At 35.2% G+C, this 57,671-nt stretch carries 31 protein-coding genes and 1 pseudogene (1 of these 32 running past the window's edge); 13 read left to right on the forward strand and 19 right to left on the reverse strand.

Annotated elements, in window-relative coordinates; genetic code table 11:
• A pseudogene (locus E0F76_RS12990) lies at positions 1–311 on the forward strand (transcriptional regulator); the annotation flags it as partial.
• Between the two features lie 48 nt (positions 312–359).
• On the opposite strand, the gene E0F76_RS12995 reads toward E0F76_RS12990, so the two are convergent.
• The 7 genes from E0F76_RS12995 to E0F76_RS13025 form a co-directional block, all read right to left on the reverse strand.
• Complete coding sequence (locus tag E0F76_RS12995) at positions 360–1,205, reverse strand: cupin domain-containing protein (protein ID WP_132006752.1); 846 nt, start codon at positions 1,203–1,205, stop codon at positions 360–362.
• A 10-nt stretch (positions 1,206–1,215) separates the two neighbouring features.
• Positions 1,216–2,256, reverse strand: coding sequence for a DUF6807 domain-containing protein (locus E0F76_RS13000; RefSeq protein ID WP_132006755.1), 1,041 nt, complete (start codon positions 2,254–2,256; stop codon positions 1,216–1,218).
• Positions 2,257–2,276: 20 nt separating this feature from the next.
• Positions 2,277–3,650, reverse strand: a complete 1,374-nt coding sequence (locus E0F76_RS13005; RefSeq protein ID WP_132006758.1) for a Gfo/Idh/MocA family protein — start codon at positions 3,648–3,650, stop codon at positions 2,277–2,279.
• 53 nt (positions 3,651–3,703) lie between these two features.
• Entirely contained in the window at positions 3,704–5,164 is a 1,461-nt protein-coding gene (locus E0F76_RS13010) for a 3-keto-disaccharide hydrolase (protein ID WP_246022058.1), read from the reverse strand.
• Positions 5,165–5,255: 91 nt separating this feature from the next.
• The gene (locus tag E0F76_RS13015; RefSeq protein WP_132006761.1) at positions 5,256–7,142 is read right to left on the reverse strand and encodes a rhamnogalacturonan lyase; all 1,887 of its coding nucleotides are present in this window, start codon (positions 7,140–7,142) and stop codon (positions 5,256–5,258) included.
• Between the two features lie 158 nt (positions 7,143–7,300).
• The gene (locus tag E0F76_RS13020; protein ID WP_132006764.1) at positions 7,301–9,430 is read right to left on the reverse strand and encodes a hypothetical protein; all 2,130 of its coding nucleotides are present in this window, start codon (positions 9,428–9,430) and stop codon (positions 7,301–7,303) included.
• Between the two features lie 81 nt (positions 9,431–9,511).
• The gene (locus tag E0F76_RS13025) at positions 9,512–13,147 is read right to left on the reverse strand and encodes a DUF4450 domain-containing protein (RefSeq protein ID WP_132006767.1); all 3,636 of its coding nucleotides are present in this window, start codon (positions 13,145–13,147) and stop codon (positions 9,512–9,514) included.
• Between the two features lie 278 nt (positions 13,148–13,425).
• On the opposite strand from E0F76_RS13025, the gene E0F76_RS13030 reads away from it, so the two are divergent.
• The 9 genes from E0F76_RS13030 to E0F76_RS13070 all read left to right on the forward strand — a co-directional run bounded on the left by E0F76_RS13030 (position 13,426) and on the right by E0F76_RS13070 (position 33,134).
• Positions 13,426–14,730: a rhamnogalacturonan acetylesterase gene (locus E0F76_RS13030; RefSeq protein ID WP_132006770.1), complete on the forward strand. Its 1,305-nt coding sequence runs from the start codon at positions 13,426–13,428 to the stop codon at positions 14,728–14,730.
• A 21-nt stretch (positions 14,731–14,751) separates the two neighbouring features.
• On the forward strand, positions 14,752–17,604 hold the full coding sequence (locus tag E0F76_RS13035; RefSeq protein ID WP_132006773.1) for a glycoside hydrolase family 2 protein: 2,853 nt from the start codon (positions 14,752–14,754) through the stop codon (positions 17,602–17,604).
• Positions 17,605–17,714: 110 nt separating this feature from the next.
• Entirely contained in the window at positions 17,715–19,247 is a 1,533-nt protein-coding gene (locus E0F76_RS13040) for a rhamnogalacturonan acetylesterase (protein WP_132006776.1), read from the forward strand.
• A gap of 208 nt (positions 19,248–19,455) precedes the next feature.
• Positions 19,456–20,799: a right-handed parallel beta-helix repeat-containing protein gene (locus tag E0F76_RS13045; protein ID WP_132006779.1), complete on the forward strand. Its 1,344-nt coding sequence runs from the start codon at positions 19,456–19,458 to the stop codon at positions 20,797–20,799.
• 96 nt (positions 20,800–20,895) lie between these two features.
• On the forward strand, positions 20,896–22,512 hold the full coding sequence (locus E0F76_RS13050; RefSeq protein WP_165932703.1) for a right-handed parallel beta-helix repeat-containing protein: 1,617 nt from the start codon (positions 20,896–20,898) through the stop codon (positions 22,510–22,512).
• 105 nt (positions 22,513–22,617) lie between these two features.
• On the forward strand, positions 22,618–25,512 hold the full coding sequence (locus tag E0F76_RS13055; protein ID WP_132006782.1) for a glycosyl hydrolase 115 family protein: 2,895 nt from the start codon (positions 22,618–22,620) through the stop codon (positions 25,510–25,512).
• 461 nt (positions 25,513–25,973) lie between these two features.
• Positions 25,974–28,472, forward strand: a complete 2,499-nt coding sequence (locus E0F76_RS13060) for a GDSL-type esterase/lipase family protein (protein WP_132006785.1) — start codon at positions 25,974–25,976, stop codon at positions 28,470–28,472.
• A 1,247-nt stretch (positions 28,473–29,719) separates the two neighbouring features.
• On the forward strand, positions 29,720–30,022 hold the full coding sequence (locus E0F76_RS13065; RefSeq protein ID WP_132006788.1) for a hypothetical protein: 303 nt from the start codon (positions 29,720–29,722) through the stop codon (positions 30,020–30,022).
• Between the two features lie 166 nt (positions 30,023–30,188).
• On the forward strand, positions 30,189–33,134 hold the full coding sequence (locus E0F76_RS13070) for a polysaccharide lyase family protein (RefSeq protein ID WP_132006791.1): 2,946 nt from the start codon (positions 30,189–30,191) through the stop codon (positions 33,132–33,134).
• 170 nt (positions 33,135–33,304) lie between these two features.
• Here the strand turns inward: E0F76_RS13070 and E0F76_RS13075 are convergent, their stop codons facing one another.
• A complete protein-coding gene (locus E0F76_RS13075; RefSeq protein WP_132006794.1) occupies positions 33,305–34,633 on the reverse strand; it encodes a rhamnogalacturonidase in 1,329 nt (442 codons plus the stop codon).
• Positions 34,634–35,005: 372 nt separating this feature from the next.
• Between E0F76_RS13075 and E0F76_RS13080 the strand changes: the two genes are divergently transcribed.
• From E0F76_RS13080 to E0F76_RS13090, 3 genes are read left to right on the forward strand one after another with little or no spacing between them, the layout of a single operon-like run.
• Entirely contained in the window at positions 35,006–36,607 is a 1,602-nt protein-coding gene (locus tag E0F76_RS13080; protein WP_246022059.1) for a family 43 glycosylhydrolase, read from the forward strand.
• A gap of 38 nt (positions 36,608–36,645) precedes the next feature.
• Positions 36,646–39,543, forward strand: a complete 2,898-nt coding sequence (locus tag E0F76_RS13085; protein ID WP_132006800.1) for an exo-beta-1,4-galactosidase — start codon at positions 36,646–36,648, stop codon at positions 39,541–39,543.
• An 8-nt stretch (positions 39,544–39,551) separates the two neighbouring features.
• Positions 39,552–42,020 carry a beta-galactosidase gene (locus tag E0F76_RS13090; protein ID WP_132006803.1) on the forward strand — a complete coding sequence of 823 codons (2,469 nt, stop codon included), beginning with the start codon at positions 39,552–39,554 and terminating at the stop codon, positions 42,018–42,020.
• 79 nt (positions 42,021–42,099) lie between these two features.
• On the opposite strand, the gene E0F76_RS13095 is transcribed toward E0F76_RS13090, so the two are convergent.
• From E0F76_RS13095 to E0F76_RS13145, 11 genes are all read right to left on the reverse strand, one after another.
• Positions 42,100–44,436, reverse strand: coding sequence for a glycoside hydrolase family 2 TIM barrel-domain containing protein (locus E0F76_RS13095; protein WP_132006806.1), 2,337 nt, complete (start codon positions 44,434–44,436; stop codon positions 42,100–42,102).
• A 27-nt stretch (positions 44,437–44,463) separates the two neighbouring features.
• Positions 44,464–46,026 carry a glycoside hydrolase family 43 protein gene (locus tag E0F76_RS13100; protein WP_220398922.1) on the reverse strand — a complete coding sequence of 521 codons (1,563 nt, stop codon included), beginning with the start codon at positions 46,024–46,026 and terminating at the stop codon, positions 44,464–44,466.
• A 63-nt stretch (positions 46,027–46,089) separates the two neighbouring features.
• Positions 46,090–47,526, reverse strand: coding sequence for a family 43 glycosylhydrolase (locus E0F76_RS13105; protein ID WP_132006812.1), 1,437 nt, complete (start codon positions 47,524–47,526; stop codon positions 46,090–46,092).
• Positions 47,527–47,596: 70 nt separating this feature from the next.
• Positions 47,597–48,943: a TolB-like translocation protein gene (locus tag E0F76_RS13110; protein WP_132006815.1), complete on the reverse strand. Its 1,347-nt coding sequence runs from the start codon at positions 48,941–48,943 to the stop codon at positions 47,597–47,599.
• Complete coding sequence (locus E0F76_RS13115) at positions 48,940–50,292, reverse strand: glycoside hydrolase family 88/105 protein (protein WP_132006818.1); 1,353 nt, start codon at positions 50,290–50,292, stop codon at positions 48,940–48,942. The genes E0F76_RS13110 and E0F76_RS13115 overlap by 4 nt, the downstream gene beginning before the upstream one ends.
• A gap of 138 nt (positions 50,293–50,430) precedes the next feature.
• Positions 50,431–51,723: a DUF4861 domain-containing protein gene (locus E0F76_RS13120; protein ID WP_132006821.1), complete on the reverse strand. Its 1,293-nt coding sequence runs from the start codon at positions 51,721–51,723 to the stop codon at positions 50,431–50,433.
• A 20-nt stretch (positions 51,724–51,743) separates the two neighbouring features.
• Positions 51,744–52,826 (reverse strand): PKD domain-containing protein, encoded by a 1,083-nt coding sequence (locus tag E0F76_RS13125; RefSeq protein WP_132006824.1) that lies wholly within the window; start codon positions 52,824–52,826, stop codon positions 51,744–51,746.
• Between the two features lie 12 nt (positions 52,827–52,838).
• The gene (locus tag E0F76_RS13130) at positions 52,839–54,227 is read right to left on the reverse strand and encodes a glycoside hydrolase family 28 protein (protein ID WP_220398923.1); all 1,389 of its coding nucleotides are present in this window, start codon (positions 54,225–54,227) and stop codon (positions 52,839–52,841) included.
• Positions 54,228–54,380: 153 nt separating this feature from the next.
• Positions 54,381–56,801, reverse strand: coding sequence for a DUF4982 domain-containing protein (locus tag E0F76_RS13135; RefSeq protein WP_132006827.1), 2,421 nt, complete (start codon positions 56,799–56,801; stop codon positions 54,381–54,383).
• Between the two features lie 257 nt (positions 56,802–57,058).
• Positions 57,059–57,373: an L-rhamnose mutarotase gene (gene rhaM / locus E0F76_RS13140; RefSeq protein WP_132006830.1), complete on the reverse strand. Its 315-nt coding sequence runs from the start codon at positions 57,371–57,373 to the stop codon at positions 57,059–57,061.
• Positions 57,370–57,671, reverse strand: partial view of a family 43 glycosylhydrolase gene (locus E0F76_RS13145; RefSeq protein WP_246022060.1) — the 3' portion only. It continues 742 nt past the right edge of the window; 302 of the gene's 1,044 nt are visible here — the last part of the coding sequence; the start codon falls outside the window, past its right edge; it ends in the stop codon at positions 57,370–57,372. Before E0F76_RS13145 ends, rhaM begins: the two co-directional genes overlap by 4 nt.

The raw sequence follows: 57,671 nt of genomic DNA on the forward strand, positions 1-57,671 counted from the left end.
ATAAAATCAACTTTGAAATACTAGATGAAGTTTACGATGACATGATTATCAAAAAAGGAGACTTATTTATCACCATTGAAGAGTCTGATTTGGTTAATCTGGTCAAACAAATTAGAGATGAAGAATATGTTTTAGGTAAAGACATCGGAATAATATCTTACAACGATACACCCCTAAAAGAACTTCTGGGAATTACTGTTATATCAACTGACTTTAATAAAATGGGAGCTACAGCTGCTAGCATGATACTCAATAATGAAAAAGGAGAAGTCAAAATCCCTTTTAATTTTATTGATAGACAATCTATTTAGAAAGTAATATGTCGTCCTAAAAAACATTTCCAAACGAAATAATATTAATTAATTTGTATTACTATTATACCATTTAATTGCATAATATAAGCAGGGTTCATTGCCTGTATTAGATAAGTTATGAGGAATATTTGGTCGGACTAAAATAACGCTGCCTGCACTAGCAACATAGTTTTTATTATCAATATGCATCGTAATATAGCCTTTCAATAACAACATAATTTCTTCAGCCTGATGAGAATGAGATGGGTGACTATCTTCACCAGGATTCAGCATCGTTGAATGTGCTTCTAGCCTCTTAAACATAGAAGTCGGCTTGTCAAATACGGATCTAGATTCTCCCTTATTCGTTTTCTTTATAACCAATTCATCCCAATCTTTCATTACAGAACCACCATTTTCTTTACCTCGGCTTATATCTACTGGATTTGTGGATTGAAACCCAAGCACATAATAACTAACAACTTTATCAGATGCATTGTGAAAATTTTGTATATCACCAGCTTCAATCAATGCAATACTTCCAGTAGATACTATTTTTACGGTATCATTTATAATTATTGTAAGTGGTCCCTCTTTAACAATAATCAACTCTTCACGATCCATTAAAGCTCGAGGAGGATGATTCGTTTTTCCTGGTGCCAACGTAGAAGAATGCATACTTAACATGGCAAGATCGGTTGTATTTCCTAGAACTTTAATTTTCTTTTTAACATCTAAGCCGTTTTGTGTATCAATAGTATTTAATTGATAAACACCAGATTGCAATTTCTCAGTTTGTGCTCTCAAAACAATAGTTGAGAATAATAATGCAAGCAAAATAATTTTACTAAGTATAATTGACCCTACAAAATTGGCGTTACAATTGGACCATTGTATTGAATCTATTTTCATATATATAAGATTATTTTTTAGCAAAAGATTCAGCTTCTTTATTTAGAGTTTCTTTACTAGGCGTGTTTCCATCTTTTACAATAATCCGGTATTTAAAAGTTACTGATTTACCTGCATCCAAAGAGAAGTTTAATTTTTCTTTTCCACCACTCATAACTTCTTGACCAAGTGTATTTGCGGCAAATAATCCGTATCCGCGGGCATGCCAATACGTAGGATAGCCAGGATTTTTAGGATGGTCAATAATAGCGATTGCAATATCTTTACCATTTTTTTGTCCATAAATCATGCACCAATTTCCACGAGTTCCCCATACATCATTACCGGTGACACCTTCACTACTTAGAAAATTCCCCGTGATACCTTCATTATTTAATACCGCCACTTTGGTAGCAATGCCTTGTGCGTCGGTAAAAATTTCAGGTTTTTGAGAAGGCATTTCCAATTCTCTCGTTACCCTAATTCCTAAAATACCTTCTTTATTGTCTTTAAAAGTAACTTTTTCATTCTGAGCTGTAAGTGTCGTAGTACGATCAATCGTTCTGCTGTTGATGTCTCCGCTAAATACCAAAATTGTATTTTCCTTTAGTAGTATATTCCCTTTGATGTCGACCCAATTGGAGCTTACTTCTAATTCGCCATTGTGTGGTCCTGGTTTTACAGCCACAATTTTTTGATGGCGTATGCTGCCATATTTGGGTTTGTCTTCCGCTTTAATGGCATCCGAATTATTCCAAAAATCCAAACCATTTACATCTCCATAGTTAAACCACATTCCAATATGGTGCGGGTGATCTGTTCTTTCATTTGCTCTGGTTGCCAATGGGAATCCTCTGGTAACGGTTATACCCGAAGCTGTAACAAGCGGAAAAAGAACTGGTTTGTCAATTTTAGTTCCATAGAGATAAGCAGTGAAAAATTGACCGTCTATTAGAACATCTATCTTTTGCTCTTTTTCGTTTTGCACAAAAGCAACCTTTTTTTGAGCAGATAAATTGGTAAATGAAAATAAACACGATGCGCAAATACTAATATATTTTATAAATTTCATCTTGTACTTTATTAAAGTAATTATTTTAAATAGGATTTAAATGGTTCGAAAGGCTTACCTCCAACCATTATTTCCTGAGTTTTTTCATCAAAAGTTGCTTTTTGACCGGTAAGCACAGCTGCATTGGTCATAATTGTTGCTATAGAATGGCTATACCCCGCTTCTACTGGAGCATTTGGCTGCTTGCGACTTCGCACACATTCCATCCAATTTCGAATGTGGTTAGAAGTTAACTTATCCCCTCCTGTATTTGCTGAAACAACCAAGGGTTCTACTGCTGATAAACTTGATTCAGGTAATAAAAACGGCTTCATTCCGGCGGGAGCAGCAAACTTTTCAGTCAATCCTCCCGCTGAGGAAACTGTATTAGTATTGAGATTTAATTGTCCACCATTAGAATAGTATATTTCAGCAGGTTTCTCGTCTCCATTATGCATTCGAGAGCCAAATGTAACTTGAAAGCCCGAAGTTGAATCATTGCTTGGTCCATAATCAAAAGTTGCATTAATGGTATCCCAATTTTTTCTACCATCTTTCCACATGTAAATTCCTCCATTGGCTACAACACTTCTAGGATGTTGCAATCCGCTAAACCAATGCACCGTATCTATCTGGTGACTCATCCATTGTCCTGGCAAGCCTGAGGAATAGGGCCAAAATAATCGGAACTCCAAGTATTTTCTTGCATCAAAAGCCTCATATGGGCGGTTCATGATAAATCTTTTCCAGTCGGTATCCGATTCCATTAACTGAGTTACTGTTTCTGGTCTTCTCCAACGCATCGGTTGGTTTACATTCCAGGTTAATTCTACCATAGTTAAAGCGCCAAATTTTCCGGATTTAATATACTGTTCCGCTACTTGATAATTATTTCCACTTCTTCTTTGAGAACCAATTTGAACAATTCTATCAGAAGCTTTTATGGTATTATAAGCGTTCCGATTGTCTTCCATTGTTTCTGCAAAAGGTTTTTCGCAATACACATCGCAGCCCGCTTTAACAGCCTCTGTTGCATGCAATGCATGTTGAAAATCTGCTGTGCTTACAAATACGGCATCAACGAGTTTTTTATCATACATTTCTTCGTTGTTTCTACATGCAATCACATCATGGCCCATTTTTCCCTTCCATAAAGCAGCTCCTTCTTCCCTTCTTTTATTCCAAATATCAGATACAGCGACAACGTCAAAATTCAATTCCTTATAGTGGTTCATAAAACAAGGAACATGGGAACTTTTGTGCCTATCTGAAAAGCCAACAACTCCAACTCTCACCCGATCATTAGCACCCATAACTCTACCATAACTTTTGGCGCTAAGCCCAAATCCTCCCATATAAACTCCTGCTGACGCTATAGCAGTGTGTTTAATAAATTTTCTTCTTGAATTTTCCATTGTGAAGTTAAAATTGATTAATATTCCCGAATATTCTATTGTGATAGTTAGACTTAATTGAACTCTTTAATTTTAATGCTCTTAAATGAAACATGGTCTCCGTGGTCTTGCAAAAGAATCCTTCCTTTTTTTGCCATTCCAAAGTTGGGCCAATCTTCGTATTTACTAACAGCTACTAAATCTAAAAACTCCTTAGAACCTCTAGTAAACTCTAAAACTTTAAAGCCATTTAAAAAATATTCCACTTTATTATTTGGTAGAACTCGAACTATTCCTTGATTCCATTCTCCAATAGGCTTAATACTATTATCAGGTTTTTTTGCAGTAATTAAATCATATAAAGAAGCTAACGTGCGGTTACCGTCTCTACCTAATTTAGCGTCCGGATGTTTGGCGTCATCTAAAATTTGATATTCTAAACCAATTGCAGATCCTTTATTGCCTTCGGATTCTGTCACGAAATATTTTATTCCGCTATTGGCTCCTTCGGTCAATTTAAAATCAAACTTCAGTTCAAAAGCACCATATTCTTTTTCAGTCACAATATCTCCTCCATTTGTAGATTCGGCGCCCCCAGATTTTTGAACACTTAAAACACCATCCTTTATCTCCCATCCTTTTTCGGGAAACACTGTTTTATACGCTCCTCTCCATCCTTTGGTTGATTTTCCATCCCATAAAAGGGTGTAGCCATTCTTCTTTTCTTGTTCAGAAATAGTATTTGTAACAAAATTTGCAACAGCGATACCATCATAAGGAGAAGCTTTTAAATGGTCCGTCATGATTCTGATATTTCTCCATTTAATTTGTTTTCCTGGCATGTCACTTTTCCCAATGGAATGAACCTGCAGAGCAATAAAACCTTCAGCCGTCATATCATCAATCACATGTGCAGTTGGAATTCCATTGATCCATGTTCTTATTGTGTTTCCAATACATTCTACTCTATATCTATTCCAAGCATCTTTTTTAAAGGCTTTTTTGCCTTCTGGATTCATGTCCATCGGATACAACCAACCTCTTCTGGCTTCATCATAAATACCGCCACTATAAGCTCTTTCTGACGGATCAACCTCTACCTGATAGCCATGCACTCTTCCCTCTTTATAATCAGCTTTACTTAAACTCCTTATCTGGACACCCGAATTGATGTCATTTGCCACAAATAACTCAAATTCAAGAATAAAATCACCATATTTTTTTTCTGTTGACAAAAATGAATTGGGTTCATTACTTACCGTAGTACCGATAATTTCACCATTTTTGGCTTCGTATTTGGCTTTTCCATTCAATTGTTTCCAACCTTGCAAATCTTTCCCATTAAAAAGTTGCTGCCATTTTCCCGTAGGTGTTTTTGTCTTAACTTTTGAAACGGAATTTAGCTCACTATCCCTATTTATTGGAACCCCAACACTATTGGATATCATTTTCACTCCCTTTATTGATGCTTGCTTTACACCACAAAAAGCATTTAAACTAATAATAAATGCCATCAAGAACTTAAAATTCCTCATAATTTTAATTTAAAGAATAATTAACAATTTGGAATCTAAAAATAACACTTATTTAACACAGTACTATCCTGTTGTGTCCTGTTTTTTTTTCTTATAATTTTTCAGTAGCGATTCTAGAAAAAGGAACTAATTTTATATTTGGTTTTGGAGCAGGTTTCATTCCCGTTCCCATGTAAAAACTCGTGTGTGGCGGCTGATTATATCCTACATTTTGCCATGCTATACTCAATCGATATTGTGGATCATGCATCAGAGTATATTGTTTGATCGCTGTTGGAATTGTCGTAGAATAAATTCTTAACTCTTTATTATCGGTACTTCTTAAAATTAATTCTTCTCTCCAATCTCCTAAAATATCAGCAGATAAAGCTGGAGTTGATTTGGAACCGTTATTGGACGATGCACCATTTGCAGTAAATAATCTACCCACGCCATATTTGTCAATATAATTGGAGTTCAGTAATTCTCTTGAAGAATCTCCATCCCAATAAATTAAAAAATTAGCAGACCTTGGTGCTAAACCAATTACATTTCCTTTGATATCAAATAGACTAGAGGAACCCGACCACCACATTTGCGCACCAATCCGACTAGAATCAATATTATCGGCAACACCCCGTCCGACATCTTCATTTTCAGAAGCTGTAAACAAAACTTTTCCTGTGGCAGCAGAAAATAAAGCAACTCCAGGGCCCTTTGTTCCTTCTTCAATTTCATGTACTCCAAAAACCTCTAAACCTGGTGTTTCTGGGTCTAAATCAGTGACATGAAGTGCGTCACCATGTCTAAATCCAGTAGTGTACATTCCTTTTCCATCATCATCAACACACATCGCCCCAAAAATAATTTCATCTTTTCCATCATTGTCAACGTCCGCAACTGAAAGACCATGATTTCCCATTCCAGAAAATGGATTATTACCATCTTGACTATCAAAAACCCATCTAGATGTTAATTTATCATCCTTATAATCCCATGCGGCCAAAACAGTTCTTCCATAATAACCTCTACACATAACTACGCTAGGATGAACACCATCTAAATAAGCAATACAAGCCGTAAAACGATCTACTCTATTTCCTGTTGCATCATTTTTACCATTTCCTCCTTTTCCACCCCACGCGCCAATATTACCTCTAGCTGGTATATATTCACTAGTTGTGATAAGTTTGCCGGTCTTTCCATCAAATACTGAAAGATATTCCGGACCACTTATTATTTTACCGAAAGTAGGGGAATCTGGATTGGTATCTCTCCAATCTTTTGAAACATCTCCTACCACATTATGTGCGCTATCCATTGTACCATCAGCTGTTTTACAAACAAATTCAGCAATACCATCTCCATCAAGGTCATAAACCATAAATTGGGTATAATGTGCTCCTTCTCGAATATTTTTTCCTAAATTAATTTCCCACAAAAACTGTCCTTCCAAAGTATAGGCTTGAAAAACTGGAGAATCGGTAATTCCTTTAAAAGAATTATCCGCACCTTTTCCTGTCATATGAACAATTAAATCATATTTCCCATCCCCATTTAAATCACCTACAGAAACATCATTTGGAATATAACCTGCAATTTCTTTTAATGGAATTGATAAATAATCTTTATCAGGACTAAATGCAGGAATCGTAAAACTGCCAAGTGCCTCTTTTTCGACTCCGTTTTCAACTGTTTTTACAAACCAAGTATTTGATTCGTGCTCTTTTGCTTCAGTATCAATAAGATTTGTAGCTCCAGAAATTTGATTTTCATTGACGCGCACGGCTTTATTATTACCACTTTTTCGATATAAATTAAAGAATAAGTTATCAGGATCAGTTCCTAAAACGCGCCAACCAATATAAAAATGTCCTTTTTCTTTGACTGCGATAATACCTCGATCCAGAGTTTCCATTTGGCGTTGCCCAAAAACTAACGAAGTTGAAAAATGAATTAAAATAAGGAGTAAAAAGAGTTTTTTTGTTTGTGGTTTCATAGTTGTTTTTGTCTGCAAAGTGATTGGTTAATATTGTTGGTTTTCTATGACTTAAAAATCTAGAAATGGTTTAATCCTAAAACCAAATTGACATATTCAATTGGTATTCAAATAGGTCAATTGTGTATTAGAATAGTTTAAAATTCATTGAATTGAAATTATGGCATTGGCATTAAACCTTCCCATTTTACATTCCAAGTTCCATCTTTTGGAAATCCTGGGTTATTTTCTGTTGTTCCGTCCCAACCAGCGCACATCATTGCAATTGTGGTCAATAATCCTCCATTTCCTGGTAAGTATAACGTCAATCTTTCCGATTGATAATTGTGTCCGTTTTTCAAATAAGTATTCGTGATTACATTCATAAACAACGCATCAATTGCTTTTTCTGGCATTTGCAAACGCGCAGCACTCATTGCTGTCATTGGGAAATCCCATCCCCAAGTTTTATCCCAAGACCAAGTGTCCCAAACCAAATCGAAGGTATTTTTCATAATTTTCTTGTCCAAAAGACTCGTTTCTGGCAACATTCCAAAAGTTCCTAAAACAGAGGGATGATCGGTTTTGAATTCCGGATTAGTATACGAATCTTTAGCGCTTTCGGTAGCCAAATAAACGTTGTCTGCAACAGGCAATGGTGCTAATTTAGCCAAAACATCTTGCCATTCTTTTGGAGCAGGTTCATTCAATCTTTTTTTCCAAGCCAATGCCGTGTTCAATGCCCAATTCCAATACGCCAATTCATAAGTTGGATTAAAAGTTTCCATAGCTTTGAAACGCTCTTGTGCAGGAATTACACCTGGACCTAAAACATAGACCTTTTTTTCAGCGTCATAATGTGCAAACGAAGCCATAAAATCGGCAGTGGCAAAAACGCGTTCTTTGTATTTTTCTAATGTTGCTGGAGTTGGGGTATCCCTATACAATAATTCGGCATAAGTGATGAAATGTGGCTGTTGCCAAATCAAAAAAGAACCAATCGAAGAAGGACTTTCGTTTCCATCGGGATCCGTCATTTTTTGCCATCTTGCACCTTTAAAACCTTGTCGTTCTGCTAGTTTTTTTGCTTTATCGAATGCATTTTGATACCAAGGCATACTTTTTTCTAATAACTCAGGTCTGTTCCAAAGCGGAAAATGAATGCCGTGCCACCAGTGCATTTCCAAATGCGGTTTTCCGTACCAACTGTTATAAGTTAAACCTGTTTCTTGTGGTGGATTTTTACCCGTACATTGAATTTTAGTCAGGTATTGCGAAAGAATAACCCTTCGTTCCAATTCGTTTGCTCGAGAATCAGTACAATCCGAAAAATCAACTGCCGCACCACTTTGCCAAAAGTGTTGCAGGCCTAAAACACTACTATTTTCAATAGCTGTAAATGTTGGAATCGCTGCTACTTTTTTGGTAGTTTGCGCAAACAAACAACTCAATTCTATCGTTTTTGTTTTAGTAGGTGTTATAACAAAATAATGAGCTCCTGTTTTTTTGAATTCGGCATTTCCTTTCCATTTCAAGTGAATATTATAAGAAAGACTGTCCATTACGTGAGTAACAACGGCCGATGTTTTTGTGCTTTTAGTAATGTCACTTTTATAATTTTGAGTTCCTTCCCATTGGGTTCCCATATCAGCCCATTCGCCAGTAGGAAACGGAATTCGTAAGCGAATTTTCAAGCGTCCTTGCGCTAATAAATCGGATTCCACTTTTACTCCAACAGCATCTTTTTCTTGATGACAAACGGTATGAACTTTTACCGAAACACCTTCTACTATAAATGAACTTTCTATTTCCCCAGTCCATAAATTCAAGGTTTGATTAATAGTTTCGATATCTTCCGCTTTTGCCAAACTACCGTCTTTTTTGGTAATTTCAAAACCCAAATTTCCCAATTGCAACAAATGCGGATTTTGTCGGAACCAATTTACAGCTTCATTTTTGCGTGGCGATGCTTTTTCTTGAACACTATACGTAATCGTTCTTCCATACTGATGGTAGTCTTTCAAAGTTTCCGAAAATTTGTAGTTATTAGTATTCGGATAACTATCCCAACCCCATTCTGATTCAGTACCCAAAGGAACTCCATTTTGATATTTTTCCGGAAAAGATTGCAATCCTGTTGCATCAACAGTAAAAGCAAAAGCGCCATTTCCAACAGACAAAGAGGCCAAGGTGTCGATAGCTGTGATTTTCACATTATGACGAGTTACTAGCACTTTTCGGTCAATTTTTGATTGGGCAATCATTGCGATAGAAAATAGGAAAACTGTAATGATTAGGTATTTTTTCATCGGTTGTTAATTTATAGAAAGGGTTGTGTTTATATTACTATTATTTTTTTGAATTGCTATTGAAAAGGCCATTGAAATATTTTATCTCACCAATGTTACACTCATTAATCCAATTACCACATCATTGGCAATGGTTTTTAGAGTGATATTTTTCAATGTTTTATTTTTATTTAAAGGTAAATCCAAAATCGTAGCTGCTCCACCATCGACCCCATATTTGCTGAATCCTTTTATAGATTTGAAATCATCGAAAGTTCGGGAAATAATTCCTGATTTCAGATAAACTCTCGGTGGTTTTGGAGCATCGGTGGTAAAAGCCAATCCATTTGTGAAATAATCTTGCTCTATCGGCCACCAGTTTTCTGGGTTTTTAAGTTGTAAAACTTCCGAAGTCCCATCACTATAATGTACTACTATTTCGCCATTTACGAATCGGCTTTGCATTGGATTGGTGGTTCCAGCCATCATCATATATATATGTGACGCTTTTCCATTCAATGGAAAACTCATGCTTTTTGGGAAATTATCCCACATCGAGGTAAAAGCAATGTTTTTAAAACTAGAATCCGAAGGAGTTTCGAAAGAAATTCCTTGTGGACTGCTTATTTGATTGTTGATTTTGGCGTTTTGGCGCAAGCCAGAATCATCAATTTTTACATCTAAATTAGGATAACACCAATTACCAATTCCTTGTTTTGGCAATTGCAAAGTAGGCGATGTCGGTCTTGGCGAAAGGTATTCCTGATTGAAAATATCCGTCACTTTCGAATTGAAATTCTCGGTCAGTGAAACCGTTTCTAATTTAGTTTCTTTAGGTAATAAAATATCCCAATTGGTGAACGAAATAGGAACTGTTTTACCTTCATTGGTTTTTAAAACGAAAGCATTGGTGCCCGAAATAAAATTCTCTAAAGGTACAGTAATCGTGGTTTCGCTGTATTTTCGTAAACTTACTAGTTGTGAAATTGTAACCCCAAAAGGATTAAAAACTAAGTTGCCTTCAATTGTTTTTTGGCTATTGTTTTTAATAGTAAAAAGCAAGTTGTTGTTTTTTATTTGATCGTTAAATACTTCGATTTCGGGTTTTACAATCAGGTTGATGGGACTCCACCAAATCATATTTCCTTGTTGCAGTTTTACAAAAAAAGTGGCGTTTTCTTTGGTTTTCAAATTCGCTTTTAGTTCTGAATTGGAATTCGAAATTTCACTCAAAGCAGCTTGAGGATCGTATATTTCAAGGATTTTTGATTTAGCAGTTTCTAAGTGAATGCTTTCTCCTATACAATAACTTTTTTCTATTTTAGGTTGTTCTAATTTTTCTCCTTCCCAAGAAACAGCGATGTTGTAATTTTCTTTAAAAGGACTTTCGATAATCAATTGTGGATTTCCTACTGCATTGGAATTGGTTTTCCAACTTGAATTTTCACCGTTGATAGTTACCGATTTAATCGTTTCGAAAGGAATTTTTACCACCAACTTCAAAGCCATTTTTGTTGTAAAATGAGTTTTGATTTGATAGGAATCGGTGTTGTTATTTCTTTTAAAAGAAAAAGAAACATCGGGGATTTCTAGAGCCGCATTGTCCCATTTTACTGGAAGTCCGGGACGAATCGTCAAAGTATTTTCCAAAGCATTGGGTTGAATACCAAAAAGACCTTCGACCAAAGTTCGCGCTGTCATTCCAATTGGATCTGCAAAATCACGGTAGAGTTCGCCACGCATTGCATCATAAAACGAAAGCTGTTCAAAACCGCCCGGAGAAGCACCCAAATACATGCTGTCAACCAAGGCACTTTCCCACATTTTGAAAGCCGTTTCCGATTGTCCGTTTTGCCAAAAAGCCAATGAAGTGTGCAATTGTTCCCCTAATGCCACATTGTTGATCGACCAATCGTAGGGTTGCCAGTTGGTGGTACTTATGGCATACAAATCTTTTTTGTCCAATCCTTCGGCAGCAATTGGAATATGCGGAATTTTGGCATCCACATAATGAAGCATTTGATATTCCTGAAACGGATTCGCCAATTCCGAATCTATGGTGTGGTAAATGCTCCAAATTCCCGGTGAGTCATGTACTAATTGATTTCCGATAGCATCTTTATATTCGGCAAAAATTCCTTTTTTGGGAATCCAAAGTTGAGCATTCGCCCCATCAGAAATGGTTTTGGCTTCGTTTAAAAACGGAGTGGTATCCTCATTTAATATTTTGGCAACAGCCGCCACTTCTTTGTTCGCATAATAATTATAAGCCGAAGAATGGGTTACCGCCCCGCCACTGTATTGCAAGGCATCGCTTGCCCAAATGGCTGCATAAGCATCATAAAGTCCGTTGTTGTTGGTGTCGAAATTTCTTTTTTCCCAAGCTAAATGTCTTTGAATTACGGGAAACATTTCTTTGATAAAAGTTGTATCGCCAGTCCATTTGAAATGGCGCAACATCTGGTCTATGAAAACCAAATTCATATCATAATGATGCGCTTTGGTCGTGTCGTTTGGACTGCGACTGATATAACCACTACTGAACACCGAAGTACCAATTTTTTCTTTTTGACGGGCTAAATTTTTGGTTTCATCGGGAACAATTGGACCTGTCAAGGGACTTTTGAGTTGGGAATGGCTGTAACTCGTAAAATGGGTTTTGGCTCGGTCGTGCCAGCCCAAAGGATCAGCAACATAAGGACCTCGCCAAGCATTTAGATACATTCGCCAAGCAATGGCACCGTGCAAATAGGCAGGACTTTCCCAAATCCCGTCGGCGGCAATGGACAAGGCGCTTCCTAAAGTATTGATGTACGGATCGGGAGTAATGACTTTAACTCGATTGGCCAAAAGTTGTGTTTCTTGAACTGAATTTTCGAAAATTTCGGCCAATTCTTTTTGGCTTTTTGGACTCGTGTTGGTGTTGTTTTCTATCATCCAAAATAATTCAGTTTTCGGAATCGAATTTATTTTTCCAGAAATTACAGTCAAAGAATCAGGAGTGGAATTGAAGAGTTCAAGAGGTGTTTTTTGATGATTGGCATTTGCCAAATGCGTTTCAGAATTGGGAAAATAACCAACCAAAGTCTTGGTATTTCCTGTTTTTTGCTTATTATTTTCTGAACCATATTCTAATAAAAAATCTTCTTTAAAAAATGTGTATTTATTATTAATGCAATATTCTGGCTGCATATAAAATACCGATTCGGGATCGGCGCCAATGTCTCCATCACGACTGAATTTCTTGCCACTTGCACCTCCAAAAGCCCAAATTAGGGAAACATTTTTCGGGATTTTGGTGGCAGTGACTTTTAAAGCAAAACCTTCGCTGTTTTTTAGGGCAACTATTTCAATATTTAGTTCTCCTTTTTCTAAAAGAGGATCACTAATTTTATAGTCCATAATTCCCAAAGTATATCGAGTAACAATGGTTTTGGCTTCGGTAATCCATTTGCTTTTATCGCCTTTTTGTATTCCTAGTTTAAAATTCCCACCCATTCCTGGCATATACATTGCAAACTCAGGCAAATCTCCAGCTTCTACTCTAAAAGCGGTATTGGTTCCATAAAGTGCTCGGTTGAATTTTCGATTGCCATTTTTTAATACAAAACTATTTCCTTCGGGTGAATAATGAATTTTTCGAAGTGGTGCAGACTCTTTTTCTTGACTTATTAAAAGTATTGGAAATAGAAAGAATAGATAGATGAAAATTGATAAAAATATTTTTTTAGTTACCATATAATTTGAAGAAGTGTAAATACTTGTGAATTTTTAAATGTTCAAATAATTTAACGATAGCAATATAATTCTTATTATAATTTAATCTATCCTTTAGTGTCCTGTTTCAGACAGATTTATCGGTTATTAAATACGAGTTCCTAATTTTTATTAATATCAACCCATAGTACAGGACAGTATATTTAAATAGAACTACTAGTTTTGAATATCTAAAATATTAAAATTTAATAAAATTGAAAAAAGTCAGCACACTATTCGTACTTCTTATTTTTTATTGTATGCCATGCAAAATTTTGGCCGTGCATAACGGGAGAACATTCAAAAAAGATTTAGTTCACTCTGAAGTGCAAAATGCTCAATTGTTCAAATTTGGAACTATAAATAGAAACTCAAAAGGAGTTTTAATTACTTCTCCAGTAAATTATAATTCTAATGTAGGTTATGGATTTGATTATGATACTGCCGAGAATGTAACGATAAATGCTATTTATTTTTTAACAAAAAAACCAACTTATTTTTCTGTAAAACTTCCAGAAGGAAATTACCAAGTTGAAGTTACTTTAGGAAGTGATGAAGCGGCTTCAAATGTTACTATAAAAGCCGAATCACGCAGATTGATGCTACAAGAACAAGTTGTTCAAAAAGGGAAACAATTTACTAAAACTTTTAATGTAAATGTTCGAAATTCTAAAATAGACGCGACAACCAGCATGAGTCTTAGAAGTAGTGAAAACGATGATTTGAATTGGGATGATAAACTGACGCTTGAATTTTTAGGAATAGTTGCTGTACAAAGCATTAAAATCACACCAATCGACAATGCAACTGTTGTTTATTTAGCTGGAGATTCTACTGTTACCGATCAAGATGTTGAGCCATGGGCTTCCTGGGGTCAATTTATTACCAACTATTTTGATGATAAAGTAGTAATTGCAAATTATGCTGTTTCAGGTTCAGCTCTGAATTCTTTTAAAGGTGGTCGTCGATTAAAAAAAATATTATCCGTCATCAAACCAAGAGATTATTTGATTATTGAATTTGCTCATAATGATGAAAAAGTAAAAGGAGAAGGTAATGGTGCTTGGGGTTCTTATTCTGATTTATTAACAGAATATGTACAATTGGCTAGAGAAAAAGGAGCTATTCCAATTTTGAATACACCCACACAACGCCGTGCTTTTAATGGAGATGGAACACTAAAACCTACACATGGAGATTTTCCTGATGCAGTTCGAGCCGTTGCAAAAAAATTAAATGTACCACTTATTGATGTGACAAAAATGACTACTCAAATGTACGAAAGTTGGGGTGATGAACCTTCACGAAAAGCATTTGTACAATATCCCGCAAATACCTTCCCGGGACAAGACAAAGCTTTAGAAGACAATACGCATTTTAATAGTTTTGGTGCTAATGAAATTGCATTAGGTGTTGTTGAAGGAATTAAAAAGCTAGATATTCCATTAAAAAAATGTTTAATCAAAGAAACACCATCATATAATCCTGCAAAACCACATGCTTTTTCAAACTGGACACTGCCTATGAGTACCCGCTTTGAAATTGTGAAACCAGAAGGTAATTAATCGTTATTGAAACCACTATGTATGCTACATAAAAACAAACATCTTTTTATTGCTATTATTGTATTAACTCTTTTTTCTACAATTAATAGTTTTGCCCAACAAACAGAAAAAGTATTGCTATCCGGTCAAGATTTTGAACATCCTGTACAATGGGATTTTTATTGCACCGGAGGTAATAATAGTAAAACATGGTCCAAAATAAACGTTCCATCCCAATGGGAATTAGAAGGTTTTGGCGAATATACCTATGGCAGATGGTATAAAGAATTGAACCAAAAAGAACCTAGTAAAGAAGAAGGTTTGTACAAATATGAATTTGAAGTACCAGCCAATTATAAAGATCAAGAAGTTCTGATTGCTTTTGGTGGAGCAATGACTGATACCGAAGTTAAAATAAACGGAAAATTAGCAGGCCCTATTCATCAAGGAGGGTTTTATGAATTCAAATATAATATCACTTCATTGGTGAAAATTGGTGCTAAAAACCTTTTGGAAGTACACGTGTGGAAACATTCAAGCAATAATTCAGTAAATGCTGCCGAAAGAAAAGCCGATTGGTGGCTGTTTGGAGGTATTTACCGTCCAGTTTGGTTAGAGGTTTCTCCAAAAACACATATCACTCATATTGCTGTAGATCCTAAAATGGATGGTGCCATTACTATCGATATGGATTTAACGGCCATTACTAAAAATACTACTGTAGATGCAACTTTAAAAGGATTGGATGGTGAAAAATTTAAAACCTTTAGTTTCCCCATAAAAAAAGGAAGCTCGCAACAACAAATTGCAGCCAAATTTGATAATGTAAAACCATGGAGTCCTGAAACTCCAAATTTATATACTTTACAATTGGTTTTAAAACAAGATGGAAAGACGGTACATCAATTAGAAAAAAGAATTGGTTTTAGAACATTAGAATTCAAAAAACAAGACGGAATTTATGTGAATGGTAAAAAAATCTTGATGAAAGGAATCAATCGTCATACTTTTTGGCCAGAATCTGGGAGAAGTACGAGTAAACGTCTCAGTATAATGGATGGTACCATATTGAAAGGTGCCAATATGAATGCCGTGCGCAGTCACTATCCTCCTGACGAACATTTTCTGGAAGTTTGTGATTCTCTTGGGTTATTTGTTTTGAATGAATTAGCAGGTTGGCAAAATGCCTATGATACAAAAGTAGGAACCCAATTAGTAAAAGAAACGGTAATGCGCGATGTAAATCATCCCTCTGTTATCATTTGGGATAATGGAAATGAAGGCGGTTGGAATTACGAAGTGGATAAAGTTTTTGCGCAATATGACCCTCAAAAACGAATCGTAATTCATCCTTGGTCTGATTTCAATGGTTGGGATACACACCACTACCCTACTTATTTAACAGGAATGCATCGTTTTAATTCGGGTGAAAATGTATTTTTTCCCACGGAATTTATGCACGGAACGTATGATAACGGAATTGGCGCAGGTTTAGAAGATTTTTGGAAACGCTATAAACAAAGTCCACTTTTTGCAGGAGGATTTATTTGGGTGTTTTCTGACGAAGCGGTAAGACGTTCGGATTGGACGGGCGATTTAAAATATGATTCGAAAGGATCTTTGGCACCTGACGGAATGTTAGGGCCACATAGAGAAAAAGAAGGCAGTTTTTTCACCGTTAAAGAAGTTTGGGCTCCGATACAATTTGAACCAAAGCAAATTACCGCATCTTTTGATGGATCATTCCTGATTTCAAATGATTATATCTTTAGTAATTTGAACACCTGTACAATGAGCTATAAAATCATGAAATCGGATAAGGATGTTTTTTATTCGAATAGTATTGCTACTGCTATAAGTTCAGGAAAAATAGAAATTCCTAGTATTGAACCAGGGGAAACTCGAAAAATTCATATGGATGTTCCTACTAATTTCTATGAAGGAGATTTTGTAGAAATTACAGCTTTAGACAATCATAATAAAGAAATTTACACATGGTCTTGGCCTATTCACAAAGCGAAATATTTTGCTGAAAAATTTCTTTTAGTCAAAGAAAGTAAGACCAAAGCAACTGCGGTACAAAACGGGAATGAAATCACACTAAAAGGTGGCGAAATCAAAGTTACACTAGATGCTACAACTGGTGAAATTGTTAGGGTAAATAATGATGTTAATTTGATTCCGCTTTCTAATGGTCCAAGACCGATTGGGATGAAAGCTAAACTAAAAGACATACAACTTTCTCAAGAAGGAGAAAATGCCATTTGCACCGTAAACTATATTGGAGGCTTGCAATCTATAAACTGGACGATGTGTCCTGATGGTAGATTTAAAATGGAATTATTAGCCTTGAAAAATGGAGAAAATAATGGTGGTTTTGATGGTGCTTTTTTTGAGGATAAAATCAATAAATGGGGAATTACTTTTAGTTTTCCAGAAAAAGGAGTTACGGGTTTCAAATGGTTTGGAAGAGGCCCATACCACGTTTGGAAAAACAGAATCAAAGGAACTACCTACGGACTTTGGGAAAAAGAATACAACAATACCATAACTGGAGAAAGTTTTGAAAACCTAATTTATCCTGAATTCAAAGGCTATCATGCGAATTTATTTGGCGCAAGCCTAAAAGCGGGAGCCAATTCCTTTAAAGTATTCAGCGAATCCGAAAATGTGTTTTTCAGATTATTTACTCCTGAAATGCCTAAAAATGGTTTCCCTGGAAGTGATCCGCAACCTACTTTTCCAGAAGGAGACATTTCGTTTATGTATGAAATTCCGGCGATGCGCTCTTTTAAACCCATAGAACAACAAGGTCCCGAAAGTCAACCCACAAGTATTCGGATAAAAAGTGGAGATGAAGGAATAACGATGAAACTTTGGTTTGATTTTAGATAAAGCAATAAACAATTTCAATAGCAATTTCAATTTTAATAGCAATTTCAATAGCAATTGAAATTTCAATAATATAGAAAAAGAACAACAACAATAATAAAAACTACACATAGATGAAATTACTTCGATTACTTCCATTACTAGGTTTGGCGGTGTTTTTTATGAATTTTACAGGCAATCCAAAAACAAAGACAATGGTTTACACGGTTGGCGATTCTACCGTAAAAAATGGTAGTGGAAAGGGCGATGGTGGACTTTGGGGCTGGGGAGATTATATTGGACAATTTTTAGATTCTTCTAAAGTAACGGTTGAAAACCATGCTTTGGGAGGTACCAGCAGCAGAACATATCAAGATAAAGGATTATGGCTGGCTGTTTGTAAGAAACTTAAAAAAGGAGATTATGTTTTGATTCAATTTGGCCATAATGATGATGGTCCATTAAATGATGATTCTAGAGCTAGAGGAACGATCAAAGGGATTGGAGACGAAACCCAAGAAATAGATAATATGTTGACCAAGAAACACGAAATAGTGCATTCTTACGGTTGGTATATTCAGAAAGTAGTTCGTGAAGCGAAATCAAAAGGAGCTATTCCGATAATTTGTTCTCCTATACCTAGAAACGATTGGAAAGAAGGAAAAGTGCCTCGCAACAATAAATCCTACGGATTATGGGCCAAGCAAATTGCCGAAAAAGAGAACGTGACTTTTATCGATTTGAATGATAGAATGGCACTTAAAATGGAAAAATTAGGAGAATCTAACGTTACGGAAACTTATTTCTACCAGAGAGATCATACCCATACTTCTGCAAAAGGTGCTGTGATGTCCTCTTCTGCTATCATTGAAGGATTGAAAGCGAGCGACAATACATTAAAAAAATACATTTTAGACAATCCCAAAATTGTTCTTCCAGCAAAGAAAAAGATTTTCTTAATTGGCGATTCTACTATGGCTAATAATGGCAACAATCCTAATGCAGTGGGTTGGGGAGTAGAATTCCCTAAATACTGCGATACTACTAGAGTTGAGGTAATCAATAAAGCCAGAGGGGGCCGAAGCTCTCGCACCTACACCTTTGAAGGATTGTGGGATCAAGTAAAAAAACAATTGCAACCTGGAAATTATGTGCTGATTCAGTTTGGACATAATGATCCTGGCTCCATAGATAAAGAAAAATTTAGAGGATCTCTTAAAGGAAACGGCGACGAAACCCAAATGGTAAATCGCGCGGATAGTTTGATGGAAACAGTACACACCTTTGGTTGGTATATGGATAAGTTTATCAGTGAAGCTAAAGAAAAAGGAGCTATTCCGATTGTTTTAAGTCAGACTCCAAGAAATGAATGGCCACATGATAAAGTAGAACGTCGCAATGAATCTTATGGCGGATGGTCTAAAGTTTCAGCAGAAAAAGCGGGTGCGTGCTTTATTGATTTGAATGAATTTGTAGCTGCAAAATATGAAACTTTAGGTAAAGAAAAAGTAAAAGAATTTTTCCCAAAAGATCATACACACACTGGTGTTGATGGAGCCAATCTGAATGCACTGACTGTTGCTGAAAGTTTGAAAAAAATGAGGGATTGTGGACTCAGTGATTATATGGAAATTCCTAAGAATGATCTTAAGAAAGAATCAAAATAAACCACTGTTATGGACTTCAAGTCCAAAATTTGGGTTTAGCATACTATAAGTCTAAATAAAAAAAATTAAACCGCAGATTCGCAAATTATTTTCACAGAATCTAAATTTTTAATCTGTTAATCTGCGGTAAATATTTTTAGAATCAGAAAGCGAAATACACGAAAGGACAAATTTTAACTATTTTTCAGATCTATAAAATCACCGATAAATGAAAAATTTAATCATCATCATTGCACTGTTTTTAACTAGTGTTTCTTCCTATGGAACTGATTTTTATGTAGCTCCAAATGGAAAAGACACCAGTACTGGAACTAAAGACAACCCACTTGAAACTGTTAAAAGAGCACAAGAATTGGCTAGCGCCGGAGATACTGTTTACATCAGGGGCGGTATTTATACGATGAGGGAAAATCAAATAGCGAGTTATCAACGTGCCTATGCTTATGTAACCGAATTGGATAAAAACGGAATCAACTATTTTGCTTTTCCAAACGAAACTCCAGTATTTGATTATAAAAACATCAAACCTGCCAATTATCGCATTGTCGCATTTTTGGTCAAAGGAGATAAAATTCACATCAAAGGTATCGAAGTAATCGGGGTTCAGGTTACGATTACAACCCATACCCAGTCGGAATGCTTTGAGGTTCTTGGAAATAATAACACATTGGAACAAATAAAAATGCACGATGGTATGGCAATTGGCGTTTATATGTTGTCTGGCTCCAATAATCTTATTTTAAATTGTGATGCTTACAATAACTGGGATTCGGTTTCAGAAGGTGCAAAAGGAGGAAATACAGATGGTTTTGGTGCGCATCTTAAAAAAGGGAGTGTCAATACCATTTTTAGAGGTTGCCGCGCTTGGTTTAATAGTGACGATGGATTCGATTTAATCAATAATGCCGAAGCTGTTGTAATAGAAAATTGCTGGGCTTTTTATAATGGTTACACTTCTGATTTTGTAAGTCGTGGTGATGGAAATGGATTTAAAACGGGTGGCTATGCCAAAGGACGAAAACCTTATGACGATGTCATTGCCAATTATTCACCAATCCCAAAAAACACAATCCGTTTTTGTTTGGCAGTTGGAAATAAGCAAGCTGGTTTTTATGCTAATCACCATTTAGAAGGAAACTATTGGCACAATAATACGGCCTACAAAAACAGGGTAAACTATGATATGCTGAACTGTTTGGCGTTGAACCCAACTGACTTTGGAACTGATGGTCCTGGATGGAATCACGAACTGGTCAACAACTTAGGTTTTGCAGCTAAAGTAGCGGAATTAGCAAATATTGATAAGTCACGTTGCATCTTGAAAACTAATTATTTTGATTCAAACAATACCGCCGTCACCGCATCTGATTTTGTAAGCCTTGATGAAACTTTTCTTACAGCACCAAGACAAGCTGATGGTAGTCTTCCCAATATTACCTTTTTAAAATTAGCTCCTTCAAGTAAACTGATAAATTCAGGAACTGATATTGGATTCCCATTTAAAGGAAAAGCTCCCGATTTAGGTTGCTTCGAATTTGATGGTAAAAACTAGATTTCCAAGAATTTAATTTGAGTAAGTTTTTTTTTAATTTTAAAAAAAATAATTTCCTCCCTATTATTTTAACAACATTGCATATAATTACTACATATGAAAAATAGTATTTTAACCATCACCTTATTTTTAAGCAGTTTGTGCTCTTTTGCGGCTAATTTTTATGTTGCGCCAAATGGTAACGATGCCAATGTTGGAGATATAAACAATCCAGTTGAAACCATAAAAAGAGCACAGGAATTAGCTAGTTCTGGTGATACTGTTTATATTAGAGGTGGACTTTATACGATGCGAGTAGACCAAATAGCCCAATATTATAGTATTTGGGTATATGTAACAAAGCTAGACAAAAGCGGGATAAGTTACTTGGCCTATCCTAACGAAACCCCGATATTTGATTATAAAAATATTAAACCTGCTGATTATCGAATTACAGCATTTTATATTAATGGAAGTAATATTCGTATTAAAGGGATTGAAATAACTGGTGTTCAAGTCACGATAACAGCGCATACCCAATCCGAATGCTTCGAGATTCAAGGAAGCAATAATACGCTCGAACAAATAAAAATGCACGATGGCATGGCAATTGGCGTTTACATTCTGAAGGGTTCGAATAACTTAATATTAAATTGTGATGCTTATAGAAATTGGGATTCGGTATCTGAAGGAGGTGTTGGCGGAAACACCGATGGTTTTGGATGTCACGCGCCTATGGGCAATAAAAACAATATTTTTAGAGGATGTCGTGCCTGGTACAATAGCGATGATGGCTTTGATTTAATAAGCTCTGGAGAACCCGTTTTGATAGATAATTGTTGGGCTTTTTACAATGGTTATTCCGTTAATACCACTACAAATGTTGTTACTAGTCGTGGCGACGGCAATGGGTTTAAGGCTGGTGGTTATGGATCTACTACTCTAGATAAAATACCTAATCCAGTACCTAGAAACACCATTCAATTTTGTATGGCTGTGGCAAACAAGCAAAGTGGATTTTACTCCAACCACCATCTTAATGGTAGTAATTGGTATAACAATACGGCCTACCGCAATAATAGAAATTACAACATGCTCAATAGAAAAGCAGCAACTGCAGCAGACTATCTTACTGATGTACCCGGATGGAGTCATGTAATGGCAAATAATTTAGGTTATGCTGCAAAATATGCTGAATTGACAGACATAGACAAAGCGAGCTGCACATTAAACAATAATTATTTTGATTTAAGTTTCGCAATCAATAGTTCGGATTTTTTAAGTGTAGACGAATCACTATTAACAGCCCCAAGACAAGAAGATGGCAGCCTGCCTGTAAATAATTTGCTAAGATTAAAATCAACAACTAAATTAATTGATGCCGGAACTGACATTGGGTTCTCTTTTAAAGGACTTGCTCCAGATTTAGGTTGTTTTGAATATGATAGTACTTTAGGATTTCAAAAATTAAATCTAAATCAGGGAATTTATAACTACCCCAATCCGTTTTCTACAGAAACGAAGGTTATTTTTAATCTTACTACAACTTCAAAAATAGGAATGACTCTATATAATTTAGCTGGAATGAAAGTACTTGATATCCCTCAAAAAACCTATTCAGAAGGAGAAAACACCATTACATTAAAAAGAGATGGATTATCGTCTGGGAATTATATTTTAGTGATTCAAGGCCATGACTTTGAACAAACTAGTAAAAAAATTATGGTTCAATAATAGAGCATTACTGCCTTTAAAATAAGTTTTTAATTTCTTTAAAATAACACTATTGGATATAATTAAATTTGATTAATTGTATCCATTTTTATTTAAAATTTTAATATGAAAAATACGCTGCTATCAATTTTGTTAATTCTATTGTTTATTCCAAAAATTGAAGCTCAAACTGAGGTTTCATCTAAATTTGAGGTGTTTACCAAAGACCAAAAGACTACTATTTTATATGATAATACCAAAGTTTTAGATTCTATTTTGGCCTATTCTTTAGCGGAAGATATTTTTAAAGTTACTGGTTTTAAACCATTAGTTACCAAAAATAAGGCAACGGCATTGGGAAATGTAATTGTTATAGGAAACTATCAATCGGAGTTGGTACAGTCATTTTTGGATAAAAAAACAGATAGGAAAGGTTTCGAAAAGCAATGGGAAAGTTACCTGTTCCAGATTATTGACAATCCAACTTCCAAGATTAGAAAAGCATTTGTCATTGCAGGAACAAGTCCAAGAGGAACTGCTTATGGTGTTTATGATTTGTCTCAAAAAATGGGTGTTTCACCTTGGTATTGGTGGGCTGATGTTCCTGTTACGCATCAAAATGAATTGGTACTTAAACAGGATTTGTTTTATTCAAAAGCTCCATCCGTTAAATACCGAGGTATATTTTTAAACGATGAAGACTGGGGATTGCGACCTTGGGCTTCCAAAACCTTCGAACCTGAAGTTGGGAATATTGGTCCTAAAACCTATGCGAAAATTTTTGAATTATTATTGCGATTGAAAGCCAATTCAATTTGGCCAGCGATGCACGAAGGAACGACGGCTTTTTTCAAAATTCCCGGCAATGCCAAAATAGCCGAGGCGTATCAAATTGTTGTGGGTTCATCGCACGCAGAACCTATGTTGCGCAACAATGTCGATGAATGGAACGAAAAAGAATTGGGGCATTTTAATTATGTTACTAATAAAGAAAATGTTTTCAAATACTGGGAAGACCGCGTAAAAGAAAGCAAAAATGTAGATGCCATTTTCACCATCGGAATGCGAGGAGTACACGATAGTGGAATGGAAGGAGTCAAAACCAACAAAGAAGGCGTTCAACTATTGACCCAAGTAATTGAAGATCAAAGAAATTTAATTGAAAAACACCTCAATCCTGATGCAACCAAAGTTCCCCAAGCCTTCACGGTATACAAGGAAGTTTTGGATTTATACGAGGAAGGTTTACAAGTTCCAGAGGACATCACTTTAGTCTGGACAGATGACAATTATGGATACATCCGAAGGTTGAGCAATGAACAAGAACAAAAACGTTCGGGCGGCGGCGGTGTATATTATCACGCTTCCTATTGGGGAAGACCTCACGATTATCTTTGGCTGAGTACTACACATCCAGCATTGATTCGAGAAGAAATGATGAAGGCGTATCAGGCGAACTGCAAAGACATTTGGATTTTGAATGTTGGAGATATCAAACCTGCCGAATATGCGATGCAACTTTTTATGGATATGGGATACGATGCCTCTCCATTTGAGGATGCATCAAATGTTAAAAAACACATGATGCACTTCTACTCTTCTATTTTTGGAGAAAACTACGGAAAATCTATTGCTGATATTCAATGGAGATATTATGATTTAGCTTTTGAAAGAAAACCTGAATTTATGGGCTGGAGTCAAACCGAACCTACTACAAAAATTGCTCAAACTGGGTATAATCCGTTCTTTTTTGGGGACGAAAACCAAACCCGCATTAACCAATATCAAAATTTAGAAAATCAGGTCGAAACTCTAAAAACCACCATTCCAAAATCCTTGCAAGATTCCTATTTTCAGTTGGTTTATTATCCTGTAAAAGGAGCCTCGTTGATGAACAAAAAGTTTTTATATGCCGACAAAGCCATTATTTATGGAAAACAAGGTAGGTGGAATGCTAATGATTATGCGCTAAAATCAGAAGCTGCTTATAATAAAATAGCCGAATTGACTCAGTTTTACAATACCCAATTAGCCAATGGAAAGTGGAACTTAATGATGGATATGAAACCGAGAAAGTTGCCTGTATTTGATCTTCCAAAAGTTGAAATCCCAATTAAAATTGAATCGGAAGCCATTGGACTAATGGTCGAAAATGCAACAAAACTGGACGAAACAGAACTGAAATTACCTAGCTTTTATCCAAATTCGAATCAGTCTCATTTTATTGATATTTTTCTTAAAAAAAATGTAAAAGAGAACTGGAAATTAGAACAATTACCTGATTGGATGATCACCTCAAAATCGGAAGGAATTTTAGATGCTAAAATTAGTGATAATGACCGAATTCAAATCAGTATAGATTGGAAAAAATGGAACAAAAAACAAACTAAAAATGCCCAGTTCACTATCAATTATGGTATTAAAAAGAAGGTTGTCACTATAACTATTGATGACAGTTTTGCCAATCTTCCCAAAAATTCCTTCGTGGCTATGGAAGATAAAGTTGTTGTTTATGCTCAAAATTTTACATCAATTCAAAATAATCCCCCCTTCAAATGGGAAAAAATTGATGGTCTTGGATATAGCAAAGCTGTGATGCAAGCATTACCTTTCAATTTACCATCTATAAAAACGGAAAATTTAACTCAAGAAGCTCCATACGTTGAATACAAAATCGAACTGGATAATTTGAATACCTTTTTAGATCCAGAATTAATTTTATATGCCCTGCCTACTCTACCCATAACAAATAAACAAGGGGTTCGTGTTGGAGTACAATGGAATGACGAACCTATCCAAATAATTGATTTCACAACTTTTGGCAGAAGTGAAGAATGGAAGCAAAATGTATTATCGAATAAAGCGTCTAAAAAAATTGCTCTAAAATCCATTCTCAAGGGAACCAATAAATTAAAAATCTATATGGTTGATGCAGGAGTTGCATTGGATTATTTTTACATCAATTTGAACAAAAACAACCCTGTACCCTATTCCATTTTGTCGGAAACTTTTCAACAATAAAAGATTTATAACTGGATTTGGAAATAAATCCAAACAACAGGATACGGCAGGATACTATCTACAACCTAAAAAGATACTTTAGTTGGATAATTCAAGCACATAAAAATTATTAAAAACAAAACGTATTAACACCTAAAACATTATAAACCAACAACTTGATTTAACCATGAATAAAACTTTACTAAGAACAAAACTTAATAATGCTTTTGATTTGGTAGACATTTACGATAGCATCCCTATTTCGATTAGACAAAAAATAAATGTAGAAAAATTAGAGGAATAGGTTGAAATAATTAAATAAGTTTAAATTAAATGTATTTTGAAAGGAATAATCATTTTTTTACACAAAAACTGGTTTCTACCTTATTTTTTTTACTTATTTCTCATTAAAAAAATGTCTGATAGTAGATTTGTATATTACTATTGTAATAAGACAACAAAATTTAAAAACATATAAATCAATGAATATTATCAAAAAGAACAAACAAATCATAACTATAGTTTTTATGATTTTAATCTGTTTTAATGTTGGTGCATCAAACTTATCGAAGATTAGTTTAGATAAAAAAAATCGCACACTTATAGCGCCAGAATCCTCAAATTATAGTTGGTATTTTAATAACGTAAAGTTACCAATCGAAGGACAGGTACTTAAAATAAAAAAAGCTGGTATTTACAGTTTAAAAACCAAAGATAATAATGGAAAAGAAGTAGTAAAATCTATAAAGATTAATTTAGGCCAGGGAGGGATCATATCTGTTGTGTACCTTATTGGCGACTCTACAGTATCCGATTACACTTCTGGTTATTACCCAAAAACAGGTTGGGGCCAAGTACTACAATCTTACTTTGATGAAACACGTGTTGTAATAGACAATAGAGCTATAGGAGGAACAAGCGCAAAAAGTTTTTACAATAGCTATTGGGCAGATGTAATAAAAAATGTTCAACCAGGGGATTATGTTTTTGTTCAGTTTGGAATAAATGATGCTGCTACCGATGTAGCAAGATATTCTGCACCTTTTACAGGGTTTCAAGATTACCTTACCTTGTTTGTAAATGAAACCAAAGCTAAAGGTGCTACATGTGTATTAGTAGCTACATTAAGAAGAAATGCTTGGAACAATACAACTCCTGAAACACTTTATGATGCTTATCACGATTACCCTATAGCAACAAGACAATTGGCCGTTCAACTTAATACACCTTTAATTGATTTAGACAAAGCCACTGTTCCTTTACTGGAACCATTAGGTAGTTTATATACAGGGGATTTTATGTATATGAATCTTAAAATAGGTGAATATCCAACATACTCTAATGGGCAAGCTGATAATGTTCATTTTCAAAGAATGGGAGCAATAGAAATGGCCAGACTCGTAGTTCAGGGAATTAAAGAACAAGCTTCTTCTTTTCCTTCTATGAATCTATTAGTCCCATCAATTAAACCTGTTTATGATATAACCGTATCTCAAAATAATGTAGCCGCAGGACTCGTAACTAGAAGTCAAAGTTTTACTTCTGGAATAAATATTACTTTAAAAGCATATCCTTTTGATGGATATCTATTTAAAGAATGGCAAAGTACTGATGGAACTACTTTAAGCACAAATCCATTATTTTCATATACAACGGGTAATACAACTGCTTCTTTTATTGGTATTTTTGAAGAAGACCCTATTTGTCCACCTATAGTACTTTATACACAAGTTAATGACGGACTTGTAGAAAAAACGAATAAGGCAATTGTTAATTCTGGTAACAAAGTCGTGTTTTCTGCTACTCCACTATCTGGTGGGTCTTGGAGTTGGACTGGCCCAAATTCTTTTTCAGCTATTACTCGTGAAATCACATTAAATAATATTCAAGTAAGTCAAGCTGGAGATTACATCGCAACCTATACAAGTGAAGCAAAATGTGTAACACAAAAATCTTTTAACGCCACTGTAGATGGAAAAATTGGAGGAGATGGTACTATATTATTATCTGCAACTGCCAATGCTGATAAAGGTACAATTACATTAAATTGGACTTTGAAAAACATAACAGCAAGTGTACAAGTATTTAGAGATACCGATAGTAATCCTACAGGTAGGTCACGACTCGCAATTCTCTCTAATAGCACAACACAATATACAGATGTAAATGTTGTTAAAGGAACTACTTATTATTATTGGGTAACAGCCACCGACATTAACGGAAACACTAAAAGTACATCAACCAGTGCAACAGCAGAAGACAATATTGGTACAACATCCATATGGTTAGAATCTGAATGTGGAAACGTTGGCAATTTGTGGGATGTATTAGCAGACATCAATGCGTCGAATGAAAAATACACAACTATTAAAGTTGGATATACAAGTGGTACTGTAGCTCCAGATGTTAATGGTCAAATAATTTATAACTTTAATGTTACAGAAGCAGGAGACTACGGTTTATGGGCTCGTACAATTGCTCCTAATACCTCTGATGACTCTTTTTGGATTAGTATTGATAATGGCACTTGGTTTTCTTGGAATAATATAGCACCTAGCACTAGTTGGGTATGGAGTAAGGCTAATAATTATACCCTAAGCATAGGTACTCATACATTAAAAATTGGATACCGTGAAGATGGGGCAAAATTAGATAAAATTCTAATTACTAATACCCGATTAACGCCTACTTTAAAAGGTGCAGACGCTAATAACTGTGAAAAACTAAGCACAACGGATATAGACTTTTATAAAGACAAAATCTTACTTTACCCTAATCCTGTAAAAAACACATTAAGTATTAATGGTATTATAACAAAACAAACTGTTTCGATTTATGATATTACTGGTCGTATAGTTAAAACAGTCGTTATTGATCAAGGCCAAAACAGTATCAATTTAAATAGGTTAAAAACAGGTGTATACTTTATTTTAATAAATGAAAATAATCAACTAATTACAAAAAAATTTATGAAGCTATAACTAAGAAGAACTGAGCTAAAAAACAAGTCTTTTTAGATTAGGTAATGTGGTTATAAATAGCGGCGCGATGTTTTACATAAGTATCCATCAAACGAAGTAATTGCAAACATTTGTCTTAACTTTTGTCTTTTACGGCATAAATTGGCACTTCATTGTTACAAGTATATTCACAGATAGATTTCGAGTCACTTTTATCTGTTTTTACCTGTAATAGTTTCATCTGGATAAAAGGGTTTACTGATAAAAGGTTACTAACTTAACAGCATACCCTTTTTCATATAAATATTGTGCCAGACAATATTGGTAGTAGCCTGTGGCTTACAGTATCCGAAAAAACAAGAAACAATATTATCTATTGGTTAAACCATAAATTAAAGAATTAATGTTGAGAACACGAGACGTAATCAGCTTTAGTGTCTTTAATGGCAATGATTTTTTTGGAATTAATGAGGGCTTCTATTTATTATGATTCCGGTTAAGTAAATAAGAGTTTAACTTTTTTATTTCAAGGAGATTCTATAACCGATGGGAATCGAGGAAGAAATGCAGATCCAAATCATATTATGGGTCATGGATACGCCTAAAGAATTGCTAACTAAATTGGTGCAGAATTTTGTAAAGACAACCATAATTTTATCAATAATGGAATAACAGAAAATACCATATCCGATTTAGAAAAACAATGTCAAAGTGATGCCTTAGATTTAAATCCACATATCATCAGTATTTTAATTGGAATTAATGATGTGATTTCCGAAATGGATAAAAAACCAACAGCTATTAGTAGTGCAGAATTCGAAAACAAATATCGTAAATTGATTTTAGATTCGAAGAATGCCAATTCTGCTGTAATACTGGTTTTGTTCCTGCCTTTTGTATCTCAAGTTGGAAAAAGAAAAATTAATTTTGAGAATTGTAGTCAAGCCACAATCTAAAAGCTAACATCATTCAAAAATTAGCAATGGAATATGATGCAGTTTTGGTCAACTTGCCACTGGTTTTAGAAAAAACCGTAAAAAAAGGACCTATAGGGTATTGAATATGGGATGGCATTCATCCCACAGTACCTTTCCACACCCTATTGGCAAGAGAATGGATTAAAAAATTAAAAAAAAATATCCTTCTTAAAAGGATATTCAGGTTTGTGAAATTTATTACCCTTTACCGTTTCTGATTGTTCGATTGTGTTTCAATAATAGCAAAGGCAGTAGATTCCCAAATTATTTATTTACTTTTTCCAAGGTTTTTTGTACACTCTACCTACTCTACCCATAACAAATAAACAAGGAGTTCGTGTTGGAGTACAATGGAATAACGAACCTATTCAAATAATTGATTTCACAACTTTTGGCAGAAGTGAAGAATGGAAGCAAAATGTATTATCGAATAAAGCGTCTAAAAAAATTGCTCTTAAATCTATTATCAAGGGAACCAATAAATTAAAAATCTATATGGTTGATGCAGGAGTCGCATTGGATTATTTTTACATCAATTTGAACAAAAACAACCCTGTACCCTATTCCATTTTGTCGGAAACTTTTCAACAATAAAAGATTTATAACTGGATTTGGAAATAAATCCAAACAACAGGATACGGCAGGATACTATCTACAACCTAAAAAGATACTTTAGTTGGATAATTCAAGAACATAAAAATTATTAAAAACAATACGTATTAACGCCTAAAACAATATAAACCAACAACTTGATTTAACCATGAATAAAACTTTACTAACTACAAAAAATTTGCTTAGTATCATCACCATTTTATTTTTAAGTATCATAAATACTGGATTTGCTCAAACCTATACTTGGGTTGGAGGTGTAAGTACTGATTTTTATAATGCAAGTAACTGGGATAATACGACTCTTAGCTATACAGACATACAGTCGTATACATTTGAAATTGGTGCTGGAACGCCAAATAATCTAATACATGTTGGTGGTAGTGCTTCTGACATCACAAAAAGACCTGGAAGGTTTAACACTTCTGCGAATGCAAATGTCATATTAAAAGGAAATCTTTTACCTTGGAATAGCGATAATTTAAATGGAACCATCACATTAGAATCACCTGCAAATATTAATATTAGAAATATTGTTTATTTAGGAAAATCAGCAAATGCAACCTTAAATGTAAATGGAGGAGCGATTTATAGTAAAAATGCTTTTTATATTGGCTATGGAACAGGTGGTAATGCAACTGCAAATATTGCTGGTGGTGCCGTATATGTTGGAACGTATCTTGAAGTTGGAACAGGAACAGGAAATCCAATAGCAAATTTAAATATCACAGGTGGAGCAGTTAATGTACCAACTGGAGTAAATATTGGAACTAATGGGCAAATATATATTAGTGGGATTGGTCTTCTAGTTGTAAATGGTGATAAACAAACTGTTTTACAAGGTTATATTAATACCGGCAAAATTAAATGTCCTAGTGGAAAAACCTTAGCAGTTAGTTATGATGGGGCCAAAACCACAGTAAACATCCCTCAAGATTCTAATAGTATGCTTACAGAATACCCCACTTATATTTTACTTAAAAATGGTATTATCGAAGCAAAAATAGAAAAAAATACAAGTAACCTAATGTCCATGAAAATCAATGGTGTAGAAACCTTATATCAATCTACCGCTACTTCCAGAACGGGAGGGTATTATGATTTTGTAACTTCTCAAGGATTTGAACAAATTAGCGGAGCTACGTTTTCAGTAAAGGAAGAAACTGCGGATTATATAGATGTTTCATTATTTAGACCCTATACACCTGGAACAAATGTAACTCGTTGCGATGTAGACATCCACTATGTGCTTAAAAAAGGAGACACAGGACTCTACACCTACTCTATTTTAAGGCATAAAGCAGCATACCCTGATTTTGACTTAGGCTCTTGGAGACAAGTGTTATGGATAGATTCTAGTATTACGGACAAAATTTGTGTAAATGATCTGAAAACATGGCAAATGCCTCAACCAACTGATGCTTGGTCACCAACATCAATTCCAGAAATCATCAAAATAGATTCAGGAGTACGTGCTGGTAAATATGACGGTAAATACGAGTTTAGTGAACCTTTAATTAGTTTGAAAGCGTATGGCCATACATCGGATAAAAATTCATTAGGAATTTGGGCAGTTACTGCCAATCACGAATATTTTAATAGCGGACCAACTCATCACGATTTGAATGCAGCAGCAGGTATAATTCATATTTGTATGAATGGAGTGCATTATAATTCAAAAGGCTTTCAAGTTCTTCAAAATGAAGAATGGTCGAAAATATACGGACCCTATTTAATCTATGGCAATCAAAAATCAACTGCAACCGCTAATTGGGATGATGCAAAGACTAGAGCAGCTAAAGATGAATTAGAATGGCCTTTTTCATGGCTTACCAACACACCCGAATATCCACTTGCAGCTGGACGTGGAAATATTAAAGGTAATTTTTCAATAAAAGACAATTTCAAACCAAATGTTACAGGTAAAAATGCTTGGATTGGAGTAACCCAATTAAGTGATGATTCTACGGGGCAATGGCAATTTGAGGAAGAAAATTATCAGTATTGGGTAAAAACAGATGCTTCTGGAAATTTTGATATCAAAAATGTACGACCAGGTAGCTACACCTTATTTGCTTATAGCGATGGAGTTACCGACGAATTTTCAATGACCAATGTTATTGTAACAGCGGGAGGAACCAATAATTTAGGCAATGTGGTTTGGTCTAAACCAAGAACTAACGGAAGTTTAGTATGGGATATTGGAGTTCCAGATCGTACCGCTGGCGAATATAAGTTTGGTGATTTTGATTATTGTGAGGGTTTTATTCAAAAAAAATTCGACACAACCTTTCCTAATCCAATCAATTATAATGTTGCCGATAAAAACTGGAGTACTGCTTTACCTTATGTACACTCAAAATATTATAATGCAGATGGAACAATTAACGGAAACTGGTTATGGAAAATTAATTTTGATATGCCTGTTGGAATGCCAAATACTGGAAATGCAAAACTAACAATTGCGTATGCCAGTTCAGACCATGCACAACAATGGATTTATATCAATACTGAAAGTGGTACTCCAATTGCCTTTTATCCTCCTCTTGGAGGCGGGAATGCCTTTTTACGACAATCCAATCATGCCAAATATGCCACTACAGTTGTCGATATTCCAATGAGCAAATTACATGCAGGAAGCAATTATATCCAACTGGTGATGCCTTCCAATTCAGGAGATGTAAGCCATTTGATGTATGATTATATTAGTTTTGAAGCTATTACAAATGCAAATGATTTGGATAACGATGGTGTTGTAAATGCAAATGATACTTGTCCTAGTACTCCAGCAGGAGAAATAGTTGGTTTAAATGGTTGTTCAAGTGCACAATTAGGCGTGGCTTCAAATACTTTGACTGCTGATGCTATCAGGGCATATCCAAATCCAACAAAAGGAATTTTCGAAATTACTCTTCCACTTTCAATTCAAGAAACAACTATCGAATTATACAGCGTACAAATGCAATCCATTTCTAAAAAATCTTATCCTGTAAATAATGGTAAAGTTCAATTAAATATAGAAAATCAAGCTAAAGGTGTGTACTTTATAAAAGTTGGATTAACAAATTCTGTGATTTTAAAAATCATAAAAGAATAAGATTAGAATTTGGGTGTAATTCGTTTTTAATGGCTTACATGCAACAAGTAAAGGTTTGCATTACTACAATTAACAACCTCATTTTTAATGCTGAAGAATAAAAAAAGGTTTGATAAATTAAATTCATCAAACCTTTTTTTTATTACAATAAATTACTTGCAGACAACTATTTAATCTATTCGTTCTTTATTGATAGTAACATTTTTAATACTGAATCCTTTTATTATACTTTTGTCAATAGCTGTATTAGTTGTTTCAATATTCAGATTTTCGAATGTAAAATTGGATAAAATTACATTTGGATCTTTCTCCACACCAAAAAAGGTTTCGCATTTTAAATCGATATTCTTGAATGTTATATGATCACCATAGGATAATGGAACGTCTGGTCTACCTTTCAAATCGAAAAATTGTTTCCATCCCAAAATAAGAAGACAAGTTTTAGCTTCTCCTTTAATATTTTCTAAACGGATGTATTCGTATCGTTGTGGTGTATCGGGTCTCATTTTAAGGTGTAATACTATCGAAGCTCCATCTATTTTGCAATTTCTCATAATCACGTTTCGATTATGAATGGATTCGCTTCCGTTTGTCAATGCCGAATGACAAAATCCAAATTGGCAATCTTCAACAATAATATTAGCATTTGGACCATTGTTTATATCTTGATCGGCGTAAGGCCCTTTGCCTCCTTTTAATGCAATAGCATCGTCATTAACGGACATTGTACAACCTTTTATAAGTACATTGGTACAAATATCAAGATCTATGGCATCCGTACTTGGTGCATCGCCTTTTTGGTGTGGCGAGTAGATATAAACATCTATTATTTTCAAATTATTGCATTTGTAAAAATGATTGGTCCAAAAACCAGAATTAATCATTTTTACGTCTTGAAATTGAACATTATTCGAGTTCCAAACGAATACTAATCGAGGTCTTGACACTTCAAGATTGGTGCATTTTGGATTTATCTTGCGTCTTGCCCAAAAGGCATCCCAATACTTTCTGCCATTTCCGTTGATGGTTCCTTTTCCAGAAATAGAGAAATTATCGACTCCATAAGCATTTACTAAAGCGGGGAAATAATCCAAATTTTGACCTTCCATTCTTGAAGGCATAATAGGATAATTTGAAATATCATCGGATCCTTTCAAAGTTGCTTTATCAGAAATATACAAACTAGTTTTAGGTTTAAAAAACAAAGCCCCACTCAAATACACCCCTTTCGGAATAACAATAACTCCACCCCCATTGGCAGCCGCTTTATCGATTACTTTTTGAATAGCGATAGTTTGAATTTTTGTACTATCCTTACTTACACCATAATCCGTAATGCAGTATTTTTTTCCTAAATTTTTCAATTCAATTTTCGAATAATCGGTAAACCAATTGGGAATCACTGTTCCATCAGGAAAAGTATCATTAGTATAATTTTGCGAAAATGTTATTTGCGAAAATCCAATAAGGCAAATTAACAATCTTAAAACATTCTTCATTTTTTACTTTATTTTATAATTTGTATTTATTTCTATTTTAAACAACACACACTTTAACAAATTTATACTTTACGATTCTTTTCTGTATCCTGTACTATCTGTTATGTTAATTGGATAACAAACAGGATGCTGCAGGATAGCAATTGCAAAGCTAAAATCTATTTTTACTTAATCTAAAAAGAGTTCGTAGATTGAACTCTTAAGATGGACTAGTAGAAGCAGTATCTTATTAAAATGTACACTTAATTTAAACGACTTAATACTATGGTGTACAGTCTTTTATAATAAACATTAAAATAAATAATAAGGATTATTATTAAACTGGGCATGAAATGCAAAATATTTTTAAAATCATTAAATAGTATGATAATCATGTTAAAATCTTTTTTTTATAACCACAAAATATTGTGCGCTTTCATTATAGCAATCTGTTCGGCCGGGAATATAATTGCACAGCCTGCTAATATCAAAAATGATGTGTTTTGGAACACCAAAGATGGCCAACCAATCAACAGTCAAGGTGGAGGTATTTTTAAGTTTAAAGATCCTGTTACAGGAGTGAAAAAATATTATTGGTATGGGGTTCATTATGCTGAAGCTGATAGCTATCGCAATACACCAACTGTAACTTATGACAAAGTCACATTTGAATCGGTACCCTGTTATAGCTCTACTGATTTGGTTAATTGGACTTTTGAAGGTGATGTTTTGACTAAGGACGAGGTGAATAAGAAAGGAAAAACATGGGTAGGACGATTGGGAGTAGCATACATTAAAGAACTAAATAAATATGCTCTATTTGTTCAGCATGGAAGCGAAGTGCTAATTGCTACTTCAGATTCACCAACGGATGAGTTTAAAGTCCACCAACACATAAACATGACAAAAATGATTGGGACGAGTAATACCGGAGATCAAACGGTATTCACAGATGATGATACTGGGAAGTCTTATTTAATTTATTCTTATGGAAACGGAAGAAACAAGATATACGTTTCTGAAATTGGTGTCAAAGACGGAAAAGTGAATTTGTTGGACTGTACAGAAGTTTTCAAGGGAGAAAGTCGGGAAGGAAATTGTATGTTCAAGTACAACAATAAATACTATATGTATGCTTCAAATATTTATGGTTGGGATGGCTCACTCGCCTATTATCTGGTAGCCGATGCTATTAGAGGCCCTTATTTGCCAACAAACGAAATGGTCGTTACTAAAGGAAGTTCCGATGATTTTGCGCATATCTCCCAAACAGGTTTTTTCGTTTCAGTAAAAGGAACCCAACAAGAAACTATTGTATATTGTGGGGATCGCTGGGCTAATTTTGCTGGAAATGGTTTGGGTTACAACCAGTGGTGCCCCATGTCATTTGATGGAGACACTCCTTATTTCAATTCACTTCATTCTTGGAATTTAGATACGAAAAAAGGATCTTGGAATGTAGCGGAAGATAATGATTTTGTAAAAAACGGAAGTTTTGAAGCCGATCGTAGGCATATTCCAAGTCCCGTAAAACCAGTACAACTCGAATTGACAGGTTGGGTTACTGATGTTATTCAAGGCAATACTATTACTCTTAGTGCGGATATTTCACCAGTTTTAAATTATTTTAATTCAGAAACGGATAGAAAAACAGTTGTTGGTGAAAAAAGTTTGAATATAAGCGATAAAGTAAATTTTAAACGAAAAATTTTTCAATCCATAACTTCAACACCTTATGTAAAACTGGAAGATGGATGGTATCAATTGACCGCGAAAATAAAAAATAGCGGTGGATTTAATAACCTAGAAATATACGCTTTAAGTGGTGGTGAAAAGTTTAGTTCAACTATCTTGGATGAAAATCCTACTTGGAAAACTATAATTATAAAGAATATTTCGGTTTCAGAAGGAAAGGTTGAAATAGGTTTTCTTACTGATGGAATGGCTAATGCTACATGTCAAATCGACGATGTTTCGTTGGTAAAAAACTTATAACACATTGCAAATTAAATTTTAAAAATAAATAAAGAATAATGAAAAAACACAGTACGATCTGCCTGCTTTTGATGATTTTGTTCACTTTGAGTAGTTTTAAAGATGAAGTTATTAATTTGGAGGGAACATGGCTTTTTCAAATGGATCGAAATGATGAAGGCGTAGCTGAAAAATGGTTCAATAAAAAGCTTTCGGACAATATTGATTTACCGGGATCTATGGCAGAATTCTTGAAAGGGGACGAAATCACTTTAAAGACAAAGTGGACCGGTTCAATTTACGACAGTTCTTTTTATTTTGTTCCAAGGTTAGAAAAATACCGTCAACCTGGCAACATACATATTCCGTTTTGGTTGACTCCTGCCAAACATTATGTAGGAGCCGCTTGGTATCAAAAAGAAGTGAATATTCCTGCCGATTGGAAAGGGAAACGAATCATCCTTCATTTGGAAAGAACTCATATCGAAACTAGGGTTTGGGTAAATGACAAGGAAGTAGGTATGCAAAACTCATTAGTAGCTTCTCACGATTATGATTTAACCCCATATTTAGTAACAGGCAAACAACGCATTACTATCCGAATTGATAATAGTATCAAAAAAATTAATGTAGGTCCCGATTCCCATAGCGTTACCGACCATACGCAAGGAAACTGGAACGGAATTATCGGAAAAATTGATTTAGAGTCGGGTTCTCCGGTGTATTTTGATGATATTCAGATTTATCCTGATATAAAAAACCGAAAAGCTCGAGTAAAAATCACCGTGAATAATAGCACCCAAAAGAATTTCATTGGAAAAATTTCGATTGCTGCCAAAAGTTTTAATTCGGCATTATCAGATGAGACTCAGGAAATAACAAGTAAACTTCAAGTTGCTAAACTAACCAATAACACTATCGAACTCGAACTTCCTTTTGGAAAAGGAATGCTGACATGGGATGAATTTGATCCTGCTTTGTATCATCTCCAAGTTAAGTTGGTTTCTAATAAAATTAATACAGAGAAAACAGTTTCATTTGGCATGCGCGAATTCAAAATTATTGGTAATCATTTCTTGATTAATGATAATCCTGTATTTCTGCGAGGAACGGTTCACAATTGCGAATTTCCCCTTACAGGTTATCCCGCCACTACAGTTGAAGCCTGGGAGAAAATATTCAAAAAAATAAAATCATACGGATTAAATCATGTTCGTTTTCATTCTTGGTGTCCACCAGAAGCGGCTTTCAAAGCTGCCGATATAGTGGGACTATATTTGCAACCCGAAGGGCCTAGTTGGCCTAATCACGGACCAAAAATAGGTTTAGGGCAACCCATAGATCAGTTTTTGTATGATGAAACCCAGCGTATGGCAAAGCATTATGGAAACTATGCTTCATATACCATGTTATCAGCAGGAAATGAACCAGCAGGAAATCAGGTGAAATATTTGAATGCTTTTGTTGATTTTTGGAAAGCAAAAGATAACAGACGCGTGTACACTGGAATGACCGTGGGCGGAAGTTGGCCTGTTGTGCCTAATGCCGAATACCAAGCGCGTGGAGGTGTGAGAGGTTTGGATTGGAATAAAAGACCTGAAACCGTTTCTGATTTTAGTGCTGGAATTGCTGCTTTCAAAGTCCCTTTTGTGGCTCACGAAATAGGTCAATATTGTGTTTTTCCGAATTTTGAAGAAATAAAAAAATACACAGGTGTGTACCGAGCTAAGAACTTTGAGATGTTTCAAGAAGATTTAGAAGATCATCACATGGGAAATCAGAGTAAGGATTTCTTGAATGCATCGGGTAAATTACAGGTTTTATGTTATAAAAATGAAATCGAAAAAATATTGAGAACGCCAGATTATGCGGGTTTTCAAATGTTGGGATTACAGGATTTTCCGGGTCAAGGAACAGCTTTGGTTGGGGTTTTGGATGCTTTCTTTGAAGAAAAAGGATATGTAAAAGCTTCCGAATATTCACGTTTTTGTAATTCAACCGTTCCTTTGGCAAAAATTGCGAAATTTGTGTACAATAACAATGAAGTATTCAATGCTGAAATTATTCTTTTTCACTCGGGTAAAACGCCGTTAAAGAATGCAGTCTTGAGTTGGACGATTAAAAACGAAAAAGGAGTTACACTCGCTTCAGGAAATTTTGATCCAAAAACCTATGAAAATGGCAATGGGATTTTTGTGGGGAACTTAAAGTTTGATTTGGGTACAATTCAAGAAGCATCCAAATTAAATTTGAAAGTACAAGTGAATGATACAGCATTTGTAAATGATTGGGATTTTTGGGTTTATCCTGATACAAAATTCAAATTGATTCCGGACATTTATTATACAACCGTTTTAGACGATAAAGCAAAAGAAATTTTGAATAAAGGTGGTAAAGTATTTTTGAATGCCGCTGGAAAAGTAGTAAAAGGAAAAGAAGTAGCGATGCATTTTCTTCCTGTTTTCTGGAATACCTCTTGGTTCAAAATGCGTCCGCCACATGTTACCGGAATGTTGATTCAAGATAAAAGTCCTGCTTTTGCCAATTTTCCAACCAATTATTATAGTGATTTGCAATGGTGGGATATTCAAAACCGAGCACAAGTCATGAACTTGGAAGAATTTCCTGCCGATTTCCGTCCATTGATTCAACCTATTGATACTTGGTTTATGAATCGCCGATTGGCTTTGGTTTTTGAAGCGAAAGTAGGAAAGGGAAAAATTATCGTGAGTAGTGCCGATTTGGATCCAGAGGATTCAAGCAAAATAGCTTCAAAACAATTGTTTTATTCACTACAGCAATACATGAATTCGAATGATTTTAATCCTAAACAGGAATTGTCTTTTGATGTAATCAAAGATATTTTTGTGAGTCCTTCGAAAGAAGTTTTCAATACCTATACCAAAGATAGCCCTGATGAATTGAAACCAAATTCGGCTCAAAACAGAGTGAAATAAACTAAATTATGAAAAAACTATGCTGTTTATTGTTTCTTTTTTCGATCGGCTTAAAAGCACAAAATCTTTATTCTGTAGATATTAGTGGAGAAACTCCAGTAATACTTTCAGGACATTTGAAGCAAGGCAGTAATGTGGCTCCAAATGGTGATAAAATGGAACTAAACAGTCTTTATTTTATAAAAAATGGAAAACCTTGGTATCCTGTTATGGGAGAATTTCATTTTTCAAGAGTTCCAAAAAGTCAATGGGAAGATTCCATTCTAAAAATGAAAGCCGCAGGAATTGATGTAATTGCTACCTATGTTTTCTGGATTTATCATGAAGAGGAAGAAGGAAAATGGAATTGGGAAGGCGAAAATGATTTAAAGACATTTGTTTCCCTTTGTAAAAAACATGGCATTTTTGTTTTTCCAAGAATCGGTCCTTGGTGTCATGGCGAAGTCAGAAACGGTGGTTTTCCGGATTGGATTGTAAAAAGAGGAAACATGAGAACCAATGATGCTGCTTATCTTTCTAATGTTCAAAAATTTTATGATGAAATTGGAGCACAATTAAAAGGTTTGTATTTTAAAGATGGCGGTCCAATTATTGGCGTACAAATAGAGAATGAATTCCGTTTTAATAATCCAAAAGGTTTAGAACATATTTTAGGATTAAAGCAAATGGCTATTCCATCCGGCATTGATGTCCCCTATTACACCGCGACAGGTTGGCCGGGTTCCAATCTGAAACAAGACGAATTAGTTCCTGTTTGGGGTGCTTATCCCGAAGCTCCATGGGATAAAAAAACAACAGAATTGCCACTGTCTAAAAATTATTTATTTGGAACCTTGCGAAATGATCCAGCCATAGGAAGTGATTTATTTGGTAAACAAGAAGATGTAGCCAATTATTCGGGCTACAGATATCCTTATGCAACGGCCGAAATGGGTGGTGGAAACCAAGTAACTTACCACCGTCGTCCTATCATAAATTCCGATGATGTCACGGCTTTGGCCTATACAAAAATTGGTTCAGGAGCCAATCTCATGGGGTATTATATGTTTCATGGCGGATCGAATAAAATTGGTAAACTATCCACGTTTCAGGAATCGAAGGCTACTAAATACCCTAACGATTATGCCATTATCAATTATGATTTTCAAGCTCCAATTGGGGAATTTGGAATCCTAAAACCTTCCTTTTATAATTTTAAAGTCTTGCATACTTTCTTGAATGAATTTGGGAATGATTTGGTAACCTATCAAGCTTATTTTCCAGATAAAATGCCCAAAGAAGCCTCGGATGCAGAAACTTTACGATTTGCAGTTCGAGCCAAAGAAGGTAGCGGATTTGTTTTCATAAGTCATTTTCAACGTAAATTGGAAATGAAGGAAATCAAGGATGTACAATTTCAATTGAAATTAAGCGAAAATAAAAGCATTGTATTCCCAGAAAAACTCATTAGCATAAAAAATAATACGCAAGCAATTTTTCCTTTTAATATGAATATTGAAGGACTCAATCTCCAATATGCCACGGCGCAACCTTTGTGCAAGATTGAAGGAGCGGAACCACTTTATGTGTTTTTTGAAGTAGATGGAATTGCTCCCGAATTTGTATTCGATAAAAATAAAATAAAGGAGGTAAAAACAACCGATGCAGCTATAAATGGTTTTCCCGAAAAATATAAATTTAATAACTTACATGCTGGATTAAATTGCATAATAGAACTTGTTTCTAATAACGGTAAAATAGTGCGAATACTGACGCTTTCTGCAAACCAAGCTAGAAATGCTTACAAAATGGACAATGGAGGACAACAAAAACTACTCATTTCTAATGCGCCTTTATTAATTACCGGAAATGAAATTACTACTTCTGGAAATGAATCGTTTCAAGTGCAGGTGTATCCTCAAAATTCAAAAATTGAAGCATCGAAAAAGCTAAAAAAGGAAAAATCAGCCGCTACATTGTTTAGTTTTTATTCGGCAAAGTTGAAAGGTTTCGAAATGGAGGTAGCTTCAAAAGAAATTGTAGATATCACTCCCGATTTAAATTCCAAAAATCAATTACCCGCAGACAATAGACTTTCTACCGTTACAGCGGCAAATCCTGGGCCACAATATCAAACAAATTTGAGTCCTGTTGCTGGTTCAAAATACTATTTGTTATCCATTCCAAAAGGCAAGAAATTTAAAGTAAATCCCTTTTTTATGACTTTGGATTATTTTGGTGATACCGCTTCTGTTTATGCCGACGGCAGTTTAATAGCTGATGATTTTTATATCGGTAAACGGTGGACTATTGGATTCAATCAATCCGATAAAAAGCAATCTGAAAAACAAATAGTGTTGCAAATTGTTCCCCTTTCCACGGAAAGCCAAATTTATTTTGAACCTGGAATCAGAGAAGCTATTTCTGGAAAAGATACTGCAGGATTAAAATCGGTTCAACTTCAAATAAAAGAAAAAATCACCTTTTCGATTCAGTAAAAAACATCAAAATTTCTCATAAAAAAATGCCTCAAAATTACTTTCGAGGCATTTTTTAAAACTTAAAATTGTAATTGAATTAGTTTTTCTCTGCAACTATGTCAACAGTGATTGCGCCTGATTCAAGTCCCTCTGCAGTTGCTTTTATTTCAATTTTACCTCCATTTTGTGATGCTTTAATGATCGCAATTGCTTTTCCGTTGTATGCATGTCTTTCTGGTGATTGATAGGATTCATGACTCATTACATTTCCATTATCAACTCCGATAATTTTACCAGAATCCGAAATAGTAAATTTAATCAGATTATCAGCATTAACACATGGAATTCCTTTTTCATCAACTACGGTTGCTGTGATGAATGATACATCATCCCAATTGTTAGATAGGGTTGGATTGCTTTTAGTAATAATAATTTTTGCAGGTTCGCCAGCAGAAGTAAAAGCTTCTTGAGCTACCACTTTACCATTATTTTTTCCAATTGCCTTAATAGTCCCTTCTGCAAATGTAACATTCCATTCTCTTGGCGAATCATTCTCAGGTTTTTTCATTGAACCCAATGATTTTTCGTTAAGAAAAAGTTCCACTTCATCACAATTGCTGTATACTTGAACTTTTGCATTATCATAGGTATCAAAATCGGTTGGTGTCCAATCGGCTACCCAACTACCTGCACCAGCATTATCCGATTTTCTCACGATGTGTACAACAGCTTCTGTAGACCACCAGCTATCTCTTTGCAAACCTTGTTGTTTCCAGTTTCCAGCTCTATCAAAAAGTCCTTGATTGTTGGTTGTTTCTGGCCAATCGGCTTCACCCAGATAATCATAACCTGTCCATAAAAACTGTCCAGCCATGTACGGTTTATCTCGTAAAGCCAACCATTGGCTGATAACATGTGTATTTTCGGTACCAATAACTTTCCAATTTGGATGTGCTTCATGAGCAGCAATAAGTTCATTTTCACGGTAATTTTGTCCCACAACATCCATGTGGTCAGCAAAACCACTAAGATATACTTTAGAATTGGCTGGTCTAAACAACGCCATAGTTACTGGTCTGGTATTGTCATATTTCTTAACCACATCCTCTTGCATTTTATAGGTTTTATACCCTTCTGGATAACTCAAATCATCGTGTATCTCATTTCCGATGCTATAGATTACAATAGACGGATGATTTCTGTCTCTCAAAATCATGTCTTTGGTATCTTGTTCCCACCACTCTTTGAAATATAAATTATACCCTTTTTCACCGTTATGCTTCGCAGCGGTCCAAGTATCAAAAGTTTCATTCATCACTACGAATCCCATTTGGTCGCACAAATCAAGAAATTCTGGGGAAACTGGATTGTGAGAAGTACGGATGGCATTTACACCCACTTCTTTTAATTTCTTGAAGCGTTCTTTCCAAACTCCAAGAGGAACTGCAGCGCCAACGGCACCACCATCATGATGCAAACAAACGCCAAACAATTTTATATTTTTTCCATTCAACCAATAACCTGTTTCGGCTATAAATTCAGATTTTTTAATTCCAAAAGAAATAGTCTGATTGTCGATAAGTGTTTTTCCTGAATATAATTTTGTTGTAGCAGTATATAAATTGGGTTGGTCAATATTCCATAATTTTGGATTTGCAATTTCTATGTCTTGGGTAATTAATCCCGTTGCGTTGGCTGCAATATTTTTTTGGCTTTCTACTGTTTTTACAATTTTTCCAGCTTTATCAATAATATCGATTTGTACATTGTAATCGCCTGCAATTCCTTTATTTTCAATTTCAACTTTTAAATTAACAACCCCTCTAGTTGCTGTGGCAACTGGTGTTGTAATAAATGTTCCCCAATGTGTAAAATGTGTTGGGTTCACTGACACTAATCGAACATGACGATAAATACCTGCACCTGTATACCAACGAGAAGCTGGCTGGGTGGAATTATCGGCTCTCACTGCAATAACATTGGGTTTGTCAAAGTTTAAATACGGTGTAAGATCATAACTAAAGCTGATATAACCATAAGGTCGTTTCCCTAAATGGGTGCCATTGATCCACACATCACTATTGGCCATAATTCCGTCAAACTCAATGGAGGTTCTTTTTTTCGCATCCTCTTTATTTATTTCAAATGTTTTACGATACCATCCAATTCCTGTTGGTAAATACCCCCCACCACGACCTGAAGTGTTGTCTCTATCATAAGGCCCTTCAATACTCCAATCATGGGGAACATTTAATTTGGTCCATTGTTTTGCATTAAATTGCGGTTTTTCGGCCCCAAGTACATCTCCTTTTGAAAATTGCCAGTCACTATCAAAATTAGTTGTATTCCGTGCTTGAGAAAAGGCGTTGGTTGTTAAAGCTAAAAATAGCAATAACAAACTAAAGGGTAAATGTTTTGTTTTGAAATAATTCATTTTTTAAATTTTAAATTGGGTTATTTTTTAATATTTGTATTCAAACCAATCGAATAAAGCATTGGTTTTACTCTGTTGACCATTACTGGATGCGTACATACCAATACCAGTTCCGTTAAACTTATTGATGTTGCTTTCTGAAATTACTATTAAGCTTTGTAAGCCTCCAATAAGATTCATGTTTTCTAAAGTTTCACCAAAACTAAATTGCAAGTCTAATTGATCTGCTTTTAAATTAAAAACCACTTCGGATTTTGTGTAGGGAGCTTCGGCAATGATTTCTTTTTTACCATCAAATTTTCTAATCAAGACAATTCGTGCCTTTTCTTTAATCAGCATATAATAACTCTCATTGGTTCTGTAAATTATTAAACCAGCTTGCTCGTTTTCTTTTGAGGTTTTGAAATTTAATTTGGTTGAAGTTGAAAATTGATGATGTGCTGTACGCTGAATTAACATCGATGAATGAACCAAGCTATCCGCTATTTGCGGACGCAATTTCATAGCTAAAAAACCTTTATCAATATTGTAAAATTTCTCTGTAGGTGTGCGGGTAGTATGCCATTTTAAAGCCAATTTTCCATCATTGAAATCATCCCTAAAAGGTTCTTTTTTTACTGGCGTCCAAGGAAGATTAGGACGCTCCTGTTCTGCTAAAACTGTTCCGTAACCCGGATTAAAAATTGGTGTACCATTTTCAAAATTTACTTTGCAAAGAAAGGTCTCACGAGAAAGTGGTACTTGTCCATTTACCAGTCTTTTGCCAAGTACAACAGCCCACCAATCGCCATTTTGGGTTTGTACCAAATCACCGTGACCTACAGCCTGAATGGGGTAATCTTTTCCTAATTGACGATGTGATAAGACGGGATTTATTTTATCAGCCTTGTAGGTTTCTAATATCGAGGAACTATGATGTGCAGTAATAGAATGATACATATCAGTTCCTCCTTCGGCAGCGATTAATAAATACTCACCATTTATTTTATACAAATGTGGGGATTCGGCATACCCTGCATTATTGGCATATCCGTAAGTCAATATCTTTTTTTCGCCTACTAATTTTTGTTGTTTCAAATCCAATTCTTGTGCCCAAATAGCACATTGACCAGCCCAAGATTTCTTAAAATCCCAGCTGTTTCCCGAATAATAACATTTGCCGTTGTCGTCCCACATCAAGGAAGGGTCGATTCCTGCTGCGTCTTTCAACCAAATAGGATCGGACCATTCACCTGCAGGATTTGTAGCAGTGATATAAAAATTACCCCCACAATCAGAGCAAGTTGTTATCAGGTAAAACAATCCATCATGATACCTTATAGTAACCGCCCAAATTCCGTTTTTGTCTTTTATACCATTGAAATTAAGCTGTTCGGAACGCGTAATTCCATGCCCAATAAGTTCCCAGTTTACCAAATCTTTGCTGTGATAAATGGGGATGCCCGGATACCAAGAAAAAGAAGAAGTAACCAAATAATAATCGTCACCAACTCTACAAATGGAAGGATCTGGATTAAATCCAGGCAGGATTGGGTTTTGGAAATTTTTTGGAATATCTTGTCCATTCGAGAAGCTACAAATGAAAAGCATTACGATAGTTAAAAGTTTTTTAACGCATTTAAAGAAATTGTTTTTGAACATAATTTGAACTATCTAGTTTATTATTAGTTTATCCATAGAAACGAAATTTCCTGTACTGCCATAAATCGTGTTTCTTTTATCAGACCAATTTGGTCTTTCTCCGGTCACATAAACGGTTAATTTATAATCGTCTTTTTTCAAAAGCGGCGAACGGAATACTGGTGTTGACAAAGGAGATTTGCCATACATGTCAATAATGGAAGTTACCATTACTTTTCGTTTCTTGTCGGAGAGCACAATTTTTGCATAGCCATTTTCAACACCCACATAACTGTACAAAGCGATTTGCTGACCGCTAAATTGGATGGAAAACGAAGAGTCTTTCTCGTCAGATTTGCTTACAGAACCTGAATTTCCGTTGTTTATGTGTTTCCAATTTCCAGTGTACTGAATTTGTTTATCCGTGTTTTCAATAGTTGTATCGACAGTTTTCAGTGTCGATGCAATTCCAGTTGCAACATTAATTTGCCATCCTTCCTGATAGGTTGGCATTGAAAGTGACGTTCCTGAAACCAAAAGAGGTTGCCAAACATAAGTCGCCGAAGAGGCTTGTTTGGGAAAAGACCATCGATCACCCATAAACATATAGGTGATGTCTTTTGTTCCAACAATTGGCAAGACGAAAGTGCATTGTGAATTCCAAGTCAATGACCCCTCTGGAGCAATAAGTCCCCTTGATATCCAAGGTCCTTTGATGGAATTCGAGGTGTAATAATAATTATCGTTGCGTTCCCAACTGGTGAGATGCGAGCCAATAAAATAATAAAGCCCTTCTTTCTTAAACATCGTGGGCGATTCAAATCCTGATGTCATATTGGGGTTTATTTGTTCAACAACAGATTTATAATCTTCGCTTAATTTATAAATTTCACCTCCGTGAATGAGAATGTAACCCGAACCATCATCATCTTGAAAAGTACCCATATCCCATTTTTTTATGGGTTTGCCATTGAATAGTAAAGCACCTTTGAATTGATAAGGCCCTATAATCGTTTTTGAAGTGGCATAACCCACAAACTGGCTTTTGTATGTAATCGAATCAGCATGCATAAACATTACATATTCTTTGGTTTTAGGGTTTTTCATCACTTTGACCCTTTCGCCAACACTGTTAGTCCCCAATTTTCCCAATTTTTGCACTGGAAGTGCAATTCGTTCCAATTTCCAATTATAAAGATCTTTTGAGGAATAACAGTTGAATCCCGCAAAAGCATTGCTAGTATCGCTATGGGCTTCGCCAAATAGATAAAATTTATCTGTTTCCTTAATGATACAGGCTCCGTGGGCACTTACCACATTTCCATTTTGATCGAACCAAGGTATTCCAGAATATATGGAATCCGTTTTTCCAGAAAGTTGTGCAAATAAAATGGGCGTGTTGATCAAAAAAATAACACATATTATTTTTTTAAATAAGTCTCTAAAAATAGAATTATAAGATATGGACATATAATTTTTATTGAAGTTCTTTTTAGCGCGTTGGATTAAAATAACTGTGGGTTTTTTGCAACAATTATGATTATTTTGTTTTACGTTTCAACCATTCTTTTGGCACATTTACAATACAAATATTCATAGTGCGATTGTCTTCGGAAAGCATTGCCGACTGGATTTCAATTTTCGTTCCCTCTCTATTAAAAGTTGGATGTACGTGGTCGGAAGCGGTCTCTTTATGCCCAGTGGTGAGCATCATCATTTCATTGGTTTTCCGATCTATTAAATACAAACTCCTCGAAAAATCATCGCCTACAGCCCAACGACCGTCAGCTGAACCATGAACATGCCATAAACCGCTACCGCTTTTGGTTTGTCCTGCAATAATCATCTCTCTGGTTCTTAGATTGACAATAGCAAGACCTGTTGGTTTTTCGCGAGTTCCTGTGGCTCCCCAATTACTTTCTTGCCCAGGGTTTACAGGATTTCGTATTCCAGTACTTTCAGATACTTCTACAGGAACATCCTTCTCAATATCAATTTTCCGATGTCCCATAATTGCCATGGCAACCTCATCTTTTGAAATTACGACCTCATGAGTAACCCATTCATAATCGGCTTCTGGGTATAAGGGTCGCAAACCTGTACCATCGGCCATAACGGTCCAAGTACGTTGCGGCGACTTCCCTCCAGTTTCCCAACAAAAAACAATTTCGCCCGGATTCCATATATTCGATTGGATGTGGCCAATTTGAAACGGAACTGAAATCACGTGTTTGAACTCTCCAGTTTTCAAATTCATACTACCAATTCCTCCTGGTCCAGCTCCCATATTTCGAGGTCCAAAATTTTTCTCGATAACTACTTCACTATCCAAATGTTTGGCGGCTTCCTCTTTTCCGACTCTAAAATAAACGATTTCTTCATCTGCATCCAATGCCATATCGCCAGAAGCTCCCATTTCTGGATTTGTAATTCCACAAACGCGTTCGTATTCCGAAACGGATTTCATTTTTCCAGATTTACTGTCAGCAAATACGTTCGCCAAATTGACTTCCATTACTTGCATTTTGTTGTCTTGTCCATTTCGCATAAAGTACAACTTCATCGACTTTTGCGCCATACACAAGGTTCCGTTATACCCTCCTTCGGTCACCTGAACGATAATCCCCGATTTTTCGTTGACGGCCATAGCTTCGCCTTTGACACGGTTGGATCTAAAGATTAGCCATTCACCATCGGATGTCCATTGTGGATGTGTGGGATACGTTTTAGAATCACCTGCCGATTTAGTGGTTAGAAATGTTAATTTTTGCCCCGTAACGGGATCTTTAACTGTCTTTTTTTCGGATGGAAAGCGAGTTCCAATTTGACCAAAAATAGTGGCAGTAGCAAAAATAAAAAAGGTGCTTAAAAGGATTTTGAATTTCATTTGTGTTGGTTGTTTTTGCCTGGAATTTTTAATTGAATGGAGCTATCGTTGATTTCAAACTGATTGTCTTTTAATAATAAAATTACTTCTGCACCAGCTAATAAAACGGGTCCGTAACCATGGGCTGCAAATACATTTATTGGACGATAATAATAAAAAGCGGGATCAAATCCCATTCCTGTTCCTACGCAAGTCCCTTCAACTTGACCTTTATCATTTACCTTTGATGCTACTGCATTCCATCCCAACAATACTGCAGGAGCATAGGCCATTTTATTAATATATCCATTATTAATCGCTTTAGCAATAGAATAGGTATAAATGGCTGTTGCCGAAGTTTCTAAATAGGTGTCATTTCTGTCCAATAATTGATGCCAAAAACCAGTGCCATCTTGGTATTTTACCAATCCTTTGATATGTGCTTGCAATTGTGCTAAAACGCCTGCATATCCAGGATGATCTTTGGGTAAAACATCTAATAACTCTACCATTGCCATCACAGCCCAACCATTGGCTCTAGCCCAGTGAAATTGTGGATGGTCTTCCATAGATTGTACCCAACCATGCATATAAATTCCTTTTTCCGAATTGAACATTCTTTTAGAAAACTGATTGACTTGTTTCACGGCATCATCAAAATATTTAACATTACCGGTATAATTACCCATCTGTGCCAATGCAGGAACGCTCATGAACATGTCATCAAGCCAAAGTGAGTTGTCTTGAGGTCTGTTTCTGGCCAAGGTTCCGTCTTGTAGCCTAAATTGTTTATTGCTAATAAAGTCAATATAATTATTAATCAGTGGGTCAACATTTGCTTTTAAACCGTCTTGTTTTGCCTTTATAAATGCGGCACAGAGTGCTCCTGCAAAATCCAAAGCTTCAGGATGCAGCGTTTTGAGCATGTCTTTATCTTTGATGTTTTTCTCTTTATAATTTTCGGCGATATCTGCAATTAGTTGTATTCTTTTATTCGAATAATCGGCAAAATATTTCTCACCAGTGGCTTTAGAAGCTAAAAGCATTCCTGCATAAGTAACTCCCCATTCGTAACTTGTCAATCTAAAAGCACCAGGCTCAAAGATGATATCTTCATTGCCTTTTTTATAATTTGTAATCTCGGCTTTTGTAGTTGCATTTATAATTTTAGAAGCACTGTTTTTATCTAAAAAGGTATACACTCTATCCAATACTGTTTTGATAGCTTCTTTTTGAGGAACCTCGTAAGGAGTAGGATAGTTAGGTTTCATTAAGTGCAATGGCGCTGTGGCATCATTGGCTTGGGCATTTACGGTTGTACAAATACCAAAAATTAATAATGTGGCAATTGTGGTTGATTTATAATTCATAGTCTTAGATTAATTTATAATTATTGTTATTTATTATTTTATCTGAATTAGATTCATTAAAATTATTTACGCTATATATGGAAAAAAATACGTGAAAATCTTACTTACAATTTTTTAAATCCCAAATGTCTTAGTAGTTTATTTTTTTATTGCAACAGTAATTTCAACAGCAAGCTGTTTCGCTAAATTGGTTACATATTCTGTGAAATAATTGGCATCTTTAAAATTTTTATCTGCACTCAATTCCCATCCAGCTATAGCATAATAACTAATTGGCTTGTTATTTTCTATTTTAAATTTTGCCAAATAAGAATCTGTTAATTGACCTGTTTTAGGAGCTTCTATGTAACCCAAGTAGTCTTTTTTAGGAACTATAATTGCAGTTCCCAAAATCCATTCGCGATTGTAGGTCAAATTATCATGTTGGATCAAACAAACCCAATCTCCAACCTCAATCACTTTTAGTCCTTTTTGATTGTTGATGTTTGAAAGAGCAATTAAAAATGTTTCATTTCCAGTAATTCCATTGATACTAACTGTATTTTTATACCCATACATCCCAGGCCAAATCGAAGTGGTTTCATTAACTTGATATTGGTTTCCTGAAACTTTCCAATTGTAGTATTTATAATTTAAAATCGAATTTTCAGGACCTTCGGAAACTATTTTAAATGTTGTTTTTTCAATATTATTGAGTTTGTCTGTGGTAATAATTCCAAGTCGTGTAATTTCATTATTTACGGATAAGGCATAACCTCCAAGTCCTGCTGAATTACCCACTGGAAAAATATCTCTTCCCCAATCGTACATTTGATGGTAATTATCTTCCACCGCTCCAGCACTATTTATACCAACATTTTCAGGTGTAATAGCAGGAATACGTTTCCCAAAAACATCTTTGGCATTGCGTCCATCCAAATAATGTCTAAAACCTACTTTATCATTTTCCCATGTTGGACCGTCGGTTTGGTATTTTTGAAAACCTAATTTTGCGTGTACTTGATCCGCCATTAAAACCTCTTCAGTGGCAGGTTGTACAGGAATATTTTTGGCTTCCCTTTTTCCGAATCTCACACTGGTTCTAATTGGGAATTTAGGCATTTCTTTTACCCATTTTAACTGGATTGTTTTCTGCTCTTTGGGCGAGAAATGGGTAACCAAAAAAAGTTCATCCCATTTTCCATCTCCATCTAAATCATTGACTTGAGATGGAATGGTATCTGATTTAAAAATTAGAAGTGGGAAACCTTTTGTCATAGCATTCCTGTCTATAAGATTCCTATTAACTGCCACTGCTTTTTCTGATAATTCTATGTCCGAATCGTTTGCTAAAGTGATTGTAACACTAGTTACTTTTTGTTGCACTTTGCATCCCACGAATAACAGTACAACTAAGCTTAGTGTAACATGAAATTTAATTTTTGTTCTCATTTTTTATAAATTAAGATTATTTATTTTATTGCAACATCCCATATTTTTGACATTCTAGAAGTTCCTTTTGGTCCTGCAACATTTAAAACAACGATGTATTTCCCTGCTTCTTTGTATTGATGTATTGGGTTTTGTTCTGACGAAGTAATTCCATCACCAAAATCCCAGTTCCATGATTGGATCTCGCCTACTGATTTATCTATAAATGCTACCATTCTGCGATTAATATCAACCGTATTAAATATCCATTTTGCATCGATTGCTTTTTTGAATTCAGCTTCTAATGGCATTAATTTAAAAGGTAAACTATAACTTGCATTTCCGTACATGGTATGTTCCTTGGATAAATTCCAAAAACCATTATTCTTTTCATTATTTACATCATCATAATCGATAATAGCCCAACAAAGTCCGATATTTTTATTTTCTTCCAATAGGGATTCAACGGCTCTATCTGGAGTATTTCCGGCATAATCAAAAGGCGTGATCCAAAATTCTAAGGTCATTTTTCCAGATTCACCCGGTTTGAAATTATAATTGGTAGCTGCATTGGCATAAGGCAACTCTTTTATCCATGGTTGACTACCCCAAACTAAAGTCCAATCTTTTCCCTCGGCAGGAGTAAATATGTGATAGTTTTGAGCATGAACGCCCTGAAAAGAAAAATAACCATCCATGGTATTTACCAGAGATTTGTTGGGATGAAAGCGTTCAATAAGTGGTCCTCCAGATTGATCTGCATCTACAATCAATTCAAAAGTGTCATTATGCAAACCCGGCAACGAAAAATCCCAATAATCATCATAAGCTTCATATAAAAAATACAACCGGTTCAATCCTTTTACCCAAGCTACTTTTACACGTACATCTAAGTTTTTAGAATCCGCTTTAGTCTGTTTGCCACTGTCTTCCCATAATTCATTCATGCCCACAACATAACTATCAGGAACAATTTTCCAATCCTCAGCATTGCCATCAATGGTTGGGATTTTATTAGCTGGAAATTGAAAAACTTTAAAACTGCGATTATCTTGAGACCAAGCCTGAATCCCAAAAAACAGAAGAACAATCAAAGGTAAATATGTTTTTTTGTATAGTTTCATCTATTAAGTTAATTACAATTTAAGAATATCTATTGCCTTATATTTCGCAGGATTGGCTGATTCTCCATTAAAATTTATTATCTCAATTCCGGTGGATTCGGTTGCTTGAATCGCATTAGTAAAATATTCTGGAATTGTATTTCCCCAAGCTATGCTACAATCGTCCAACACCACACGATCGCTGAATCGAATCGAGATTCCAGGAGTATCATGTACTTCAATCCCTTGATACGCTTTTGTTGGACGATTGTCGTATAGATTACCAGGATATTTTGTCCATCTGTTTAGGGTGACATTTACATTTTGAAGGCGAATATCCGTAATTCTGCTTTCTTTTGTTCCGTTTATTCGAATACTATTTTCGCTTATTCCTTTTACATTTTCGATTAAAACATTGTGAATAATTCCAATTTTCGAATCAGGATTACGGGGTATTGCGGTTAACGAAATTGCCTCTCCTCGCCCCCACCAGGGATTGGAATGATATCGAGAAGTGAAATTTATATTTTTAAAAACGATGTTATAAACATTGCCCTCATCGCGTAGTTGAATCGTCAATCCGCGGCAACTCGTTTTAATTTCGCAACGTTCAAAAACAATATTATAGATATCTTGTGTTGTTTCTGTTCCAATTTTCACTCCTGAATCCTGAGTTTCCAGTTTGCAATCGTGCACCCAAATATTGGCAGATGGCCCATAATCTATATCTTGTTGTGTTGCCTTTACTACTATCGCATCATCTCCACAACTTATTTCGCAGTTGCGTATTTCAACATTTCGACAATGATCGGGATCAATTCCATCGCAATTTGGAACATCGAGATTATTCTTAATTTTGACACCATCTATTAAAACATTTTCACAACCTAACATATGCAAACTCCAAGAAGGAGCTTTTTCAATGGTAATGTCGGTAATTTCTAAATCGGTGCATTTCGTCAGAATAAATAATTTGGGTCTCCACTCTTTTGGCGTCCAAATTTCCTTGACTGTATCATAATGGGTCATAAATTCTAATGCGCGACCATTGATACTTCCTGTGCCTGATATTTTTAAATTTTTAACATCATTGGCTACTATTGCTCCTTCTACCGAATAATCTTCTTTTTTATCACTGACTAAAAGTTGAGCGTTACCTTCTAAAAAGAATTCAATATTGCTTTTTAAAACTAGGGTGCTAATGAGATATTGATGCCCCGTTGGGACTAAAATTTTTGTCCCATTTCCTATTTTTGCTGCTGCATCAATGGCTTTTTGCATGGCTTTTGTATCCAAGGTTTTTCCATCACCTTTTGCACCATAGTTAATAACATTAACAATTGTTATCGCTTTCTGGGCTTTTACGGATAACACCCCGCAATTCATTATAAATAAAACTAAAAAAATATTTTTGAAGGCCATATTAATAGTAAATTAAAATCTTGAGTAAGTTTTCAAATTTATTTAATAAAAACAGTAATACTATCCTGTGGCATACTGCATCATTTTTTTTAAATATACTTTTCGTTTTTTGATTATTAACAGCGAATTGAAACCCATTTACTATTTTTGAAGTTAGTTTGATTTTAAATTAATTTTACCCTTTTTCAGTCCTTTGCCAGTTACTGTTAATTCTATTTTTCCCGATGTTGCAGTGGATTGTACCAAGGCTACTAATTTCCCGCTGAATAATTTCATAGTAGGCAAATGAAATTGTTCTAAAGAAGTGGCATCTCCATTACAAGCAGCGCGAAAAGTTCCGTTTCCTGACACCGCAAATTGCAATTGATTAGTTGCTGTTGGACAAGGATTTCCCTTTTTGTCTACTACAGAAACGGTTACAAATGCTATATCTTCTCCATTGGCTTCAAGGGTATTTCGATCTGCTTCGAGTTTAATTTCATATGGTTTTTCGGCTGTATGAATTTCTTTTTCTGCAACTGGTTTTCCTTGGTTATCCAAAGCCACAACTTTAAGAGTTCCAGGTTCGTATTTGACATCCATCCACATCAATCGGTATCGATTTTGAGGAGTTGTATTGTTTTTTTTCTGAATTCCCATACTTTTTCCATTGACAAAAAGTTCGGCACTATTGTAATTAGTATAAACAAAAACTGGGGTAGTTTCTCCTTCTCTGCCTTCCCAATTCCAATGCGGTAAAATATGTAAAGTCTTGTCATTGGTTTTCCATCGGCTTCGGTACAAATAAAATCGATCTTTTGGCAAACCCGCTAAATCATTAATTCCAAAATACGAACTTCGAGAAGGCCATTTTTCGTCATAAGGTGTTGGTTCACCCAAATAATCAAAACCAGTCCAAACAAATTCTCCAATAACCCATGGTTTATCGTCTTGCAAAACAAAATCATCATCGGGAACATTAGACCAACTACAATATTCTAAATCATACGAAGAACATTGAAAATCTGGATATTGTTTATTTGGCCCTTTTACAACTGGAAATTTATAAATCCCGCGGGAACTCACTGTCGATGCCGTTTCCGAACCTAATATAAATCCTTGTGGGAATTTTTTAAAAGCTTCTTCATACAAAGGCAAGCGATAATTGAGTCCCGGAATATCTAATAGCGCTCCAAAACCAGATTCCATAGTCGCTTTAACCTGATCCATTCCTACCGTTACAGGACGCGTTGGGTCTTCACGATGAAAAATATCTTGTAATCTCTTGGCACGTTTTACACCCTCTGCACCCCATTGGTCTGGAACTTCATTACCGGAACTCCACATGACGATGCAAGGGTGGTTGCGGGTAGCATGAATCAAATTGACCAAGTCTTTTTCAACATCGGTATCAAAAAAACGATGGTATCCATTTTCTACTTTTGGCTTAGCCCATTCGTCAAAACTTTCGGCTAAAAACATAAAGCCCATTTCGTCACACAATTCGAGTTGTTCTAAGGAAGGCATATTGTGTGAACTACGAATGGCATCGCATCCCATATCTTTCAAAATCGTCAGTTGTCTGCGCAAAGCAGCTTTATTGATAGCAGTTCCAATTGGACCTAAATCATGATGCAAACAAACCCCTTTGAATTTTCGGACTTTGCCATTCAAACTGAAGCCTTTGTTGGCTTCGTACTTAATTTCTCGAATACCAAATCGGGTGTTAGACACGTCCTTTAGCATATTGCCAACATATATTTGAGTAACAGCAGTGTAGAGATAAGGGCTTTCAGGACTCCATAAATGTGGATTTCTGACCGCAATATTTTGTTCGAATTCCTTTCCGAAAATGAGTGCCGTTTCATTAATGGCCACTTCCTTTCCAGAAGCATCTTTTATTACGGTTTTTATTTGAAGATTTTCTCCTGTAACGGTTGTTTTGATATTCACTTTTGCTAATTCAGCAGTGACTATCGGTGTGGTAATAAATGTACCCCATTGATCGATACTCTCTTTGTTTTTAACTATCACTTTTACTTTCCGATACAAACCCGCACCGGGATACCATCGAGACGATGATTCTAGATTGGATAAATGAACGGCTAAGTTATTTTTGCCATTTTCATTGATTAAATTGGTAATATCAAAATAGAAATAATTGTAGCCATAATTCCATTCGCCTACTTTTTTTCCATTGAGAAATACTTTTGGTTCGCTCATAGCGCCTTCAAAAAGGAGAATTACTTTTTTACTTTTATCCAAATTGGGTACTGAAAATTGGTTGCGATACCAAGCCTCGCCTATGTAGGGAAGTGCACCAGTGCGACCAGTTTTTTCGGTGGCACTTTTTTCGCCGTTTTGAACAATGGCAGTTACTTGTTTGTCAATTTCCTTGTCAAAAGGTCCATAAATTGCCCAATCATGAGGCACAGTAACGGATTCCCATTTCGAATCATTGAAATTATTTTCAAAAGCATTTTCGTTTTTGCCCTTTTCGAATTTCCATCCTTTATTTAATTCAATAATAACTCTTTCTTGAGCATTTATTGATAAAGCAAATAATAAAATTATTGTAAAAAAGGAGTTCCTCATGGTTCTATTTTTTAAGGATTATTTTTTTAATTTAAAGTAAATAAAAATTCATGATAATTCGCTAAGCAGACTAAATTTTCAGCACACAACGTCTTATAAAAAATTTGCCGCGAATTACACGAATTGTCACGAATTCCTGTTTTAATTTTTAAAAAATTAGTGACAATTCGTGTAATTGCTACGCCTGTTCGCACTTTCAGGCTCGGGTCGTGATTGAAATATTTTTTTAGTATTAATAACGGACAGTTATAATAAGATTAATCTAAATGGAATACTTCTATTAAAGTTTTTGCAACAGGAGAATTGTCTGGATTGGTTTCCATAATATCTCCCATATAAGCCCACCATTTTTTTACAATGGGATGATTTGGCAAAACATCCATATCAAAATAGGCACTAATTTTTTGAACCGCAAATAGAATTAGCGTTTCTTCGTCTAGAAAAATGCTATAATCCTGAATGCCTGTTTCAGTAAGTAAACTAGCTAATTCTGGCCAAATTTCATCGTGTCTTTTTTTGTATTCCAGTTCAAAACCGGCTTTCAATTTCATTTTAAATGCGTTACGTATCATTTTATTCTTTGTTTTTTAGTTGGTGTTAATTTTATCGTTACTCGTTTATTTCTATCACAACTTATTTCGCCATTGCTATATTCTAACTCAGCTACTTGAATAGAGCTTCTTCTGGTTTCATAACTGTCAATTCCTTTGTTCTCAGGTGTTCGCCCAGGATGTGTAAAGTAAAAAACATAGGCTTTATCCCCTTGAACGATCACATCACAATGACCGCCAATCACTTTGTCATCTAGACCAGTTCCGGGAATTTGTAAAATATTATGTTCTTGACGTTTCCAATTTACGAAATCTTCCG

Origin of the sequence: Flavobacterium cellulosilyticum (assembly GCF_004349355.1) — a bacterium.
GTDB lineage: Bacteria > Bacteroidota > Bacteroidia > Flavobacteriales > Flavobacteriaceae > Flavobacterium > Flavobacterium cellulosilyticum.

Coding starts and splice junctions, on each gene's coding strand:
- E0F76_RS13070 (WP_132006791.1), top strand. CDS start 30,189: ATGAATAAAACTTTACTAACTACAAAAAATTTGCTTAGTATCATCACC.
- E0F76_RS13115 (WP_132006818.1), bottom strand. CDS start 50,292: ATGAATTATAAATCAACCACAATTGCCACATTATTAATTTTTGGTATT.
- E0F76_RS13060 (WP_132006785.1), top strand. CDS start 25,974: ATGAATATTATCAAAAAGAACAAACAAATCATAACTATAGTTTTTATG.
- E0F76_RS13085 (WP_132006800.1), top strand. CDS start 36,646: ATGAAAAAACACAGTACGATCTGCCTGCTTTTGATGATTTTGTTCACT.
- E0F76_RS13000 (WP_132006755.1), bottom strand. CDS start 2,256: ATGAAATTTATAAAATATATTAGTATTTGCGCATCGTGTTTATTTTCA.
- E0F76_RS13125 (WP_132006824.1), bottom strand. CDS start 52,826: ATGAAACTATACAAAAAAACATATTTACCTTTGATTGTTCTTCTGTTT.
- E0F76_RS13110 (WP_132006815.1), bottom strand. CDS start 48,943: ATGAAATTCAAAATCCTTTTAAGCACCTTTTTTATTTTTGCTACTGCC.
- E0F76_RS13025 (WP_132006767.1), bottom strand. CDS start 13,147: ATGGTAACTAAAAAAATATTTTTATCAATTTTCATCTATCTATTCTTT.
- E0F76_RS13120 (WP_132006821.1), bottom strand. CDS start 51,723: ATGAGAACAAAAATTAAATTTCATGTTACACTAAGCTTAGTTGTACTG.
- E0F76_RS13135 (WP_132006827.1), bottom strand. CDS start 56,801: ATGAGGAACTCCTTTTTTACAATAATTTTATTATTTGCTTTATCAATA.
- E0F76_RS13095 (WP_132006806.1), bottom strand. CDS start 44,436: ATGAATTATTTCAAAACAAAACATTTACCCTTTAGTTTGTTATTGCTA.
- E0F76_RS13080 (WP_246022059.1), top strand. CDS start 35,006: ATGTTAAAATCTTTTTTTTATAACCACAAAATATTGTGCGCTTTCATT.
- E0F76_RS13100 (WP_220398922.1), bottom strand. CDS start 46,026: ATGCTTTTCATTTGTAGCTTCTCGAATGGACAAGATATTCCAAAAAAT.
- E0F76_RS13040 (WP_132006776.1), top strand. CDS start 17,715: ATGAAATTACTTCGATTACTTCCATTACTAGGTTTGGCGGTGTTTTTT.
- E0F76_RS13035 (WP_132006773.1), top strand. CDS start 14,752: ATGCTACATAAAAACAAACATCTTTTTATTGCTATTATTGTATTAACT.
- E0F76_RS13055 (WP_132006782.1), top strand. CDS start 22,618: ATGAAAAATACGCTGCTATCAATTTTGTTAATTCTATTGTTTATTCCA.
- rhaM (WP_132006830.1), bottom strand. CDS start 57,373: ATGATACGTAACGCATTTAAAATGAAATTGAAAGCCGGTTTTGAACTG.
- E0F76_RS13050 (WP_165932703.1), top strand. CDS start 20,896: ATGAAAAATAGTATTTTAACCATCACCTTATTTTTAAGCAGTTTGTGC.
- E0F76_RS13130 (WP_220398923.1), bottom strand. CDS start 54,227: ATGGCCTTCAAAAATATTTTTTTAGTTTTATTTATAATGAATTGCGGG.
- E0F76_RS13010 (WP_246022058.1), bottom strand. CDS start 5,164: ATGAGGAATTTTAAGTTCTTGATGGCATTTATTATTAGTTTAAATGCT.
- E0F76_RS13030 (WP_132006770.1), top strand. CDS start 13,426: ATGCCATGCAAAATTTTGGCCGTGCATAACGGGAGAACATTCAAAAAA.
- E0F76_RS13015 (WP_132006761.1), bottom strand. CDS start 7,142: ATGAAACCACAAACAAAAAAACTCTTTTTACTCCTTATTTTAATTCAT.
- E0F76_RS12995 (WP_132006752.1), bottom strand. CDS start 1,205: ATGAAAATAGATTCAATACAATGGTCCAATTGTAACGCCAATTTTGTA.
- E0F76_RS13075 (WP_132006794.1), bottom strand. CDS start 34,633: ATGAAGAATGTTTTAAGATTGTTAATTTGCCTTATTGGATTTTCGCAA.
- E0F76_RS13020 (WP_132006764.1), bottom strand. CDS start 9,430: ATGAAAAAATACCTAATCATTACAGTTTTCCTATTTTCTATCGCAATG.
- E0F76_RS13045 (WP_132006779.1), top strand. CDS start 19,456: ATGAAAAATTTAATCATCATCATTGCACTGTTTTTAACTAGTGTTTCT.
- E0F76_RS13105 (WP_132006812.1), bottom strand. CDS start 47,526: ATGTCCATATCTTATAATTCTATTTTTAGAGACTTATTTAAAAAAATA.
- E0F76_RS13005 (WP_132006758.1), bottom strand. CDS start 3,650: ATGGAAAATTCAAGAAGAAAATTTATTAAACACACTGCTATAGCGTCA.
- E0F76_RS13090 (WP_132006803.1), top strand. CDS start 39,552: ATGAAAAAACTATGCTGTTTATTGTTTCTTTTTTCGATCGGCTTAAAA.